We start from the raw sequence: 57421 nt of genomic DNA, 5'->3' as shown, positions 1-57421 counted from the left end.
TAACGGAAGAAAACGGCGCGGCTAATATGTTTTACGCCTTTGGCTCACTTCTTAACGCTGAGCCTTGGGACAACCGCCAGTATATCACCATGCCCAAAGATGACGGTATTAAGGACCTTGGCACAGCCAATGCCCATTATGATGACCGCCTGAGCTTTGTGCTTACCTCGGCCCAATACGGCCCCAGACTGGCGTTTTTTACAGCCGGCGGCCAGGCCATTATTTCGCCTTATCTTATTAAGGAACTCAGCCTTGCGCTTCAGGGCGCGGCGGTGCAGTATATTAACATTAATAAACCGCAGTATACTATGACACAGTCTAAACTGTTGGAAGAGTATTTACAGGGCACTCTTAACAAGTACCATGACATGGGCCTGTTAGAAGAAGGCAAAATTACCATTACTTTACATAAACAAAATTACGAGGCTTCCGCCCTTATCGCTGTTCCGCAGCCTACCGCGCTTTGGAAGATTATCGGTAATTTAAGACAGGAGGTCTTATAAAATGATTTTACAGCTTAGAAAGTGCGACATAGGCTTTACGCACAACTCCCAGGCCTATGACTTTACCGACCAGGTAGAAAGCGTAACTATAGAAGATTCCGAGGCCAAGCACCTAACGCGCGGCGCCTCCGCCAGAAACACCAAAGGCATTGTTTATACAGAGGGTTCTAAATCACCCAAGGTAGTAACAATAGTACTGGTTAATATGGCGCCTGAATACGCCTCTTTATTTAAAACAATAAGAGAAGAGGAAGACAGGCTGGAAATTTACTGTATAGACCGCAAAACAGGCGCTAAACGTATGTTTAAAGACTGTATTTTGCAAAAAGCGCCCACACAGCTTAACATGGCTGAGGGTGCAGAGGAGCTTAACATCTCCTTAGTGTTTGAGACGTTTAAAATAGAAGAGGCCGCCTAATGGCTGTTAGGGTGCTGCCTTTAAAAGGGTTAAAGAGTATTTGGGCTTTAAACGCCTACAATACCTTACTGTTCGGGCTTGCTACGGAGCAAGCCCTTACAGGCCAGCCCTTTGAGGAAACCTACAAAAACTTTGAGGCCTTGCCGCTTGAAGCTAAGGAGCTGCAGTTGCGCCGCGCCATAAGCATAGTTAACCTGCCGGAGGACGATATGCGCAGCCTCATATGTTTTGCCCAGGACGCCAACGGCGTGCCTTTTACAGACGCTAACACGGCCCGTATGTCGCCGGAAGATATTGTAGAAGTATTAACAGCGGTATGTTTAGAAATAAGCAAAATTAAAATACGCTCCATAAGCGACGATGTAAAAAAAACTCCCGCCTTACAGCGTAGATATCATGGCCGAGGCCTTTGATACCCAGGCGGAACTAGACTTAGATGATTTAATGAACAAAGCCTTTTATAAGGCGGCGGCTTACTATGCAAGCCGTGAAAGATTAGACAAAGGAATATAGTATGTTAAACGGAGTAGCGCCGATATTTTTAGTTTATTTTAAAAGGAACAATGAAAAATCCTCCTACAGTGCCAGCACGCAGGGCGGCGGGTTTGTAAGCGGTGCCATTGGCAACCCTGTACAAGCCGCTAAAAACCTGTATTCAGACGCCAAAACAGGCCTTGGCGCAATGTACGCCAATTATTCCGCGCCAATACCGTTGTACTTAGACGAACGCCTTGGTGTATATGTAGAACGACAAGCAAGCAATTTGCAAATAAGTAACGAGCCTCTTGTAACAGCAAAAGAGGGTGAACTTAAAGTAAATGAAAAGTGTGAGAAACAGCGTGTAGATATAGACTTAGTGGGCAAGAAAACAAGCCCCGGTTTTAACATAATACTGCCTTTATTTAAGACGATATATGAGTACACTCTATATGGTAAAGACTACAGGATAGCGTACTTTAACGACAACATACTAATATTTAGCGGCAAGCTGGTAAGTTTTAACACGGTAGAACAAAAGGATAATGACTTAGTGAATATAAGCATTACCCTTGAAGTCCTACCACCCGAAAAGAAGAAAGATAATACTACAGCAGCAAACAATTCTAGAGAATTAAAACCTGTAGAAGGAAACAATAATGGCCCTTTTCTTCCTAAAAAGACAATATTAGTTTAAAGGTACGCATCCATCAAAAAGAAGAGTGTGCTCCCATATATTGGCATAAAGGTATTTAGATATAATTTTTCTATATAAACACATCGCTTTAATGTTGTCTCCTGGACGAGCTTTGTCAAAGTAATCTTTTTGATGTTTATTAAAAACAACTTCAACAAAATTTCTTTGTTTTAGATCTTTGAACGTTAAAACATAAATTTTTTCAGGAAAATCGTTATACTTACTGATTTTTCTATCATCCAATTTTCCCTCAATAACAGTCCAAACTATAGGAGTGCTTTCTATTTCCATTTCTATAGAGCTGAAAGAACGGTCAAGTTGAGAAAGTAGATTGGCAGTTTGATAATGTGGAGCTTTTGATAGATTCGCTCCATCTGTGTATGTATCAGTTACGGCATCATAGGTCGGATTTATATCTTCTGTTGTTGTTACTATGACAAAATTAGTTGTGCTGGCGCTTAATTTGGTAGAACTAGTACCAGTAGTAGCACAAGCTGATATTAATAATACAACAGGTAACAACAAAATTAACTTTTTCATGATAATTCCCCTTAAAAAGAAACTTTATAATAATTATACACTAAATTACCAATAAAGCACAATTTTTAGTTACGCGCGAGTACAAATAAGCAACGAACCTCTTGTAACAGCAAAAGAGGGAGAACTTAAAGTAAATGAAAAGTGTGAGAAACAGCGTGTAGATATAGACTTAGTGGGCAAGAAAACAAGCCCCGGTTTTAACATAATACTGCCTTTATTTAAGACGATATATGAGTACACTCTATATGGTAAAGACTACAGAATAGCGTACTTTAACGATAACATACTAATATTTAGCGGTAAGCTGGTAAGTTTTAACACAGTAGAACAAAAGGATAATGACTTAGTGAATATAAGCATTACCCTTGAAGTCCTACCCCCCGAAAAGAAGAAAAATCAAAGTTTGGATCCCAATAAACAAACTTCAGATATCTAATAATAGTATTACTTTGCTTGTACGCATCCAGAGAATATAATTGTATGTTTCCATATTGTTGAATAAAGATTTTCAGATTTAATATCTTTATAAAGACATAGTGCTTTAATGTTGTCGCCAGGTCTAGCTTTATCAAAAAAGTCTTTTTGATGCTTATTAAAGATAAGTCTAACAAAATTTCTTTGTTTTAAATCTTTGAAAATAAAAACATAAGATTTTTCATTAGAATTTTGAAATGAATTAATTTCTCTATCATCTAGTGATCCCTCTACTAAAGCCCATACTACGGGTGAGGATTCGACCTCCATTTCCAATGAGGAATAAGATCTATCAAGTTGAGTTAGTAGATTTGCTGTTCTATAATGAGATATTTTTGAAATATCAAGACCTCTAGAATACGTGTCAGTCTGTGCATCGTAAGATGGTTTTGAGTCTTGGTTGATAGAAGTTATCACATAGTCTGTTCTACTAGAGCTAATGCCTGTAGTAGTTGTTGTGGCGCAAGCGGATAATAATATAACAGGTAATAGCAATATTAGTTTTTTCATATAATTCCCCTTAAAAATAAATCTATGTAGTAATTATACACTAAATTAATAGAAAAACAAATATTTATAACAAGGGCGCCGCCGCGTAAGCGGCACGCCCTTTGATATTACTAAAACAAAGCTCTTAAAAATATTTACAAAAATTTACAAGGAAGTAAAACAATATGGCATCAACCACACAACAATCAATCACACCATCACCGTCATCAGCGCAGAGCATGACGGATTTTGAGCTTACATATAGCAAAATAAACAGCCGTATAACCAAAGACTATGAAACCAAGTTTAAAAAAGCCAATACTGTAGGGTTTACTAATTTTTCAAAAGCTTTCTCAGGCGCGATAGCCATTATAGAGCATATTATAGCGCCGTTAGAAAACCTTAACACTAAAATGTTTAGGATGTTTAACGAGTCCGAAAAAATTATACAAGGCGCCAACGCCAACAATACCTCAGTAGAAAAGTATGTAAAATACAGCGCTTCAGCGCAGTATATGGGCATGAACAACGGCGATTTTGACACAATGCTTAACACCTTAACAGAAAACCTGAAAAGCGGCGAACCTAACGAGTTTATGGCCCAATACGGCGGCTACCTTAACGGTGACAGAACAGACCTTTTAAAACAGGTTTTTGAAGATATAAAAGGCATGGCGCCGGGACTTAGAAAAACAGAATTTATAGAAAATACTTTAGGTGTAAGCCATACCAAGGCTTTAGACAACTTAATAAATAATGGCTTAGACTATGGCGCGGATAAAGCCTTTACCCCGCAACAACTTAATGATTATGTCGCCGCAATAATCAGCAACGCTGATATGGCCCTGCAGAGCAAACACCTGAATATTAAAAGGCAGATTGACGACACAATAAGCAAGCAAGACGTTATACTCCCTTCTACAGTAAAAAGGCATGACAGCAATGAGCGTCAAAAAAATGCTGATGAAAATAAAAACTTCCTCAACTATAAAACAATAAGCATGGTTGACCAGGGGTATGAGGCCGGTAAGACCGCCGCAAGAGATGGCATGATAGATACGCTGGCGCCCTTGCTTAAGGCAATTAACGCCCTGTCAGACACAATAGATCTTTTCAAAAAAAAGGTATCCAACACCCCGTCTAATAAGGAATAAACACATATTTTAATTTAAGTTATAAAAATAAGGAGGCTGTATGTTAAACGGAGTAGCGCCGATATTTTTAGTTTATTTTAAAAGGAACAATGAGAAATCCTCCTACAGTGCCAGCACGCAGGGCGGCGGTTTTGTAAGCGGCACCTTGGGTAAGCCTGTTCAAGCCGCTAAAAACCTGTATTCAGACGCTAAAACAGGCCTTAGCGCAATGTACGCCAATTATTCCGCGCCAATACCGCTGTATTTAGACGAACGCCTGGGTGTATATGTAGAACGCCAAACAAGCAACTTGCAAATAAGCAACGAGCCATTGGTAACGGCAAAAGAGGGTGAGCTTAAAGTAAATGAAAAGTGTGAAAAACAGCGTGTAGATATAGACTTGGTGGGCAAGAAAACAAGCCCCGGTTTTAACATAATACTGCCTTTATTTAAGACGATATATGAGTACACTCTATATGGCAAAGACTACAGAATAGCGTACTTTAACGACAACATACTAATATTTAGCGGCAAGCTGGTAAGTTTTAACACGGTAGAACAAAAGGATAATGACTTAGTGAATATAAGCATTACCCTTGAAGTCCTACCACCCGAAAAGAAAACAAAAGAAGATAAAAAAGGTGGAGATTCTGTAACATTAGAAGCATTTCCAGGTGACAAAAATGGGCCTTTCCATCTTTAGAGAAAAGCTAGTTTAAGGGGATGCATGCCGTAAATTGAGCAGTATGCTTCCAGATGCTTGCATAGAGATATTTTGATCTTATTCTTTTATTTAAACAAAGGGCTTTAATATTGTCGCCAGGTCTGACTTTATCAAAGTAATTTTTTTGATGTTTATTAAATATGAGTTCAACAAAATTTCTTTGTTTTAAATCTTTGAAAACTAATACATAAATATCATGTGGAGAGTCATTAAATTTACTAACCTCTCTGTCATCTAGCTTGCCTTCGATAACGGTCCAACCTGCAGGGGTTTCATCAAATTCCATTTCAATAGAGCTAAAAGAACGATCAAGTTGTTCTAACAAGTTAGATGCTTGATAACGTGGAGCTTTTACTACGTTGACCCCACCTGTATATGTATTTGCCACTGCATCGTATATAAAGTTTAAGTCTTCTTTAGTTGTTGTTATTACAAAGTTAGTTGTGCTAGCACTTAACTTTGTGCTATTAGGATTAGTTCCAGTAGTAGCACAAGCGGATACTAAAAACACAACAGGTAACAACAAAATTAACTTTTTCATGATAATTCCCCTTAAAAAGAAACTTTATAATAATTATACACTAAATTACCAATAAAGCACAATTTTTAGTTACGCGCGAGTACAAATAAGCAACGAACCTCTTGTAACAGCAAAAGAGGGAGAACTTAAAGTAAATGAAAAGTGTGAGAAACAGCGTGTAGATATAGACTTAGTGGGCAAAAAAACAAGCCCCGGTTTTAACATAATACTGCCTTTGTTTAAGACTATATATGAGTACACTCTATATGGCAAAGACTACAGGATAGCCTACTTTAACGATAACATACTTATATTTAGCGGTAAGCTGGTAAGTTTTAACACGGTAGAACAAAAAACTCTTTTAAAATATTTACAAAAATTTACAAGGAAGTAAAACAATATGGCATCAACCACACAACAATCAATCACACCATCACCGTCATCAGGGCAGAGCATGACGGATTTTGAGCTTACATATAGCAAAATAAACAGCCGTATAACCAAAGACTATGAAACCAAGTTTAAAAAAGCTAATACTGTAGGGTTTACTAATTTTTCAAAAGCTTTCTCAGGCGCGATAGCCATTATAGAGCATATTATAGCGCCGTTAGAAAACCTTAACACTAAAATGTTTAGAATGTTTAACGAGTCCGAAAAAATTATACAAGGCGCCAACGCCAACAATACCTCAGTAGAAAAGTACGTTAAATACAGCGCTTCAGCGCAGTATATGGGCATGAACAACGGCGATTTTGACACAATGCTTAACACCTTAACAGAAAACCTGAAAAGCGGCGAACCTAACGAGTTTATGGCCCAATACGGCGGCTACCTTAACAGTGACAGAACAGACCTTTTAAAACAGGTTTTTGAAGATATAAAAGGCATGGCGCCGGGGCTTAGAAAAACAGAATTTATAGAAAATACTTTAGGCGTAAGGCATACAAAGGCGTTAGACAACTTAATAAATAACGGCTTAGACTATGGCGCCGATAAAGCCTTTACCCCGCAAAAACTTAAGGAGTATGTATCCGCTATAAATCACTACTCGGAACTTGGCGCGGAACAGAGACGCTTAGAACTAAAAAGGCATATAGACGATAATATTGGCAAACAAGATGTTTTAACCTCTTCTAAGATAAGGCGCAACGACAGCAATGAACGTCAAAAAAATGCTAATGAAAATAAAAATTTTCTCAACTACAAAACAATAAGCATGGTTGACCAAGGTTATGATGCCGGCAAGACCGCCGCAAGAGACGGTATGATAGACACATTTGCCCCCATGTTAAAGGCAATTAACACTCTATCAGACACAATAGATCTTTTAAAAAGAAAATTATCCAACAATACATCTAATAAGGAATAAACACATATTTTAATTTAAGTTATAAAAATAAGGAGGCTGTATGTTAAATGGAGTAGCGCCGATATTTTTAGTTTACTTTAAAAGGAACAATGAAAAATCCTCCTACAGTGCCAGCACGCAGGGCAGCGGTTTTGTAAGCGGTACCTTGGGTAATCCTGTTCAAGCCGCTAAAAACCTGTATTCAGACGCCAAAACAGGCCTTAGCGCAATGTACGCCAATTATTCCGCGCCAATACCACTGTACTTAGACGAACGCCTTGGCGTATATGTAGAACGGCAAGTAAGCAATTTACAAATAAGCAACGAGCCACTGGTAACGGCGGAGGGCACTGATCTTAAAGTAAATGAAAAGTGTGAGAAACAACGTGTAGATATAGACTTAGTAGGTAAAAAGAGCAGCCCCGGTTTAAACATAATACTGCCTTTGTTTAAAACAATATACGAGTACACTTTGTATGGTAAAGACTACAGAATAGCGTACTTTAACGATAACATACTTATATTTAGCGGCAAGCTGGTAAGTTTTAATACGGTAGAACAAAAGGATAATGACTTAGTGAATATAAGCATTACCCTTGAAGTCCTACCCCCCGAAAAGAAGAAGAAAGAAGATGAAGAAAAAGATAAAGGTGGGGTGAGAAAAGCATCACCTGGCAATGAAAAAGGACCATTCCACCTTCAGAAAGAAACACGTTTAGTTTAATGGTAGACATCCTGAAAAACGAATAGTATGTTCCCAAATACTGGCATAAAGATACCTAGAACCTATGCTTCTATACATGCATAATGCTCTAATATTATCACCTGGTCTTGCTTTATCAAAAAATTCTTTTTGGTGCTTATTAAAAATAACTCTAACAAAATTTCTTTGCTTTAAATCTTTGAAAATTAAGACGTAGATATCTTGTGGCGTATTGCTAAATCTACTAACTTCCCTATCATCTAGCTTTCCCTCTATGATAGTCCATTCTATATCAGTCTCATTAATTTCCATTTCTAATGAAGAGTATGCTCTATCAAGTTGAACTAGTAAATTATCAGTTTTATAATATGGAGCTTTGGATAAATTAATGCTGTCAGTATAGGTGTCTGTATTTGCATCATATGTATAGCCTATATCTTGTGTTGTAGAAGCTATAACAAAGTTTGTTCTTGATGCCGCAGGCTTAGTATATACATTAGTTCCAGTAGTAGCGCAAGCGGATAATAATACAACAGGCAATAACAACATTAATTTTTTCATATAATTCCCCTTAAAAATAAATCTATGTAATAATTATACACTAAAATTAAAATAAAGCACAGGTTTTAAACGCCAAGCAAGCAATTTACAAATAAGCAACGAGCCTCTTGTAACAGCAAAAGAGGGAGAACTTAAAGTAAATGAAAAGTGTGAGAAACAGCGTGTAGATATAGACTTAGTGGGCAAGAAAACAAGCCCCGGTTTTAACATAATACTGCCTTTGTTTAAGACTATATATGAGTATACCTTGTATGGTAAAGACTACAGAATAGCGTACTTTAACGACAATATACTTATATTTAGCGGTAAGCTGGTAAGTTTTAACACGGTAGAACAAAAGGATAATGACTTAGTGAATATAAGCATTACCCTTTAAGTTCTATTACCCCCCGAATAAATCTATATAGTAATTATACACTAAATTTTATAATTCCACACTGAAAAATATTTCAACAAAAAATTAACAAATCTAAGGACTATTCCTATGAAATACAAATATTACAATCTTTTTAACTTAACTGATTTTGACGCGCTTAGCGTGCCTTATATCACCCGCACATTTGAGCTGGAGGGGCAAGGCAGCGTTGAGGTGCGCCTTTCCCGCGGGCTTACGTATAGCCTGTATGTTAACGGCTATATGCTTACCCCGGGGTTAAATGACAGAAACCCTTTTGTTTCTTTCGACCAAAAAATGGCCGCTTACATTGACGAAGATAAAAATATCTGGCTGGGGTTTTATGAGGATTAACTGCGACCACGGCTTTTACTTTTTTGAAACGGAAAAGCCCACCAACCTGTTTTACCTGCGCCACATACTGGGCCTGGACATTGTGCCCTATAAACACGGCTACACCCTAAGCGCGCTTGCCGCGCTGCCCGGTTACGCCATAGAGGGCCAAGACTACGGCGGGCAAACCGCCAAGGTTACTATCTGCGCAGATATCCCCGCTATTTTAAGGGCTAACGGCTGGGTGTACTCACTTACAGCGCAAAAACTGGTGAATATAGCCGATATAACAGAAAAACTTACCCTCTACACCGCGCCTGACTTTGAGGGCCAAACAACCGACACGCCGCAAGCCGGCGCCAAAATTGACGGTAAAACATTAAAAAGTTTTAACGGCTACTACAGGTATTACTATAAAAAAGTAGTTTTGGAGAGCATAAGCTATGACTAAAATACTTAAAGCAAACGCCAAAGACGGCAAAGTTTTAATTAACGGCCAAGAAGTGCCGGGGGCTGATATACTCAGCCAAGGCAAAGCCGCCAGCGAGGGCGTAATAATTTTAAACGAACTGGAAAAAGTTTACATAGCCATGCCTATGGACAGCATTAAGCAGCTGCTTACAATAGTGGCTGCTTTGGCCGACGGGGTGGGAGGGGGCGTCAGTGCCGCAAATGGCGGCGGACCCATCGCGCCCACCTTGGCGGCGGACATGGCGGCGATAAGCGCTAAAATAGACCAACTTAAAGGAAACTTACAATGAAAGATATTACAGAAATCAGGGGTGGGGACATTGCCCTGGCCAATACCGAGGTACCCAGGGCAAAAAACCTGTTTGAAGTGCAAATAGGCGTACTGCAATATTTTGCGGATTGGGGGATAGATTTGGAGTATTTTCTTGACCCTAACTATCAGATACAAAACACTTCTTTTAACAGTTATTTAACGCAAAAGCTTGGCGAGTGGGGGTTTAGCGTATCTAAGCTGGTTAAAGAGGACGGCAAATTTGCCGAAGAATTAAACTTTACTTTTTGCGATAACCAAAAAGACACTATGATGAGAGGATAATAACATGCCATATTTTACAGATACGGGTTTTACCCCGGGAAGCCTTGACGAAGCGATGCAAATTCTTATGGAGGGCGTTAATGAGAAATTTGGTACAAAATACACGTACGACACCTTCCAGGGCACTAATTTTTACAAATATTACTACGGCGTAGCGCAGCGCGGTATAGAGCTGGAAAATATTTTTGCTGAAATATATCTTAAATACCAAGATTATATAAGAACCACAAACGAGCGCATTGCCATACCCAAAACCCCGGTAGAGGGCCTGGCGGAGACCTTTAAAAGCGCTTTAGGCATTACCGTGGCGGTAGCGCCGCAAAGCGCGGCAAACGCCGGCACAATATCGGTATGCGCCCTGTTAAATGACGCAGACGCCGACTATCCCGCCCAAAAACAAAAAGTTTTGCAGGGTCTTAAAGATTACACTGTAGCGGGCCTGTATTACGCCGGTGACCAGCGTGGCGATATCACCCTTAGCAATGGCCAGGTGTTTGACTATGGGTTCTATCTGCCTACTTACCATGACACGGAGTTAAAAATTAATATAACCCCGTCAAGAAACACAAGAATTTTAGTAGACAGCGACGACACCATTAAAGAAAAACTGCTCAAAAACATTAAAGACCTTTACGGCCTGGGGCTGGACTTCGCGCCTGAACGCTGCTTTACCGTAGACCGCGACGCCCCATACGCGGGTAAAGTGGTGCTTAGCTATAAACGCGCTTCTGACTCTGCGTTTAGGACAGATATTTTTACCGCCGGGTTTAGGGATTTGATGAATTTTGATAAAGAAAAAATAACAGTAGTTATAGGTAATGTATGACACAGTTTTTTTACAAAGACAACGTAGAACTAAAGTTTTACGGCGCGGCGGAGGACGTTTTTAGCAAATTAAAGGACGAGCTGTCCCTTTGGTTTGAAAAAGCGTACTCAGACGAGCAGTTCGGTGGTGTTTTATATGACAACGCCGTTACCCCGCTTACGGGCGTGGTGGCGCGTGACATTTTTGTAAAACACTTCAACCAGATTTTTGAGATGTGGCGCTACGGCGGCACATTTGAAAGTTATTTATATGTTTTCAGGCATATTTTTGGCGAGGAATCGCAAATAACTTTTGAACGCGCGGCGCCGGCGCATCTTAAAATAAATATTGTTTCCAGCAAAACAGGCTATTTTGAATGGATTGTAAATAAGAAAGTGGATAACAATATTGTAGACAGCGGGGCTATTGTAGAGAGGAAGGATTCTCTCCCAGTTTTCTTTCAGCAACAGCTTGGCATAACGGATTTTAGGGAAGTCCAGGGGATTTTAAACAGTTTAAACCCCTCTGGCATATTTTTAGAAGTAGATTTTTCGCTTATAAACGGAGGTATTTAATATGGCAGAAAGGCCGGGTATTTCTATACCACAATTAGAAAACAAAGCTGACGGGTTAATGGACAGCAACAATCTTGTAATAGACAATGGGGCGCAAACGTTCAGGCTCTCAGCGCAGCAGCTTTTTGATTATATAAAAACAAAAGGCTTAGACGGTAAATTAAACTTAAGCGCTAATAACTGCGGGGCGGATATTTTAGCTAACATAAAAGCCATGCCCTATAAATGGGTAGGCACGGTGGATTTAGACACTCTTAAATCACCGGGCATTTACGGCGCTTTCGCGCCCGCGCAAACCAATATTAAGCAGCCGCTTCAAAATACGGGCCCGGATAATATCTATGTAATGGTTGTTGGCAACTGCGGCGTAGGTGTAGACGGGGGAAACCCTATGCAGTTTGCGTGCCAGCAAAACAATGGCTGTTTTAATATTTATATGAGAAAGTACCTCGGCTCCGCATGGGGCGCATGGCAGCCTATAGGCTCGCAGGTGTGGGAAAGCGCGTCTGTTGTGCCTACGGCCAACTCAATGGTGTCTTTCACACTTCCTAACGATATAAAAAAGATGCTGGAACTTAACCCCAAAAGAGTATCGGCTGAGGTAATTGTAAATGTTAAAAGCGCCGCCTTTGGCTATAGCGCCGGGGATGAAGCGGCAAACCCTATGCAGGTAGTGTATAAAAGCAGCCAGGATGTTCAATACGCAACCGTAAAAGCATTGTTAACAGCTGACACTGTATTCTGTCCTTTAGGTAATTTTCCCGATGCTGGCTTTTACGCCCAAAAAATAGAGGAACCTTATGACAGGATGGCAATTCCTTTAAATAACTGCACTTTAAAAATAAGAGTGAGGTATTAATATGACAGAAAAAGAAATAGTAACTATTAACGGTGTTGATATCTCCGTAGAAGATTATAATAAGCTAGCCAAGCTGGCCAACGCCGAGGGTAAGATAATAATTAATGACCGTGGCAGCCTTGTATTGGCGGCCCCGCAGGCACCAACAAAAGAAGAGCAGGTTTTAATGTTAGAGGAGGAATATTCTCTCCCCAGACATTTAAGAGAGTTCTATCTTTCTAATAAAGACAGCGTATCTGACTTTATTATGACACGCGTCATGGAAATAGAAGCAATTTGCGCTGAAATAAGGCACGAGGCTTAGATAAAGTGTTTTTATGTGTGAAACCTGTAATTTAAACCAAAAAGAAAAAGAGCGTCTTGATAAAGAGAATGAACGCCTGGCCCGTAAATATAAAACTATTAAGTTTATAGCCGGGCGTGCCCCCTGCCGTGGCTGCTTGGTTTTGCCGGTGCTACGCTGTGCTTTTGTTTTTCTTTTTATTACGAGGTAAAAACCACCACATCGCTGACTAAAAATCTTAAACAAGAAATCAGCCAAACTAACCAAAAAGTAACTGAGTTTAACAGCGAGAAATTACTTATAAACCTAAAGCTTGAGACGTTGCAGGCGGATGTAAAAGATATTAAAGGCGATATTAAAGTACTGTTAAAACAAACTAAATAGGGGCGTTTATGGATACAATTTATCCCGCTAAACTGGCGGAAAATTTTACATTTGACGAGCTTGCTTTTACAAGTCTGGCGCGTTTTAGAAAAACAAACCTAGATTTTGCTATGGAAAACTTGGGCAAGCTAAAGCTTTTAGCCGCTTTCGCGCAGAAAGTAAGAAGTATTTTAAATACTCCTATGATAGTAACTTCCGCGGCAAGATGCCCTGGTTTAAACGCCGCGTTAAACGGCGCGGGGACAAGCCAGCATTTAAAATGTGAGGCCATAGACTTTATTCCCCAAAACATGACTTTAGAAGAGGGGTTTAAAATTATAAGGCAAAGTAACTTGCGTTTTGGCCAACTTATACATGAAAGAGTTAAAGGTAAAGAGTGGCTGCATATAAGCATGGGGCACCCTTTTAGAGAGCACGCTAAGTGCGGCCAGTCTTTTGTTTGGGATAACGGCAAAACTTTGGATTTTTACCAAAACATAGAGGAATAAATATGAACGAATTGCACATATTAACAGAAGCGGCAATAAACGCCGTAACGGTAGTTGGCGCCACGGAAATTATAAAAAGATTTTATAAAGAAATAAGAAATAAAGACCTGCCCGCGCTGCTCAGCCTTTTAAGCGTACTTGCGGCAAGCACAGGCATGTTTTTTATGCCCTTACCGGTAAAAAGCATAATACTTACCTCCGCGTGCGCAATTATAGGCTACAACAAATATCTTAAAAAGATTAATACCGCGCATGACAATATTAAATAATGAAATTCTTTATATCGCGCTTATTATAAGCGTGTGCGCTTTTGCGGCCCTCAAACTTATTTCTTACGGCCGCATAAAAGAACGTGAAGCCCAGGCTAAATATGAGCAAAAAGAAAATGAAAAACTTAAAACTATTGCTGATAAGCATTACAATAACATTAAGCGTTAGCGGTTGCGCATCCGTCAGAGCGCTGCCTAATACCGCTTTATGTGATTATGCCCGCTTTGACCTGCAAGACAGCGGCGTTGCGGCGCTTAACCGCGATAATCTTTTTAATATATGCGTACTCTCGGAATATTGTTACGGCGAAAGTGGTTTGTTGGGCGAAGTCTGCCGGAAAAAATAACTTAAACAAAAGTTTATAATGTTTGATGTTTATCCATAAAAATATACATTTATTTATAGATTTTAGAAAACAAAACAGACACCAAAACAGGCACCGCTCACACGTATTTTTAACTCCCTCTCTCTCCTTTGTGTATTAAACAGCTAATTTATAGTGTTTAAGGGTAGCACGTGTAACGCTAACTTTTTTATATACACTTTATAATTAATATGTTATAAGAATAAAGTATGTAAGCTGTAAATTGTATTATAAAAACCACAAAGGAGATTGTTGATGAGAAAGAACATATGTCTACTAGCTGTTTTCGCATTAATTTGCGGTTGTACTTTTGTAGGTACAAGAAAGGATGTTGGCACATTTGAGCAGGATAAAAAAATTAACACTGGCGAAAGCTTCTACATGATACTTCCCAAAGACGGGCATGAAATAAGCTATTTCAAAGAAAACCGTGTTGAAAGCAAAGGCAGCGGCAAAGAAGCGGCTGATGTATTCTTTAAAAAATTCCACAAAGCTTTTGGCAGCTTGGTTATGAGCGACGAAAATATGTCTGTTACAAAAGGCCTTGAAGAAGCAAAAGCGCGCGGCGATAAATATATGATTACATTTGACGTACATGAATGGAATGACGAGTTTTATATGACCTGCATTCCCCCTAAACAAAATACACTCCAAGCGCAGAAAACAGACTCACTGGACGTATCTATACAGGTTTACGACGTTGCAAGCGGAGACTTACTTAACAAACAGCGTTTGCAAAACAAAGGCTGCCCTACAGTACTTTTGGCATTTATACCAATAGGCACTATGGGCCCCAAAGGCAGGTTTAAAGATTCTCTTAATGATTGGGCAAAAAATATTAAATAAATAGCCGTATTAATTAGCTTTAAAAACCCCGCTTTTGGCGGGGTTTTTAGTTCATTACTTGATATAATGGGGTATGGATAAAAACATCGTATTTGTTTCAGATTTTGACGGCACCATTACAAAAGAAGACTTCTTTAAAATGGTAACCACCCGTCTTTTAACGCCCGCCGCCATGGCCCCATGGGACGAGTACCTTGCGGGGCGTATAACGCATGTTCAGGCGCTTAACGGTATATTCGGGCAAGTGCACCTTACCAAAACGGAACTGGACGATTTTATAGCGCAAATCAGCGTGGACGAATATTTTTATCCCACGGTAGATTTTTGTAAATCACATAATATTCCGCTCTACATTTGCAGCGCAGGGTCCCGTTATTACATAGAGCGCAAAATGGGCGCATACTTAAAAGACAGTGGTATTACTTTGCTTGCCAACGGCGGCTCCTACTCGCAAGACACGGGGCTCAGCCTTATTCCGCCGCCGCCGTCTGACCCTTTTTACAGCGAAAATCTTGGCGTTTCTAAAGAACTGCTTGTACAGCATTTAAAAGAGCGCGGTTACACCGTAATTTACGCGGGCGATGGTAAACCGGATCTGCAGGCTGCCCAAGCGGCTGATGTTGTTTTTGCCAAAGACGCCCTGCTGGCGCTTTGCCGGGAAACAGGTCTTAAGACGGAGAATTTTGACAGTTTTAAAGATATTTTGGGGTATATGGAGGGCATTTATGCGGCTGAATAAAGAAATAAATATTCCGTCCCTTCTTAAAATAGACAGCGGTAAAATACGTAAAATAGGCAAGTATTTGTCAGATAGAAAATTTATTAAAACCGCTTTGTTTTTCAGTGAGGGTATAGAGGCATTGGTGGCGGATAACCTTTACACAGGCTTTAAAGAGTTTGGCATTGAGGTAACGCACAAGGCCGATATCTCTGATATTAACATCGAAAACATTATCCACACCGCTTTTAAAATACCCGCCGGGGTAAACGTGCTTATAGGCATAGGTGGCGGTAAATCGCTTGACTACAGTAAATATTGCGCCCACGTGCTAAAACTGCCGTTTATCAGCGTGCCAACATCGGTATCAAACGACGGCTTTTGCAGCCCTAACGCCTCGCTTATGGTGGATGGTAAACGCCGCAGCGTCAAGTCATCCATGCCTTACGGCGTAGTGGCTGACCTTGACGTTATAGCCGGCGCGCCCGCCGTTACTTTGTACTCGGGCCTTGGCGATATTATTTCTAAAATAACCGCGCTGTGGGACTGGAAGCAGGCTTTCCTAAAACACGGCGAAGACCACAGCGATTTTGCCGCCTTAATATCACGCAACTCTCTTGACGTTTTGTTTAACGAGGGGGGAAAGGATATTAAGTCGTATGAGTTCCAATATAAGTTGGTTAACTCTCTTGTGCTTAGCGGCGTGGCTATGGAGATAGCCGGTTCTTCCCGCCCCGCCAGCGGCAGCGAGCATCTTATTTCCCACGCCTTAGACGCGCTTAGCCCCAGTCCGCACATGCACGGCATTCAGGTGGGCGTGGCGGCGTATTTGTGTTCTATGTTACAGGGCAATAGCACTGATATTATAAGAACTTTTCTTATAAGAACAGGTTTTGCGGATTTTGTTGAGAAAGCGCCGTTTTCTAAGGCGGATTTTATAGCCGCGCTAAAAATGGCGCCCTACGTAAAGGCCAATTATTACACAATACTTTCTGAAGCAGATTCTTTTGACAAAGCCGCCGCCTTTATAGAATCAGACGATTTACTTAAAAAATTTATTAGGTGAGGTTAGCATGAGAATAAAAAATATAGTTTTTGACGTAGGCAATGTGTTTGTAACGTGGGACCCGTACGCTGTATTTCTCAAATACTTTAAAAATAAAGAAGAGATAGACGCGTTTTTTAAAGAAATAAATTTTGAAAAAATGATTCTTGACATGGACAAAGGCGTAACATTCGCCGAGTGCATAGGCGAAGCTGTTGAAAAATTCCCCCAGTACCAAACGCCGCTGCGCGCCTATGACCGTGAGTGGATAGACTCTATCACCGGCGAAGTAGCGGGGACGTATGATATGATGACGGCGCTTGAAGCGGCGGGCTATCAAATATACGGCCTGTCCAACTTTGCCAGAGAAAAATTTGACGTTTGCGCGGCCCAATACCCCTTTGCCAACCACTTTAAAGGGTTGGTGGTATCATCGGACGTAGGTGAAATAAAGCCTGATGAAAAGATTTATAAAATACTTATAGAAAAATATAATATTAAACCCGAAGAATCCGTATTTTTAGATGACCGCGCCGATAATATAGAAACCGCCAAAAAACTGGGTTTTAAAACAGTTCTGTTTACCACGGCCGAGGCGGCGGAAAAAGAACTAAAAAATATGGATGTTATAAAATAAAAAATCCCGCTCAATTGAGCGGGATTTTTTATACTTATTTTAAACTTTTCTTCTTACCGATACCACTCTGCCAAGAACAACCACATCTTTAAGCGGTACGCTTTTTTCAAAGTTGGCTATTTCCATTTTCATTTTACCGTAGTATGGGGCGCACCTGTATATGTAAAGCTCGCCCTCCATCTGCACCAGAAAATATCTGTTTTCGTAAGCTTTTTCTACTTTGCTTACGGCCTGTATTTCCAAAATGTCAGACGCCTCAAAATCAGGCAGTACAGAGTTGTCTCTTATTTCTACGCTGAATTTATGCGGTGCGTTTACATTGTGCGGCAGCGGCACGTTTTCGGTATCTAAAAATATTACTTCGCCTTTTTTAAGCAGCGCTGTTTGCGGATATTCCTGCAACGCGGGCGGGTACGGGCTGCCGGAGTCACGAATCTCATTTAAGTTTTTAAACCTGTTTAGCGGAAACACGTCGTCAAAATCTTCGTAAAAATATTTGTAATCTTTACCAAGGGCTTTGGCCAGTTCCTCTAAATTTTTTGTAGAGGGGTTAAACCTGCCTATCTCCCAACGCGCTATGGCGGCCCTGTCTTGGCCTATAATATCGGCCAGTTGCTGTTGCGTAAGGTTAAGTTCCTTTCTGGCTTTAAGAATTTTTTTACCTATATTCATTTTATTACCCACCGTTTAGGCGGCAGAAATCACATATTGACAAAGTGTTATGCTTGTGTTACACTTATATCATATTAGTGCAATGAAGCAGCGCTATCTCATCCAATAAGCTGTTTCTCTGCCGCACTGATGTAAAAGTAGCAGGAGGTTTGTAAGCGGGCAAAAATTTTTGCCTGCCATTCCTTACCCCCCAAACCGTATAGTGCCATCCACCACGATAATCGCTATACGGTTTTATTATAGCAAATCTTAGGGTTTATATAAGGTGAACAGGAGTTTGGGTGTTGAAAAGCAAAAAATATTTACCGCCGCCCGTTACGGAAGGCGTCTGTTATAAGGTGTGGCATAAAAGGGTTTCCCGTGTAACTTCTACGCGTGATATGTTAAGACAACTTGAAATATGTGACTGTAACGTGGGGGAATTTTTTATTAAAACCGCGGCAAAATATTTAAAAAATAAAAAATATTTTTAAAGATATTGTAATATAATTAGTGCATTTTAATTTTATTTAATTATAAAAAATATGAGTTACCGTCATAACTTTAAATATAGCGCGCAAGGGTTTATAATTTCAGCGTTAATACTGTGCAGTACATTTGTATACGGGGTTTGCGTAGAGCAAACGCCCGGCAATTTTGTTTGTGACGGCGCGGGTAGCGCCGGCCCGTTAAGCGGGGCAACGCTTGATAAAAACTTAAGCGGGCAGCTTGAGCTTAACGGCAGTAATAGCTTTGATACAGAAGTTAATATAAACGGCGGTACTTTGTATTTAGACGGCGCCGCCGCTCTTGGCGGTGCATTTATTTTAAATGTGGAAAGCGGCGCAGAGTTTAAGGCCGACGGTGAGCACAGCCTGTCTAATGATGTCAACACAGACGGCGGTACCTTTACTGTTGAAAGCGGCACTCTTACTTTGGGCGGCGTAATAGGCGGCGACGGCGATTTTATTAAAGACGGAGCGGGTATATTGCACGTTACCGGCCGCTTTGAAAACGCTGGCACAGTTACCGTAAACGCCGGCACTCTGCAGGGCGACAGTGAATCTTTTACCAAAAACATAATCAACAATGCCAACGTCACCTTTATGCAGGAATCTGACGGTACTTTTTTAGCCGCTATATACGGCGGCGGCAATGTGGATAAAAAGGGCGCGGGTACGCTTACCTTGGCGGGGCAGCAGTATTTTACAGGCAATTTTAATTTGCTTGAGGGCGCTATAAAGGGCACGTCCGTCAGTATAAATAAAGACATCATTACATCTCTTAATACCGCTGTTATATTTGACCAGCGTAATGGCGCGGGGGAATACGGTAACATAATTTCCGGCGGCGGGGCGCTTGTTAAAGAGGGGCTGGACAGTCTTAAACTTACGGGTGTTAACACTTACTCGGGCGGCACATATATACGCGACGCGGCGGGTATTATTATAAACTCAGACGCCGCGCTTGGCGCGGCAGGCTCAAATATTTTTTTAGAAAGCGGGGCTTTGTCACTGGAAGATAACAGCGCAACTTCCGCCAGAGATTTTATTTTAAGCACGGTGAGTAACGCGCCCAATTATATAAATGTCGCTGATAATTTGACCTATACAATAAACGGCGTTATAAGCGGAACATCTTTTGTTAAAAAGGGGCTTGGCACGCTTATTTTGGGCGGTGTTAACACGCACAGCGGCGGCACGCAAGTGGCGGAGGGCACGCTTAGTGTTTCTTCACAAAATTCTCTTGGCGGCGGCCTGTTGGCGGTGACGGATGATGGTGTTTTTAATCCGCTTAATTCAATGGCGCTGGATTTAAATGTTTACGTACGTGATAACGGCGCTTTTGATATTAACTCAGGCGATACTCTAACCGTTAACGGCATAGTGGCGGGTGAGGGGGCGGTGATAAAGACGGGCCAGGGCACGCTGGTTTTAACAGAAACAAATTTATATGAAAACGGCGTAGATGTACGCGCGGGCACGCTGGAGGGGAATACGAGTTCTATTGTAGGCGACGCAATTTTAAGCGGCGGCGCGTTAACCTTCGCTCAGGATTTTGATGGCGTTTACAGCGGTGATATTACGGGTGCTGCGGGCACTGTTATTAATAAAACAGGCGTTGGCCTTGTGGAGTTTACGGGGACAAATAATTTTGATGTTTTTAATATTTTGGCGGGCAACGCGCTGGGCGCAAACTTAAACGGCAATATTAATGTGGGCGGCGGCGCCGCGCTTATGCTGGCCGGGGACAGCGGCGGTACGGTAAACAACAGCGGCAAATTATATTTTGATTTAACGTCTGACATTAACTACACGGGCTCCATAAACGCCGCAAGCGGTAGTACTATTGTGCTGGAGGCGGCACAGGGGGCGCAAGGTAAAGTTTTAATTAAAGACGACGGCAGCACTACGCAGGGCAATTTAAATTTAGCCGCGGGCTCAACCTTAGAAATTATAACCGCGGATACCTTTCTTACCGGGGAGCGGCTGGAGCTTATATCATATGAGGGCGCTCTTACCGGCGTGTTTGACGGTGTAACGGTAGCCGGCGGCGCCAGGGTTAACGCCGCGCTTGACTACAGCATGCCCGGCAGCGTGCATGTGCTGCTTTCAAGAATGCTGTCTGACTACAGTTCTGTAAGCGGGCTTAAGCGTAACCAGCGTGCGCTTGCGCACGCAATAGATAGCGGGTCAGCAGTGCCGAATGCGGACTTTGATTTGGTTTTAAACACGTTAGACGCGCTGCCGTCAGCCGCGCGTAGCGCGGCCCTCACCCGGCTTGGCGGCTTTATCTACGCCAATATCCCGGGTATAAACTCTTTTAACATGCTAAAGGAAAACGTCTATCAGCGTTTTGAGGGGGTAAAAGATAGTGAGCAAACCTCCCGCGGCATATGGGCGCAGGCCACTGGCACTTACCGTGATACTAAAGCAAATGATTATTCTGAAGAACTTTACAATTTTTCAGGCGGTTTTGCCCTGGGGTTAGACAAATATTACGCCGATAATTTTAAAGCGGGTCTTGCCGCCTCTTACACCCGCCATGACCTTAAACATAACAAGACAGAAAATTTAGACGGCGACGAATACCAGCTTGGCGTTTACGCGCTTGCCGCTCTTGGCGCGGCGGATATAAAGACAATGCTTTCCACAGGTTACAGAACAAGCATGGTTAAACGTAATATAAACTTTTTGGGCAGAACGGCCCGCGCGAGGGCAAGGTCATTTAACATAAATTTAGACACGCGGGCCTCTGTAAAAATATTAGAACTAAACGGCTTTGAGCTGCGCCCGTTTGCCGCCGTAACAGGTACGTTTGAATCCAGAAACTCCTTTGAAGAGGAGGGGGCAAACAGCGCGAATATCAAATTTAACGGTGACAATATTTTTTATGCCGCCGCCCGCGCGGGCGCGGGTGTGCAAAAAAATGCCCGCACTTACTCTTATTACGCGGATTTTAATATTTCCCAAAACATAAATAACCCGGACATGAAGTTAAGCATATATTCACAAGATTTTACGGTAAAACCCGCCGAGGAAAAGTTGTCTTACGGCGTTAAAGTGGGCGGTGTTAAAAAGTTTAATGACTACGCGCATTTATACGCGGGCGCGGGGCGGACATAAACAGCGTATACAAAAACTTATTTTTTAATATAGGCGTACGTTCTTATTGGTAATTACATGAAAAGATTATTAACACTTTTAACTTTTATATTTTGCGCGGCCATGGTTATGGCTGCGCCGCCGTCGGATTTGGGTTCCCGTTTACAGCGCCGCTTAGAGCAAGACAGCGCTGATATGTTTAGAGAGCGCGAAATGCAGCGCAGCGAACGCTCTTTAAACGCCACGCAAAATATTCAGCCTGAACAAGCGGCTTTAAATGAGGAAGACGGCGGCGCCTGCCTGGACATTAGCGAGGTAGCCCTAACAGGCGTAACTAAATTAAACATAAAAAAAGTGGAAAGCTTTTTGCCGGACCCGGCGTCCTGCATTACCAAAACCGTTTTACAAAACACACAAATTAATATACAAAACGCCTACACCGCCAAGGGCTACATCGGCGCGAGGGTGTATTTTGATTTTACGTCAATCGCCGCTAAAAAATTGGTAATTGTAGCGGCTGAGGGTACGCTGGAGGATATAGTTTTGCTTAACCCGGCGGGCAATCCGCGCAGCGGTTTCGGCGCGAAGTTAGAGGAAGCTACCGCTTTCCCTTTCACCACAGGCCGCCCTCTTCAGTTGCGTGATATTGAACAAGGCCTTGAGCAAATTAATAAACTCAGCTCCAACAACGCAACTATGGAAATGCGCCCCGGCAAAACAGAAGGCGGCAGCATAGTAGTGGTAAAAGATAATACCGGCCCCCGTCACACGCTTGGCGTTTCATATGACAACAGCGGCAGTGAGTCCACGGGTAAATACCGCATGGGCGCCAGCCTGTCGCGCGACAATTTACTGCGCCTTAACGAAAATATTTACCTTAACGCCAACTCAACGGTTTGGAATGACGACGGCAAACGCTATTCCCGCGCGTTAGCGGCCAGCGTAAGCGTACCGTTTGGTTATTGGAGTATTAACAATAATTTCAGTTACTCAAAATATCTTACTACTACGGAAGGCGCGGTGACTTCGTTTGAGTCAGAGGGTACGTCGGCCAGTAACGCTTTTGGCGTGGAACGTGTAGTTTTACGAGGACAGAACTATAAGGCCGCGCTTGGTGCGCAGCTTAGCGTAAAGCAAAACAAAAATTATATAGAGGGCGTTTATCTTGGCACCTCCAGCCGTACGCTTGCCATAGGCAGTCTGTATATGACAGGGACTTATTATTCGGGAATAGGCTCATTTTTCTCAAAGTTATCGGTTAACAGAGGGCTGGACATTTTTGGCGTAAAAAAAGATGATGATAAATCAAACGGCGTGCCCCGTGCGCAGTTTACCGATATTTCTTTATACGCTAATTACTCCAAAGGTTTTGGCATATTTAACTACACCGCCAGTGTTGACAGTCAGTACAGTTTTGACGACCTTTACTCGTCAGAGCAAATGATAATAGGCGGCGAATCCTCCGTGCGCGGCTTTAAGGAAAACAACGGCTACGGTGAGCACGGCGTAGTTGTACGCCAGGACGTGCGCGTGCCGCTCAGTGCTCTTACAGGCCACGGCCAAAACCAGTATTTAAACAATTTTATAGATGACATTTTTTTAAGCGTATTCGCTGATTACGGCTACGTAAAGCCCAAAACCTACGGCCCAAGCACAAGTTTGGCGGGCGCGGGCGCAAAAATGGCGTATTACGGCAAATACCTTAACGGCGGGGTAACATACGCCCGCGCCGTTCACCGCCCCAGCCATATTGAGAGTGAGGGCAACGTTTTTTATTTTAACATCGCGCTTAATATATTGTTTTAGAGAGAGAAAATATGAACATAACTAAAAAAATATTGGCAGTAATTTTATCTTTACTTTTAAACGCGGGGCCGCTGTGCGCGCAGCTTGTGTTGCCGGACGGCAGTACGGTGATGTCTTTTAACAAAAGCTCGGCTAATGACACACCTGTCATTAATATTGCCGCGCCTAATAGTAAAGGGTTGTCCCATAATAAATTTAAAGAGTATAACGTTGACCAGCGTAACCTTATTTTAAATAACTCTAAGGCGGACGCGGCGTCTAAAATAGGCGGCGACGTGCTGGGCAACCCCAACCTGGTAAAAGCGGGTAAAGAAGCGCAGATAATTTTGAATGAAGTCACGGGTGCGAACAAAACCAACCTTAACGGTTATACCGAGGTTCTGGGGGCCCCGGCGGAGCTTATTATAGCTAACCCCAACGGCATAAGCGTGGCCGGGGCCGGGTTTATTAATACGCCTATGGTAAGTTTGGTTACGGGCAACTCTATTTTAAATAAAGGCAATTTGGCAGGGTTTAATATGAGTCAGATGGGCCGCATAGATATTAGTGGGCTGGCCACGCAAAACCACGCTAATTTGGGCTTGGAGGCCGACGGAGTGCCGCTGTACTTGGCTTCACGCTATATTAACACGGCGGGTGATGTTTATGCTTCTTCAATAAACCTGCTTGCGGGTAATGATAAATTTGATTATGTTACAAAAGAAATTTCTTCCACCGCTTCCGCCGACCCAAAAGAATTTGCCGTAGACGCCGGCAACCTTGGCGGTATGTATGCGGGCAGGATAAATATTGTAGGAACGGAAGACGGGTTTGGCGTGCGTACACACAGCAAACTGGTGTCTGACCTTGGCGATATTAATATAAACTCCGCAGGCGGGGTAGAGTTTAGCGGCGTAAGTTCTGGCACGGCGTTTAACGTGGCGGCTAAAGGTGACGTGCTTGGCAGCGCAAGCGGTGCGGCGGGCAACGTAACCATAAGCGGCGCGAGCTTGGAGTTAGACGGGCTTGAGGGCGCAGGTGACATTAATTTAACCGCGCTTGAAAATATTTCCGCGCAAAACATTTACGCAGGGCAAAATGTAAACGTTAACGCAAGCGGCGGCGTAAACGGGGCTTTTTACGCCAAGACAGACATCAACTTATCCGCCGCCGCCCTAGCTGTTGACACACTGCAAGCCGGGCGTGACATAACCTTAAATTCCGCCGCTATAACGCATACAGGCACAGCGGCAGCGGGGCGCGATATTAATATAACGGCGGGTAATTTAGACGTGCAGTCAGGCGCGTTAAAAGCGCAAAACGCGCTTAACGCAACTGCCGACACTCTTACAAATTCAGGCGAGTTGGCGGGCGCGGCTGTTGATATTAACGGCGGTGTGATTAGCAACAACGGCAATATTTTATCTTCAGGCGGCTTGAGTTTGGCTGGCGGCAGTATAAACAACAGCGGCAAAATGTACGGCGGGGAAGCCCTTTCCTTGCAGGGCGGCGATATTGTTAATGAGGGGGAAATATCCTCACTTGGTAATGTTGTAATAAATGCTGGCACGCTGGATAACCACGCTCTTATACTTTCCAACAGTGATTTAACCGTGACAGGCGGCACAATTAATAATTTTGCTGACGGTGAAATAAGCGCGTTTGGCAACCTTTTACTAAAACCCGTTACACTTAATAACAGCGGGCTTATGCTGGCAAATGATTCACTTTTTATAGAGGGTGGCGATATTAATAATAACGAGGGCGGCTCAATATTTGGCAATAATTTGCTGAGCATAAAGACAGACGGCGGCATAACCAACACACTAGGCAGTATCTACGGCATGAACGGTATTTTGATAGCGGGCCTAAGCAACGCCCGCAGCGGCGATTTAAACAACATCGGCGGCCTGATAGAAAGCAGAGGCAGCATAAATATATCAGCGGATAATATAAATAATGTAAGTATAGATAACTGCGACCCGGCGACTGAAGTTTGTTACGTAAAAGATGGGCGTGGTATCGATGATAGTTTGGTAGTAGACGGCAAATGGCACCGTATGAAACGTGAATATATTGATACTTATGATACCAGCGGCTGGTATGCTTTACACCAAGGCAAAATACTTGCGGGTAAAGATATTTTTATAAATACTGGCGATTTGCTAAACCAAAGCAGTGTGTTAAGCGCTGGGGAAAAGCTAAATATAAGTGCGGTTAATTTGTTTAATAAACGGTCGTCATTTGTTACTACAGCGCTAAGAGATGTTTTGGAAGTTGTATGGGATTGGGGGTGGGCTTTTAAAAAAGAAGGAGGTATTTCTAAAAAAAGTCCAGTAGATGCATATGAAGCTAAATATGGCCCAACGCCAGTAATTGAAATGTTAGATCTTTTTGCATTTGTTTTAGCAGAACTTGCAGAAGGAAGAACTTTTCATAATAGTGATATTAAAGGTCGCGTTGCAGAAGCTGAAGTAACAATATTCTCCAGTGGCGTGGCCGTTCTCTCAGGCGCGGAAGTTAATATTAACGCGGAAAACACAGTGTTAAACGATGATTTTTCAGAAGAAGGCCTAAACCTGCCGCCTATGTACGTACCCCAACTTTCCGACGTTAACCAGGCTTTAAAGGACGGCATAGGCGCGCCGGAAGGGTTAGACTTTACCTACAACGGCCTATTTAAAGAATCCGCCCCGGGCGGCGACTACCTTTACACAAGCACCAACAGGTTTATTAACCCGGAGGACTACGTGGGCGCAAACTATTTGCTAGATAAAATTATGCAAATCATCGCCGCCAACCCGCCCGCCGTCACGCCAGAGCCGCAACCGGAACCTGAAGTCCCCGGCTTTAACCCCGTTACAGATATCCACCACACAACTGTGGACAAAACCGCCAGTAAATTACTTGGCGACAGCTTTTTTGAGCAAAACCTTATTATGGACGCAATCTTGCGCCTGACAGGGACACGTTACCTGTACGACGGTGTCTCCAGCGTTAATGACCAAATGAGCCGCCTTTATGACAACGCGCTGGGCGCGTACCTTGACCACGGCCTTACAATCGGCCAACCGCTGAGCGAGGCGCAGCAGGCCGCGCTTACAGACAATATTATTTGGTATGTTGAGCAGGTGGTTAACGGGCAAACTGTGCTTGTGCCTACGCTTTATTTAGCCGCCGGTACGGCGGCAAACCTGCTGGCTGGCAGTGACAGTACCATAAAAGGCGACAGCATAAATATTAACGCAGGCACCATTATAAACAGCGGCCTTATAACGGGCACAGATATTGTGATGACTGCGGACGGCGATATTAAAAATATCAGCGGCCTTATAACCGCGGAAAACTCCACAGGTATCACAGCCGGCGGCAGTATTATTAATGAAACCAAAAAGAACACGCTCAGCCGCGACGCCGGCGGCGTTAAAACGCAGTATGATTACCTTGGCCCCACGGCGGGCATAACCAGCGGCGGCACACTTAATTTAAGCGCCGGGCAGGACATTATAAATACATCAGCCTATATCGGTGCGGAGGGGGATATTGGCCTAAACGCCGGGGGTGATATTACCGTTGGGGCGCACGCGCTAACCGAGGGTATTTGGAAAAAGAATTACGAAAAGTCGTCCGAGACGCATATAGGCAGCCTTATAGAGGGCGGCAGCGATATTAATATAACGGCTGGCAACGCGTTTACGCTTGCGGGCAGTACGTTGGCGGCGGATAATAATATTACCGTGGACGCGGAAGATATTAATATAGTTAGCAACGTTGACTCTACGCATTATTATAAATACGAAAAAACCAAAAAAAGTTTTGGCCGCAGTAAAATAAAAGAGGACAGGTTAGACACCAGCACGCACGTTGGCTCCAACATGCTAGCGGGCGGTGATATGACGTTAAACGCCGCCAATGACATTACCGTTTTGGCCAGCGCATTAGCCACAGGCGCGGGCACCATGACGCTGGACGCGGCCAATAATATCAACATACTTGCGGGCGTAAATGAGGAAGCCAGCCTGACGCGGCGCGAAAAAACGGGCTTTTTGGGCTTGTCAGCCAGCAAAGATATAGTGTATGATAATGTAAAGACACTAGACGCCGCCAGCGCCTTCAGCGGCGACAACATAGTAATGAAAAGCGGCGCCGACACAACAATTTTTGCAAGCGACGTAGGCGCCCAGGGCGACGGACAAATAGAAACCGGCGGCAACTTTAATTTACTGGCGGGCAAAGAGAGCCAGTACCACTACGAATACCACATGAAACGCTCTTTTGACCTTATAGACTCCATTGGTGACATTGCCGGGGACATGCTTAAAGGCAGCGTGCTTACTATGTTTGGCGGGCCTTTGTTGGCGGCGGCATCAGTTTTTGACGAAACCAAGGACAAAGCTAAAGACGCTTACGATACGGGCCGTTATGAAATGTTCAATATGGATTTTGGCAGTCAAAAGGAAAGCACGCACGAATCTTATAGTGAAAACGTAGTCGGCTCCACCTTAACCTTTGGCGGCAAGGCGGACATCAACGCCAAAGGCGACGTAAATATAGGTGCCGGCAGCATTGTGGCGGAGCAGGTGGACATAACCGCCAACGATATTAATATTTTTGATGTACAGGCCAATAGTTACGAAAACCACTCCGAGTCTAAGGCTGAACTAAACTTAAGCGGCGGTGTAAACGTGCCTGGGTACAGCCTGATAAATTCGGTAAAAGACGTGTACAATAAGGGCGATAAAATAGCGGGCAACGTAGATGATATCCACGCCGCCAACTCTGACCCTGCGCAGCAGGATAAAGAGCAGGGGTACATCGGGCTGGGTATTAACGGGTTAGACTTTGCCAACAGCTACGCCGGGTTGGGCAAAAACTTAGCAGAGTTCAACAAGGCAAACGCCGCAGCAGGCGGCGCGGCAAACAACTTGCAAAGCCAGTTATCCGTCTACGGGCGCATAGATATGGACGTGCAGGAGTCGTCCCACAGTTCGTCGTCCAGCGTAAGCGTAGGCAGTATGATAGAGGGGGCGGGCAACATAAATTTAACCTCTGCCAAAGATATAAACCAGGCAGGTAGCGGCGTAGTAAGTTACGGCGGGGACATAGCGTATAACGCAGGCGGCGACGTCAATCTGACAGCCGGGGAAAATTATCACTCAGGCAGTTCTAGTAATGCCAACTACCACGCTTCAATACAGGGCAACATCAACCCGCTGTTACCGCAGGACTGGAGCGTAGAGGCAGCGTACAGCCAACAGCGTGACACGTCGGACAACAGCACGCACAGTTACACCAACAGCGGCGTATACGCGGGCGAGGGCAACGTAAGCATAAACACGGGTGACTTGTTGGTAAAAGGCGGCAACATTTACGGCGAAACAGTAGACATCACCGCCGAAAACGTAACAATAGAAAGCCTGCAAAACACAGGCTACAACGCCGAGAGGAGCGAGGGCTTTGACTTAAGCGCAAGCGTAGGCAGCACAGGCATAGGCGTGGGCGGCAGCTACAACTACAGCAAGACAGACGCAAGCAGCCGTTGGGTAGACGAACAGAGCAGCATCTTAAGTGCAGAGGACATGGCGGTAAACGTGGCAAACAACACACAACTCACAGGCGGCATACTGGGCAGTGAGAGCGGTGATATGCAGCTAAACACCGGCAGCCTGGCGTACGCCAATATCTATGACGACAGCGTAAGCGACAGTTTGGGCTACGGCTTCGGCTTTAACGCGGGCGCTAAGACGCCCGGCGAAATCCACCCGGACAGCGTAACGGGCAGCATAAAGCTCTCCGGAGAAGAAAAACAACAAGTAACCAAAGCCACAATAGGCGATGGCGAAATCACAATCAACAGCGAAGCCGCCCAAGAAGAAGCCCTAGAGGGCCTAAACCGTGACTTAGACAACACACAAGCAATCACCAAAGACGTAATAACAGGCGGCCTAGATGCAGAGATAACAATAGACAAGGAATGGATAACCGACTTCAAAGGCCAACTGGACAACATAGAAGCAGTAGGAACAGAAAGCTATAAAGTTGTCAAAGACTTTGCTGTAGCAACAGCGGAAGTTATATCAAAAGGCTATGAAAAATTAACCTCTAATGAAAAGGATTCTCTTGATAAGTTAAAAAACGGTGAAGCTGTAAATCCGCAAGACGTAGAAAATGCATTAAATAAAATGGATGACAATGAAAAGTTTGCTTTTGCAGCAGACATGGCTGCCGAGCAAGTGGCGGATGATATATTTAACAGTTTGCTTGGAGATAACAATGACTTGTCTTTAATGTTTGCAGATGGGAATAATTCTGAGGCCGAAGTAGAAAAAATAAGAAAAGAACAAGAGCAAATATTTAACGATGCCTATAAGGAATATTTAAAAGCAAATCCTAACACAAGCAAAACTGACTTTTTTAATATGCAGCTGGAGACATTTGGGAACGACGCTATAAGAATAAATGAAGTTTTGGATAGAGACGCTGTTATATCACAAATGTTGAAAAACTCTGATAATTTAAGTATAGCAGATAAAAATAAGTTGTTAGCGGAAAAACGCGCTCTTGCTGTGGAATATAACAACTTGTTACCAAGTGTGCTTGAACTTCAAAAATATATGGGCGTGATGCCTGGCCTTAGAGATGATTTTTCAAGTGAAGCTATTAAAGCTTTTTCTGGAATGGGGCAAAATCAAAAATATTTAACTGCTATGTTACAATGGTCGTCTTATAATTCTGCGGGTAAGGTTATATCGCTTGCAGAAATAAATAAAATAATTGATGATAAAACTTTTATAAGTAAAGATGATCAAGGTAAACTAAAAGGTGCGATTATGGGTTTTGACAGTGTTACGGGTGGTATACTCGTAGATCAAAAAACATTATCAGACTCAAGTTTTGACAAAGCAGTAGAGGCTCTTATACATGAGAAATTGCATAAAATGTTGTTGGAATGGGTTAGTAGACCGGACATTCAACAGGGGCACGAAAATGACAACAGTTTTAAGGTGTTACAGGCAAGCCTTGAAGCCGGAAGATTAGATAAAGTAAGAGATGGGGTATACAAATATCTTGCTGCTGAGCATATGGTTAGAACAGCTACAGAAAAAGTTAAATCAAATCTAACTGTAACAAAGCCTAAGAAATAAGGGAGGTGTTATGAAAAAAATAATTTTTATTTTATTAATTTTTCCTTTGCTTATATCTTGTAATACTTCTAATAGAAAGGAAATAAAAAAAGAAGTTTATTTGTTATTGCTTAAAGTTCAAAATAGAAATAATAGATTCTTGAGTATAAGCGGCGAAAAACTGTATTACCAATTTAGTATAAATTATGCGGGACATTTGATTCTTACTAAAGATAATGAAATTATTTTTAAAGGACCAGATAAGAAAGAAATTAATAGGATTATTGAGAAACAAATAGATAATGAAGTTGGAGAGCTTGTAGAAGTAAAAAATTTAACTAAAAAAGAATTAGAAATTTATTCTAGTAGACATAAAGATTTGCTTTGTTATGATCCACCGCTTGAGGGAAATTGTATTTATAATGAACCTTACAAACCTGGTACAGAAAAATTTGCGGATCACGTGTGGAATCAAATAGTTGTTAAAGGTCCATTTGGTGGTTTTTGGGAATACATTGAAATCGACCCAAAAATCGGTAGAAAACTAGCAAAAAAAGGTGTTGCCGAAATAGACCCTGCCGACTATAAAAAACTATACAAATATATTAAATGGAAACCTGAAGACAGTGTATATTATGTAGATCAAAACGCCACAGAATGCCTATACAAAAAAGGCACAAGAATGAGACGCTTGCCGGGAGCAAATATAAGTGAACTCCAATGGGGCGACCCATATCCCGTGGAAATTGAACAAAAAGAAGCTCCGCCATGTAATTTTAAATAAAAGTTATAAAAACGCAGTATGATTACCTTGGCCCCACGGCGGGTATAACCAGCGGCGGCACGCTTAATCTAAGCGCCGGGCAAGATATTGTCAACACGTCGGCATACATAGGTGCGGATGGGGATATCAGCCTAAACGCCGGGGGCGACATTACCGTGGGCGCACATGCGCTTACCGAGGGTATTTGGAAAAAGAATTACGAAAAATCGTCGGAAACGCACATAGGCAGCTTGATTGAGGGAGGCAGCGATATTAATATAGCTGCAGGTAACGCCTTCACGCTTGCGGGCAGCACACTGGCGGCGGATAATAATATTACCGTTGACGCTAACGATATAAACATACTTAGCAACGTTGACTCTACACATTATTATAAATACGAGAAAACCAAAAAAAGTTTTGGCCGCAGCAAAATAAAAGAGGACAGGTTAGACACCAGCACGCATGTGGGCTCCAACATGCTAGCGGGCGGGGATATGACGTTAAACGCCGCCAATGACATTACCGTTTTGGCCAGCGCCTTAGCCACAGGTACAGGCACCATGACGCTGGACGCCGCCAACAACATCAACATACTTGCGGGGGTAAATGAGGAGGCCAGCCTTACCCGCCGCGAGAAGACGGGCTTTTTGGGCTTGTCAGCAAGCAAAGATATAGTGTATGATAATGTAAAGACACTAGAAGCCGCCAGCGCGTTCAGCGGCGACAACATAGTAATGAAGAGCGGCGCCGACACAACAATTTTTGCAAGCGACGTAGGCGCCCAAGGCGACGGAAATATAGAGACAGGCGGTAATTTTAACCTACTTGCCGGCAAAGAGAGCGAGTACCACTACGAATACCACATGAAAAGAAGTTTCGATTTGGTGGACACGTTGGTGGACGTATACAAAGAAGTAAACTCTTTAACAAATGTAATAGACAAGGCCAAAGACGCTGCGGACAGCGGCCGTTATGAAGTGTTTAACGTAAGTCTGGGTAAAGAAACCGAAGACACTCTTGAAAGTTATAACGAAACCGCGCGTGCCGCCACATTAAATTTTGGCGGTAATTTGGATATTAACGCCGCAGGCGACGCAACAATAAAAGGCAGTGAAATTTTAGTTGAAGGCGCCACAAATATAGAGGCGGAAAACATCAACATCCTGGCGCAGGAGTTAGAGTCCTGGAATAAAGAAACACATACACAAAAGGACCTTTCCATAAGCGCGGGCATAAGCAACTCTTATGTAAACACAGGTTTAGCGGCAAAAGAAGTTTACGACGCGGGCAAAGCGGTGGAAGACGCGCGGGAAGCGTTAGAAAAAGCGAAAGAAAACCCGCGTATAACAGATTACAGCGACTATGAAACCAACCTTGCCATAGCCACCGCTAACCTGGCCATTACGGTAAAAGCCGGCTATAACGCGGCCAAAGACATGGTAGGCAGCGCGGTAAACAGCCTGGGCACGGGTATGCAAGCGGACGTAGGGTTGGAAGCGTCGGTATCCACGCAAAAAAGCGAGGCCACGGCGGAGTCAAACTACGGCAGCACGATATACGGCGTGGGCGACATAAACTTAACATCACGCGCTGACATATCGCAAAAAGGCAGCGCGGTAATAGGCGAAAATGACGTCACATACAACGCAGGTAAAGATATAACAATAGAAGCCAGCGCGGACACATACAACGAGCGCGGCAGCCACGAGAGCTACACAGCGGGGGTAGGCATGAACACAGGCGGGGGCATCAGCCTAAATTACGGCCAACAAAAAGGCAATAATACGTCCACAAGCGTAACGTATAACAACAGCACAACGTTAGCGGGCGGCACGCTGGAACTGACCAGCGGGGGTGACACCACGTTAAGCGGCGCCAACGCGCACGGCGCGGACGTTGTTGTAAACACCGGCGGCACACTCACTGTTGAATCCCTCCAGGACGAACATCACTCCAACAACAGCAGCACAGGCTTTAACGCAGGCATAAGCTTCACCGGCGCCAGCGAGAAACAAGTGCCCACAAGTAAAACAGGCGAGACCGTCACCCAACACACCAAAGCCGGTCAAACCATAAGCGGCGGTTACAACCAAAGCAGCGGCTACCAAGACAGCGCGTGGGTAAACAACCAAACGGGCATCACCGGCAGCCAAAGCGTAGAAGTAACAGCCGACGCCATCAACATAGTAGGCGGATTGGACGCAAAAATATAATACCTGAAAAATAAGATAAAATTATCTTATGAAAAAATCTTATTGGTTTATGTTTTATAACGGGAGTGTCGCGCTGGTTAAGCGCGGCGGCGGGTATTATGTGCCGCTGGCGTCACGCGCCCCGCTTACGCCGCCCAAGTCCTCTATCGTTATAAGCACAGGCCAGCTTAATGGGGTAGACTGCAAGGCTTTTGCGTTTTCCTCCCAGCCACATCCCAAGCCCACTCTTCCGCGCGGCTATGAACTGGTGGATTTACGCGCCTCGCACCAACTACTTACAGCAAAAGAATTTTGGGCCGCCGGCAAAGCTTTTCAATTCACCCACTGGGATACCAACAGCCGCTACTGCCCCGCCTGCGGCGTGGCCACCACACGCGTAAGCGTTAACGCAAAACAATGCCCCACATGCAAACAGGAAATTTACCCCCGCATTAACCCTGTTGTAATGGTGCTTGTGCGCAAAGGCAGCCGCATACTTATGGTAAGGGGCAAAAATTTTAGAAGGAAGTTTTACGGCCTTGTAGCCGGTTTTGTAGAAGCGGGGGAAACCTTAGAAGAGTGCGCTCACCGTGAGGTAATGGAGGAAACTAATATAAAAATAAAAAACTTACGCTACATTACCAGCCAGCCGTGGCCGTTCCCCAGCAACTTAATAATAGGTTTTTTTGCCGACTACGCGGGCGGCAAATTACGCGTGGATACTAATGAGCTTGAGACGGCGGACTTTTTTGATATCAACAACCTGCCGCCGTTGCCTTCCAAAATCAGCCTGGCGCGTAAATTGGTGCAAACTTGGCTAAAAGAACAAAAAGAGTTATAATAAATTATACGCTTATCTGACTAACAGAGTAACCTTACTTGATTGAATTTCTAAACATCGGATAGTTGCCATATTTATATGTGGCGGCTTTTTTTTGCGGGAAAATACAAGGAGGTTTACTTTGTGAACAATAGACTTTTAAACATCTCAATACTTTCAATATCCATGATTACAGTTATGGCCAGCGCGGCAATATCGCCGGCTTTAGCCAATATCGCCGCCGCTTTTCCAGACGCAAGCATAAACACAATAAAAACAGTTTTAACACTGCCGTCGCTTTTTATAATCCCCTTTAGCCTGATATCAGGTATGCTTGTGGCCAGGTACGGTAACAAAAAAGTACTTTATACCGGAATAATTATCTATATCATTGGCGGCGTGGGGCCGGTGATGGCAAACACGCTTGGGCAGCTTTTGTTTTACCGCGCGGTGCTTGGCTGCGGCTGCGGGCTGATAGTGCCGGTATCGCAAAGTTTAATAGCTTTAAATTATACAGGCGAGACGCGCGCCAGGATGACCGGCTACAGCGCCGCCGCCTCTTATCTTATGGGGGTGATAGCGTCGTTTACTGTCGCGCCTGTGTCTGGTATTAACTGGCATTACGGCTTTTTTATTTATTTGATAGCTGTAGTTGTTTTGGTTTTAAATATAATAGCACTACCATCTGACGCGCCCTTGCAAAATACAGCTAAGCATAAAGCTAAAATTTCTAAACCCGTTTGGTTTTTAATAGCGGGCATGTTCTTGCTCAATGTGGCTTTTTATGCGGTGCCGGCCAACGTAGCTTTATTTATGCGTGAGAGGGGGATAGGCGGCGCGGGCAGTGCGGGTTACGTAATATCGGCGTTTATGTTGGCTGGGTTGGCTGGCGGGCTTAGTTTGGTTTTTATACGCAAGGTATTTCAAAAATATACGGCAACATTTGGCACGGGCGTTATGGCGGCGGGGTATGCGGTGCTTTCTTTCTCGTCAAATTTAACTATGGTTAGTTGCGGGGCGGCAATGGTGGGGTTTAGTTTTGCTGTTTTATTCCCGTTGATACTCAGCAAAATTAACAATAAATGCGGCAAAACTACAGTTGTGTTCGCGCTGTCCTTGGCGGGGTGCGCACAGTTTTTAGGGCAGTTTACCTCGCCGTATATATTGCATTTACTTAAGAGTGTTTACGGCAAGTATTATTTGCATTATGATTTTATTATTTTATTTTTTGTTTTAAGCGCGGCGTTTATTTTGTTATTTATTTCTAAAAGGAGCAAGAGGTTTTATAAAGCGTTGTACCCCGCGGACCCCGTAGTTATGCAAGATGTATAATAAAAAGCCCCGCCTGGCGGCGGGGCTTAAAAATATTTTTACCAGGCGCCATTTACATGATATTCTACGCCGGACATTTTACACGCATCTTCCGGTTTGTTTGACTCCGGGGCGGAACAGTAAACTTTACTTGTATTGTAGTCAAACCATATTACATAACTTTCATTAACATCACTTTTTATGCGCCTGGCTTCGGGGCCGCCTATTACGGGGCAATTAAATATTTGATAATTAAAATACTTTGAAGTTGCCTCATATTCCACGGCAAGCTGCCTCATGGTTGGGCGCAGGCTGCTGTGCCAGTTGCACGGTACTACATTTGGTTTTAGGCCCTTTTCCATCGCCCATATTTTCATTGCGCGGCCCATGCCGGCCACGGCTATAACAGCCTCAGATGCTCTGGCGCGTTCCACAGATTTTGTGTATTGCGGCAACGCTATACCGGCAAGTATGCCTATGATTAAAACAACTACTAACATTTCTATAAGTGTAAAACCTTTTGTTAAGCTGCGGCATGATTGTAAATTATTCATAAAATCTCCTTTCAGTAAATAGTATACATAAAATAGTACGTATTTTTAATATTGATTTACGTATGATTTTTGCTATACTCAAGGTATGAAGCTGACAACTAAACAAAAAAACGATCTTGTTAAAAAGGCTATAGAAGCAAGGCAGTCTTCTTACTCGCCTTATTCCAAATATCCCGTTGGCGCGGCAATACTGGCCGGCAGCGGCAAAATATATATGGGTACTAATATAGAAAACGCTTCCTACGGTCTTACCGTCTGCGCGGAAAGAACCGCTATATTTAAAGCAATATCAGAAGGCGAGAAAAAAATAAAAGCAATCGCCATATACGCCGGTAAAAAAACAGCCGGGGCGGCAGGTTCGCCTTGCGGCGCGTGCAGGCAGGTAATGGCAGAGTTTTTGGACGCTTCCTCGCCGCTGCTTTTAGTTAAAAAAGATTTAAAAGGCAAGACTGTTGTTACAGAACATACGCTGGAAGATTTTTTCCCATTACCCTTCAGCCCCAAAGACCTTTAAGTTTTACTTCTGCCCAAAACCCCGCTTTTCAGCGGGGTTTTATTTTTCTTGACAGGTTAAATAGTAAATGGTATTGTTTCTATGTGTAGAAACACAGGGAGAATACGCATGACACAAAAAACTAACAAAACACAAATTGGCGCGCTTGAAGATTTTGCCGCGTCTCTTCTAAAACTTAAAACAGAAAAAGAAATTACTACTTTTCTAAAAGAAATTCTTACCCCTAATGAACTTAAAACTCTCTCCCTTCGTTGGCGTCTTTTACAAATGCTTGATGAGGGCTACACTCAAAGAGGTATAGCCAAAGAACTCAGCGTCAGCCTTTGTAAAATTACGCGCGGCGCAAAACTTTTAAACAAACAATCTACAACCAAAAAAATTTTGAAATAAGAGGAACTTTATGATATTAACATTAATAGCGGATAAAGACGGATTTTATGGCTCTTACGGCGGCATTTTTGTGCCCGAACCTTTAAAAAAACCATTGGCGGACGTCGCGGCCTACTTTGCAGACGCCGCCAAATCAAAAGACTTTCAGCAGGAACTTTATTACTACTACAAAAACTATGTCGGCCGCCCTTCGCCTTTGTATTTCGCGCAAAACATATCCGGCCGCGGCGCTAAAATATTTTTAAAAAGAGAAGACCTTAACCACACCGGCGCTCACAAAATAAACCACTGCCTGGGTGAGGTTCTGCTGGCTAAAAAAATGAATAAAAAACGTGTAATAGCCGAAACAGGCGCCGGGCAGCACGGTATAGCGCTTGCAACAGCGGCCGCGCTGTTGGGCATAAAATGCAGTATATACATGGGCGCTAAAGATATAAAAAAGGAATACCCCAACGTGCTTAAAATGAAGCTGCTAGGCGCGGAAGTAGTGTCTGTGGATAAGGGCGGCAAAGGCCTTAAAGACGCCGTAGACGCCGCTTTTGAGGATTATCTGGCAGACCCCAAAAATACGATGTACGCCATAGGCTCGGTTGTTGGGCCGCACCCTTTTCCGTCAATAGTTTCATATTTTCAAAGCGTAGTTGGTACGGAGGCCAGAGAGCAGATTTTGGAACAAACAGGCCGCCTGCCCGACAATGTTGTGGCGTGTGTTGGAGGCGGGTCAAACTCAATAGGAATGTTTTCAGGCTTTTTACAGGATGATAAAGTAAAACTTATCGGCGTGGAACCAGGCGGCATGGGTATAAAAACCGGCAAGCACGCCGCCCCCTTGGCGGCGGGCAAACCGGGCGTATTGCACGGTTTTAACTGCTACTATATACAAGACACCAAAGGCCGCCCCGGCAAAACACATTCTGTTGCCAGCGGGTTGGATTACCCCGGCGTTGGGCCGTTACACTGCCTGCTTAAAGACAGCGGGTTGGCGCAGTATGTTTCTGTTACCGATAGAGAGGCGCTGGACGCGTTTTTTACCCTTTCAAGGCGTGAGGGCATTATACCCGCATTGGAAAGCGCCCACGCAGTTGCCTACGCCATAAAACTGGCTAAAAAACTTACGGCGGATAAAACTATTTTAGTTAATCTGTCTGGCCGCGGCGACAAAGACCTGGACTATGTGCTTAGCAAGTATGGCAAAGAGCACGGTATAAAGATATAATGTCTATATAGCAGCCCAGGGGGAGAAAAATGAATAATTTTGAATTTTACAGTCCTACAAGAATTATTTTTGGCAAAGGCACGGAAAAAGAAATAGGCGGCCGCATTGCCAAGTACTCGTCTAAAGTTTTACTGCACTACGGCGGCGGCAGCATTAAAAAAAGCGGCCTTTACGATGCTGTGGTAAAATCACTTAAAGAAGCTAAAGTAGATTTTGTAGAGCTTGGCGGCGTACAGCCCAATCCCAGGTTGTCTTTAGTACATAAAGGCATAGAACTTTGCAGGCGTGAAGGTGTGGAATTTATTTTAGCCGTTGGCGGCGGCAGCGTTATTGACAGCGCCAAAGCCATTGCGCTTGGCGTAGATTATGAGGGCGACGTGTGGGATTTTTACCTTAGAAAGGCCGTGCCGCAAGCAGCCTTGCCCGTAGCCACAATTTTAACTATCCCCGCCGCCGGTAGCGAAAGCAGCCAAAGCACAGTTATCACTAACGAAGAAACTTCTATGAAAATAGGCCTGGGCACGCATCTTGTGCGCCCTGTGTTCAGCATTTTAAACCCGGAGTTTTGTTTTACCCTGCCTAAAGAGCAGGTTGGCAACGGCGTGTGCGACATGATGGCCCATATTTTTGAAAGATATTTTACCAATACAAAACATACAGAATTGTCTGATAAACTTTGCGAGGGCGCGCTTAAAGCCATTATAAACAATGCCCCTAAAGTAGTTAAAAATATTAAAGACTACGACGCCTGGGCGGAAATTATGTGGGCGGGCAACCTGGCGCATAACAGCCTGTTTGGCATGGGCAGAGAAGAGGACTGGGCGTCGCACGGTATAGAGCACGCCATAAGCGCTGTGCATGATATAGCGCACGGGGCAGGCCTGAGCATAGTTTTTCCGGCGTGGATGAAGTATGTTTATAAACATAACCCCGCCATATTCGCGCAGTTTGCCGTCAATGTCTGGGGTGTTACGGATGCGCTTAGAGATACTGAGGCCGTGGCCCTAAAAGGTATTGAAATGACGGAAACGTTTTTTAAATCAATAGGCCTGCCAGTCAGGCTTTCTGAAGTAAATGTAGGTGAAAAAGATTTTGAAGTTATGGCGTCTAAAGCTACATCATTCGGCCCGCTCGGCAGCTTTGTAAAACTATCTAAAGAAGACGTGAAAGAGATTTACCGCCTGGCTTTATAAAAACGTTATACACTATGACGGGTAGGACCAAAGACCCAGACGCGCGTAGGTCTTTTGGCCCTGGCGCACCGCCGGAAATAACGTTAAAATAAAACTAAGACAAAACACATTACGGAGATTACAATGAAAAAATTATTATTTTCTGCACTATGTTTGGCGGTATTCGCACTTTCAGCTTCGGCGCAGAGTTTTAAAATAGATATTGATGATAAAGAAGTTAAAAAGGTTATGGCAGATCTTAAGAGTTTTACTTTATCTAATGCCGGCGGCGCTTCAACCGCGGCTTTAGCGGCCTATATTAAAGAAGCCGAGGCTGTTAACAACGCTTTTTACGACCTTATGGCTTACAGCGATCTTCAAAAGGTTGTGGCTAATTATGATATTTATGTTGATGCGTTTAACGCTCTTTGTGAATCGGAAAACAGTTCAAAAATTGTGGCGGAGGATTTTGCTTTTAATACAGTTTCCACCAAATTTATAGCCGCGCATGAACAAATACTTACAACAGTTACCCCGGCGCTTCAAAAAGAACTTGGCATAGCTGTAACAAACATAGAGGCGCAGCAGGCCGCCCAGCAGGAAATGCTTGTTAAATATTACGCCATGGCAAATACATACGCCAAAAAAATTCTTGAACCGCTTAAAGCTTATGAAGCTATTATAAAAGATTCCACCCACCAGACAATGATGAAAAACCTTATTGCCGATTTTACCAGCTTAGCGTCGTCAACGGATTATGAAGAAGTTAACGCTTTGATAACAAAAACCAATAAATCAATAGAAGTTATATTCTCGGCTGAGTTTACCAGCAAATCTATTCTAACCCCGTCTGATATTGCGACGTATAATAATGTTGTTACGGTGTTTAATAAAGCCAGCGAGGAGTTTGACGCTGCGCTTAACACTTTAAAATAACAAAAATTTTTTAAGCCCCGCTCAATTGAGCGGGGCTTTTTTATACGAAATTACGTCATAGAGGTAATTTGGACCTAGAACGAAAATAGGTCTTTAGACCCTGGTATCAAATAAAAATATCTTATAATTTATATATAAGAACAAAAAGTTCTTAACGGGGTAAGTAAATTAAATTAAGAGGGTATATGATTAAAAAAATAGTATTAACAATGTTAACAGTATGCTTTATGTGCACCGCCTTCGCGGTGGCGCAGAGTTCTGCTGGGGTAGCAAAAACTCCGCTTACTGATGACATAAAAGAAGTATTAAAGAAGTATCCTTACGCTGAAATGGACGTTAACAGCGCTAAGCATCAGGTGCAGTATTCTACAAATTCAAAAGCGGTTAAGTCCGCCCAGGCGCAGATGGTTATAAAGCTGGAAGATTTGCGCTTAAGCGTGGAACGTATGATAAAGACCGCTTATTATGATGATTTTCTTAACGCGTATACTGACGTTATAAAAAATTATAATTCTTTTATAGACGACAGCAACTTTGAATTTGTTTACGCCGATAACATTGTAGCCGGTAATTATGTAAAACGCACGCTTGAAAAAACAATCGCGATGGTGGATGATATTTACACTGTATTGGAAGTTCATGTAGCCGCAAATAATAAAAATAACGCGGCCTATATTAACATCTTGCACAGATACGCCATGAAGGCTGAAAATATTTTGAGCAACTATTCAATTACTATAAGCGCAGAACCTAAACTTTATTCTTATAATACCGAATGTATAAATATTTTAAGAAAAATCAAAGCGACGGCTGACAGGCTGGAGGCGGATAAACTGCTAATATCTTTTAACAGTCTTTTGGGCAAGCTTATAAACGGCACCGAGTCAACAGACCTGCAGTTATACAGCATATCTTACAGGGTTTCTCTTACAAACATGGTTAACGCAATAGCGGCCGCGCAAGAAGAGTTTGGTAACGAAATTGACGCGCTGCAAAATGAAAATATGCAATAAAATTGTTTAAAATTTAAACAAATCCCCCGGGCTGCCCCGCCGGGGGATTTTTTACTTTGTAAAAAATAGATTTTGAATTTTGCTTCGCAAAAACGACTTTCAAAATCACTCTAATTAATACGGCCGTCCGGTTGGGCGGCCTTTTTTACTTTGTAAAAAATAGATTTTGACTATTTTGACTTCGTCAAAATTACAACGTGTCAAAATCATTCTAATTAATACGGCCGTGCGGTTGCGCGGCCTGACCTACGCGCACTTACGTGTGCTTCTGTAAAGATTGCGCGGATGAAAAGCTTAAAAAAACAGAAGTTTTTTGCCGTTCCCTCATCCGGAGGCGTGAGGGTCCCAAGCAATTATTGCGCGTTAGCGCACATAGGCGCTGTTGTGTACGTGTGCGGCGCCAATAAGTTTTGTTAAGGTTTTACGTCTGAAAGGGGGAAGTCTTGCCAGCCTGTTTTGTCAAAGTGCCACCATTCCGTGCGGGTGTAGGTAAAGCCGGCATCCGTCATAATTTTCTTAAGCAGTTCTCTGTTTACTCTTGCCTCAACGTCCAGCTCCTCTCCCTCATAGTCCATATGGGCAAGGGGGGAGAATGTGTCAAAATCCGTTGGCATAGGCAGTATTTCCCCATTCATGTACGCAAGCCCCAGGTCTACCGCCATACCCCTGCTGTGGCGTGAGCCTTTTTTAGGCATGGCAACGTAACTTGGGTTGGGGTAGGCCTCCCAAAGCTTTCTATGATAAGACTGTGGGCGGTAACAATCGTAAATGATAAATGTCAGCGGTTGCGGCTGTTTTTGCGCGGTATTATAGGCCTCTAGCAGCGCGTTAGCGGCGTTTTTACGTAAATAGCAGGTGTCTGTGGGGTAAATAACTTTACCGGTAAAATTGGTGTCTTTTGCGTAACGCATATCAAAAAAGAATTTATCGTACGGCGGGTTGTGCATATTAACAAAGCCCTCCGCCGCCATTTCCTCATTAAGCGGGTGGAGAGTAGCTTCCTCTTTTTTATCTTCCTCAATTGTGGGCGGTACAAATTCAATTGTTGTGACGGGGGGAGAAAGATCTTCATCCGTAGGCGGGTCATCATCCCCTCTTAGTAAAAGGAGTACTGGTATTAATAACACTAAAAATAATAGGATGTGATGCGCTGTTTTCTTCATGGTTACAGTATATAAAAAAGCCCCGCGTTTGCGGGGCTAAAATTACTGCTGTGTGTATTCCGCCGGTATTGGCGCCGCAATCTCGTTAGGGCCAAAACCCATCAGTACAGACAAATCTTCCGCAAATACCAGCGCCAGTATAACAAACAGCGCTATTATAAGGCCTATAATATGTTTTCTGTCTATTTTTTGCATTATCTTACCCCGTTCATCCATTGTTTAATTTTACCTGATAACGCCCATAATATTAAGGCGCTTGCTATAGACGTAATAGCCGGTATCGAGAACAATTTAACAAGCGCGCCCTCCGCGTAGTTGCCGGCCACAAAACCGCCCAGTATACCGCCGAAGAATTCGCCGGTAAACCAAATACCCATAAATATAGAAACATATTTAGCGGGCGAAAGTTTGCTTATCATAGAAAGTCCGACGGGGGAAAGGCATAACTCGCCAAAAACGTGCATAAGATACAGCGCAATAAGCCACAGCATGCTTACCGCCGCGCCGCTGGTTTGGTAAACGTAAGCGGCGCAGGTAATTATTATGTAACCAACGCCCAGTAAACCAAGGCCCCAGGCAAATTTGGCGGGGGTGGAAAGTTCGTTTTTACCCATTTTACGCCAGAGCATGGCAAATAAGGGGGCTAAAAGCACCACAAATAACGCGGGTATCGACTGAAAATAACTGGCGGGCATTTCCCACCCAAATATAACTCTATCGGTAGACCTTTGCGCGAATAGTGTGAGGGAGGACCCTGCCTGTTCGTAAAATGCCCAGAAGAATATTGAGAAGAAAACGAATATAAATATAGCGCCGATTCTTTGTTTTTCCTCTTTGGTAAGCGGTTTTTGCTCTGCTTTTGTTTTTTTGCGGGCGGCCATGGCGGGGCGTTTGCCCAGGTCGCCAAGGTAATTATGCTGTACAAATAAAAACCATAATAAGCTCAAAGTCATACCTACGGCCGCCGCTAAAAAGCCGTATTTAAAAGCTATTTTTTCTCCTAAAGAACCGCAGATAATGGGCGCCAAAAACGCGCCCACGTTAATGCCCATATAGAATATGGTAAACCCGGCGTCGCGCCTGGGGTCGTCCGGGGTGTACATTTCCCCCACTATCGACGATATATTAGGTTTAAAAAACCCGTTTCCCACTATTATAAAAGCAAGCCCCAGGGCAAGCGCTATTTGCGGCGGTATAAAGCCGTAAGATGCAAGGGTAAGCTGACCGGTTATCATACATAAAGCGCCTATGATTATGGCGGTTCTTTTACCAAGGAATCTGTCCGCCATAAAGCCGCCAAATATAGGTGTAAGGTAGACAAGCGCTACAAATAGTCCAAATATTCTGCCGGCGGTTTTATCGGTAAAGCTAAGTATGGCGCTGGTCATAAACAACATAAGAAGCGCACGCATACCGTAGAAGTTAAAACGTTCCCCCATTTCTACAGCCGAGAGCATGTAAAGCTGTTTAGGTTGGGAGGTTTTGTTGTCATTCATAAGTCACCTGTTAATTAATAATTGTTACTTAAGTATTATATGAAATTGGCATAGTTGGCAGCGGGATGTTAGGTTAGCAAACAAAATGGATTGCGTTATTTTGATTTTAGGGGTATTGGTATACCCCATTTTTATTTTTGAAAATGGGGGTTTTGGTAAATTTTGATGAGTTTTGTAAAAAATTGAGTTTTGGGGTGGATTGTGGCAAATTAGTATTTTATAGTTTTGGTTTGGGGGGTACCTAGATATCCCCCAAATCAAAATAACGCATTCTTAAAAAATGGATACTTAAGCAGAGTGGGGGAGAATATGGGGAAAATAGTATTTTTTAAAAATAGTATCAATTTTGCAAAATCGCAAATTTGTCCCTAAAATTGCATTTTTGAAATTGGCGCCATAAAATGATGTTTTATGAATCATGAAAATCTAACAATGTTTATCAAATAAATAGTTTGTAAAAATATGATTTGATGCTTAGATTTTCAAATTCCTTTTCTGCCAGTTAAAAAAATCTAAAATATCTATTAGAATAAATATTTTTTTACTTATTAAATAAATGAAAATAAAAAAATTATAATATTGATTATAGGTAAAAGAAAGCTCTTAGAATCGTATATAAAAAGCAACATAATAAAAATTATCGTTAGTTAATACTGTCTGACAAATAACTCCCCCAACCCAAATATGTGTACTAAATTTTGTATTTTTCAAATTTTGAGATTTGCGTTATTTTGATTTTAGGGATATTGGGGTACCAGACAAAGTGATTTTTAGTCCCCTTGAAATTATATTTCAAAATTGGGGGCGATTTTGAAAAAGGGGAAAGGAATGGATAAAAATTGCTTTTTGAGGGTTTGGGATGGTTTGAAAAGAGGGCTTTTAGTATATTAAAAAATTGAATGAATGCCTGCCTGGAAAAGCTTGTACGCTGTTGCTTGGGGCCAAAAAATCATTTGTTCTAATATGAAAAAGCTTTTTAGCTTTCCCCAAAGTCTAAATTTTAAAAATTACTCCCGCCGCATCATTTCTCATTCCTAAAATATTTATATTAAGCTGCTTAAAAAAATTTAAACTTTCCCCTCCCCCTTTATAAAAATTTTTATAAATACTATAATTATTCATTACAATTATTGATAGTAACCGGAGGGGTTTATGGCTAAAGCGGCACTTTTTATAATAGACGGTTTTGAAGAAACCGAGGCCGTGGTAACGGCGGACCTTTTAAGACGCGCCAATGTGGACCTTAAAATAGTTTCACTTAACGAGGACGTGGACGTAGAGGGCGCTGTAAACGGTAAGCATGGCATTACGGTGCTTGCCGACGAGGTTTTTGAAAATATTATTTATGAAGATTTTGACATGCTTATTATACCGGGCGGCACTACTAAATATATGGAGCACGACGGTTTGGTAGGATTAGTTGGCAAATATCATAAAGAGGGTAAAAAGCTTGCCGCTATCTGTGCCGCCCCCGCCGTATTTGGCAAAGCCAAAATATTAGACGGCTATAGGGCTACTATTTACCCCGACATGGAAGAGTACCTGGGCCAAGGCGCCATACATTCTACCGATGATGTTGTGACCGACCGCAATATTACCACGTCGCGCGGCCCGGCGACGGCCATGAAGTTTGGCCTGTGTCTTGTAGAAATATTGCAAGGACCTGAAGTAGCCGCTAATGTGGCCAAGCATTTTCTTTTGTAATTGTTGTATAAATGAGAGGATTATTATGAAAAAATTTCAATCGCGTTTTTGTATAAAGACGGAAGGTTTTACATTGATTGAATTACTTGTAGTTGTATTAATAATAGGTATATTGGCCGCTGTCGCATTACCGCAATACACAAAAGCGGTTGAAAAGACGCGCCTGACAGAAGCTATAACCTTTTTGCGTTCCGGGGCTGATGCTATAGAACGTTACGAACTTGCTAACGGCGCCCCCCCATCGTTATTTAGTGATTTAGATATAGATATGCCCGGCGTAGATAAAGGTATAGCCTCCGGTGTTTACAGCCATAGAGATTTATCTAAACACTGGTACGCTTATTTGTATGATAAAGGTTTGACATTGTATAGAAAAAAAGACAACCAGTATATAAAAATAGTGTACCGCACCTCCGCCGCGCCGTATCTTAAAAAGACTATGGTTTGCACCTCTTCCACGGCACAGGGGAAAGCGCTTTGCAAGTCTATCAGTTCTGAACCGGAGAATGAACAAAAGGAGTGCGGTTTTGGCACCGCCAGCCCGTGTTATATAATTGCCAGATTTTAACCGGTTAGACAATATTTTAATTGCACGACTTATAACCATCCCCCATATTTGGCGGATGGTTTTTAGATATCTTGTCCAAGGGTAAAAAATATGTATAATTAGTTAAGTTATTATGGAGGGATTATGAAGAAAACCTTAGTACTTATATTACTGGCGTCATTTTTAACGGCGTGCGCCGCTTTTAACACGCAAAAAACTGTTTACACCGGGTCACACGCTGACCAACTGGGCGCGGCTATAGCCGCCGGAGATTTGAAGCAAGTTAAAAAACTTGTTACCAAAAGTAATGTTAATGACCCTATTACAGACAAAGGCCTTACCGCTTTGTATATAGCAACATATTCTAACCAACCCGCTATTGTGGAATATCTTATTCAACACGGGGCTGACGTTAATTTTATCTCCCCATCTGGCGAGTTTACGCCTATTTCCACCGCCGCTTTACTTAAAAACTTAAATATGGTTAAGCTGCTTGTGTTACATGGCGCGGATGTTAACCTTGGCGCGCCTATAATTGCCGCTTGTGTGGGCGATACTGATTCCCCCCAAATTATAGAATACCTTTTAGATAACCACGCTGACGTAAACGTAAGAGGGTACGAGGACACCACCGCCCTTATCACCGCCGCCAGCTGGCAAAACCTTAACAGCGTTAAGCTTTTGGTGGAAAACGGCGCTAAGGTAAATGTGACAGACCGTGACGGCCTTACCCCGCTGGCCATGGCTGTTATTGGCAAAGGTAAAAAAACGCAAAATACCTTAGACGTTATTACCTATTTGCTTGACCACAGGTCATCTGTGCTGATAGCGGATAAAACCCTTGGCAAAAATATTTCTATTACAGATTGGTACGACGTTAACAAGTACCAAGGCGCCCAAAAAGATATTGTTATAAAAATAACCGCCCTGCTTAAAGAGCGCCAGGCGCAGGAAAACGCTATACTAAAGAACCTTAACCATAACCAACGCGCCAACCTTAAAGCCGCGTTAGATAAAATAGACGCTGACAAAAAAGGAAAATAGTTTTTTAAGCAAAAAGGCCGCCCGGCCGGGCGGCCGTGTTAATAAGTTAAATTTTGACATGTTGTAGTTTTGATGAAATCAAAACAGGCAAAATTTATTTTTTACAAAGTAAAAAATACCCGCAGTGAAAACTGTGGGTGTTTTTTGTGTAAAAAGCCGTTCCCTCAGCCGTTAGGCGTGAGGGTCCCAAGCAATTGTGCGTGTTGACGCACATAGATGTTGTCGCGAAGCACTAACATTTTGGCTACGCCGGCGTATATTTTTGTGTATAATTTATTATCTGATTGAGGAGAGTTAACATGAAAAAAACTTTAGTTATAGCTTTATCTTTATTTTTATGTTTTAGCGTAACCGCCTGTAAAAAGAAAGAGGATACGCAAGCCAAACAAAAAATGGGATATCAAAAATCCTCCTGGAAGGATCAGCATCCGCTGTTTATAGCGTTACACTCTAACGATATGGACGCCGTTAAACAACTGGTTGATAAAACCAATGTGAATGAGCGCATTCTAAACCCTGAAACCGGCAGAGCGTTTCTCTCTCCTTTAACCGCCGCTATTACAACAGGTAACGCTGACGCTGTAAAATATTTTATTTCACAAGGCGCCGCTATAAGTGCCATCGACGGGGAATACTTTACCCCCCTTTCACTGGCTGCGATAAAAGGTAATTTTGAAATAGTAAAAATACTGGGCGACGCCAAGGCTAACGCTAAAGAAGGCTATCCCCTTATAGACGCTGTAGCGGGTGAGAGGCCTGATAATGTGGAAATAACTAAATATCTTATCTCTATAGGCGCGCCCGTTAACGGGCGTGAGGATATGGGTAATACCGCCCTGAATATGGCGGTAAGCTGGGGTAAGCTGGGCTCCGTAAAGGCGTTGGTAGCCGCCGGGGCTGACGTAAACTCTTATGTTGTTTTTGACGGCAGTGTTGAGGGCTTGTCTTTAAAAGGCAGTACCCCGCTTTCAAGCGCGTTAGATTTTATTGGCGCCCGCCCTTCCTATGATATGGTTAAGTTTCTTGTAGATAACGGCGCCAGCGTGGTGCTTGCCAATGAAAAATCTTTACCGGAATTTCCTTTTTACATAGATGAAGATAGGGCGGAAAATGAGCAGGAAAAAGAAGAATTTGGCAAAATAAACGCCTTATTAAAAAGAGAAATTGCGGTTGGTAAAAAAGTTAAACCTGCGCAAGACGCCTGGTTTAACTCAAACCCCGTATATAAGGCTATACTTGACGGCAATCTTGAACAGGTTAAAAAACTTATTAATAAGAAAAACGTTAATAACTCCGCCGCCAATACCGCGGCGGGCACACGTGTAAACCCGCTTATTTTCGCAGTGGCCCACGGGCAGCGTGAGATAGCGGCTTGGCTTATCAGCCAGGGCGCAAACGTTAATTTTGACACAGGCAAAAACACGCCGCTCTCAATTGCCGCCGCCGGTAATAAGCTGCAAATGGTTGTTTTGCTTGTCAGTAACAAAGCGGATGTTAATAAATATACCCCCCTGGCAAAGGCGGTACAAAGAAATAACTATTCTATAGCGGCGCACCTTTTAGAACACGGGGCAGACGTAAACATTGAGGATGAGAACGTTTATTCCCCCCTTATGCTGGCGGTAAATTCATGGGGCTGTGACCTTGATTTAGTTGAGCTGCTTGTAAAAAACGGGGCGGCGGTAAACGCCTACCGTCAAGATGCTTATGGCAACATAAGGTTTAACTCCGGTATGACGCCGCTGGGTTTGGCCGTAAAGCACTGCGCCATACAGGACGACGGCTACGATATTATCAAGTACTTGGTAGACAACGGCGCGGACGCTTTGTTCGCGGCCGAGGTTTCGCAGGAGCAGGTGCCGCTCTCTAAAGTTATGTCCCCTAAAATGTACGGTGATAAGAAATTTAAAAAGAACATAAAGAAAGTTAACAAGTATTTAGAGTTAGTGGAAAATGCTCAAACCTGGAATTTGCAGCAGTAAAAAAGCCCCGCGCTTTGCGCGGGGCTTTTTTATCCCCCAAATCTTTGAGTTATTTTTGACTTTTCCATTGCTGACATACACTCAGTCGCTGCGCTCACTCGCACACAGTATGCCAACAATGGAAAAGTCAAAACTAATCTCAAATCTTCGGGGCCCCTTTATTCTCTTTTTCTAATTTTAATATAAACAAATAAGCATTCCCGCCATACGGCGGGGATGCTTATTATAGTTCTATATTTTTGCCAACTGTGTTTCTAAAAAGTTTTCCGGCAGGTTATATATTTTTGACGCGCTTTCTATCTCTGTGTTTAGCACGCCGCCCAGCTCTTTACAGGACTGTTCCCCCTCGGTTGTTCTTGCTATACAGAGAGCGTCTTTACCGTTATAGTCAAAGTCTATAAAAAACATTTCCGGTTTATTAGTTGTTGTCTTATAAAACGCCGCAACGCTGTTATTATTAAACATGTACATATAGCTGTTGTCTAAGTGTAAACGTGTATTGGGACCTATACGTTGCACAGTATTTTTCTGCGGAAATTCCAAATCAATTTCGTTTGCGTCTGTGGTATATTTACCGTGCTGCAGGTAGTAGCGCTGTTGTGAGTTAATTATCTCCTTAATCACCGGATAAGATGTTAAATAAATATTTTTACCGCTGACAGGTGTGGTAAGCTGCGTTATAGCTTGTTTTACCATACCCCCCTCTCCCATTATAGCTGTTTGCATAGCTTGCGGGTCTTCTATAATATCTTCAAAGGTAAAATTACTTTCAAAACCTTGCGCGGGTATAGCGGTGTTATGCTCTTTTGCTTTTTGCTCGGCTTTAGCTTTTTTTACATTGGCCAGTTCACGCTCAACGCGGGCTTTTTCGTGCGTTCTGCGGTTAACTTCTTTGTTAATGGCAAATACCAGCAGCCCCACCGCAAGTAAAAGCGCTAAAGGATAAATAATAAAAAGAGTATTTTTCATTTAAGTAAACCCTCCCCGTAAAATATCTTTTTTATTCTATCATAAAATACGTGTAATATTACAAATAAAAGTTGTACAATGTGGGTGAAGTTTGTTTATGTGATTTAAATTAATAAATCGGAGGCAAGCTATGTGGTATGGAATTAGCGGTCTGCATTTGTATGAACAATACGCTCTGTTTGGGGTGGTTGGCATTGCAATAGCGGGCCTTTTTTATGCCTTGTTTTTAAAAAAACAGGTTATGGCCCACCCTATGGGCGAGGCCAAAATGCAAGAAGTTTGGGGTGCTATAAGAGAGGGCGCAAACGCGTACCTTAATAAACAGTTTAAGGCTATCATCCCCCTTATTATTGTACTGACAATATGTTTATTTTTGTCAGTATACGTGGTTCCCGTAACGGCGGAGGCTATGGCGCGCTTTGAGGGTTACTCACCTGAAAAGATTAAGCTTATTATAGCTTTTGGCCGCGCGGGGTCATTTATTTTGGGATCGCTGTTTTCACTTATGGTAGGCCAAATTGGCATGCGCATAGCGGTAGACGCTAACGTGCGCGTGGCCGACGCTTCACGCCGCAGCTTTGGCGAGGCTCTTAAAATAGCTTACCGCGCCGGTACAGTTACAGGTATGTTGACTGACGGCCTGGGCCTGTTGGGCGGTACGGCTATTTTTATCGTATTCGGCATTGCCGCGCCTGACGCGCTGTTAGGCTTTGGTTTTGGCGGTACGCTGGTGGCGTTGTTTATGAGGGTAGGCGGCGGTATTTACACCAAAGCGGCCGACGTAGGGGCCGACCTTGTTGGTAAAGTAGAAGCCGGCATACCTGAGGACGACCCGCGCAACCCCGCCGTTGTGGCCGACCTGGTTGGCGACAACGTTGGCGACTGCGCCGGTATGGCCGCGGATATTTTTGAATCCTATGAAGTCACAATAGTGTCGGGCCTTATTTTAGGCCTTGCTTTGTGGCATATTACAGGGCATTTTGAGTGGATAGTATTCCCGCTCATTGTGCGCGGTATAGGCGTGCTGTGCTCTATCATAGGCACATACGTTGTGCGCGACCACGGCGGCGCGGGCGACGCTATGAAATCTATTTTCAGAGGTTATTTTACCTCCGCGGTAATTTCTATAACGCTGTTTGCTATACTGGCGTACTTCTATATGGACACCGTGCCCGGCGGGTGGATGCGCCCATGGGCGGCCGTGTCAATAGGCGTGCTGCTTGCCATGGCAATTGACAGGATTACAGAACACTTTACAGGCACCAAAGGTAAACCGGTGCTTGAGGTAAAAAAATCTACCAACACAGGCCCCGCTACCACAATACTAAGCGGTTTTGCCGTGGGCTTAGAGTCTTCCGTATGGTCAGTACTGATAATTGCTTTAACAATATTCTCGTCAATATTACTGTTTGGCTCAATAGACGGCCTGAGCGGGGCGGATAAATTTAACTTTATCCTCTATGGCGTAGCAATGACGGGCGTAGGCATGTTGACCTTAACGGGTAACAACGTGGCTATGGACTCCTTCGGCCCCATTGCCGACAATGCCAACGGCATAGGCGAAATGGCCTGGCATGATAGAAACGACGAAGAAACCAAAAAAGCCCGCCAGATTATGGCAGACTTAGACGGCGTAGGTAACACTACTAAGGCTATTACCAAAGGCGTGGCCATAGGCTCCGCCGTTATAGCCGCTGTGTCGCTGTTTGGCTCCTACATGGTTGACGTCAGCAATGTGCAAATTGTGCTTAACAACGCCTGGGCAGCCACCGGGGCAGACAAAGTGCTGCCGCTGCTTAAAGACGTTGGTATAGTGGTGTCTAACCCGTTAGTATTTGTGGGTATGCTTATAGGCGGCGCTGTGCCGTGGTTGTTTTCATCATTCGCTATTAACGCCGTCAGCCGCGCGGCCGCGCTTATTGTGCATGAGGTAAGACGCCAGTTCGGCCTGGGTATTTTAGACGGTAAAGCTAAACCGGACTACGACAAGGTTGTGCGCATTTCCACAACCGCCGCGCAAAAAGAGCTTATTAACCTGGCGCTGTTAGGTATAGTTTCACCTATAGTGGTGGGCCTTGCGCTTGGCGTAGAGGCCTTAGGCGGCTTTTTGGCGGGTATTATAGTATCGGGCCAGCTGCTTGCCGTGTTTATGTCTAATGCCGGCGGCGCGTGGGATAACGCTAAAAAGCTTATTGAGGACGAACCCTCAGACCCCGCTAACAACACAGGCAAAGGCTCTGAACGCCATAAAGCCAGCGTTGTGGGCGATACTGTGGGCGACCCGCTTAAAGATACGGCGGGCCCGGCGCTTAACCCTATGATTAAAGTGGTTAACCTGGTTGCCGTTATAGTGGCGCCCGTTATAGTGAGCTATAATAACGACTACACCAAGCTTGGCGCGATGGGCTGGTGTGTGGTGATATTCTTGCTGGCGGTATTAAGCTGGGCGTGTTTTAGAAGTAAAAAAACACTTGATTAAGATATATGGAGTAAGCCCCGCAGCTTTAGCTGCGGGGCTTTTTTACTTCGTAAAAAAGATTTTGAATATTTTGACTTTGTCAAAATAACAGCTTTCAAAATCATCTTATTAATACGGCCGTCCGGTTGGGCGGCCTTTATATTTTTTATTCCTTATTCCACGGCTTACTAGCTTCCAATTTTGGCGGCTTTTGAATTTTTTCCGGCCTCACCGTACGCTCCGCTTTTAAGTACTTGTTCGCCTAAAAAAAGCGGAAACCCCACTCAAACTCCTGTGAAAATTTTCTTCTACAACGGCACTGATAACAACGAAGTGGAATACAGCTTAACTGCACTTATGATTTCCTCTCCCTCTTAGGGGATAGCGTAGCATGCATATATCCGGTATGCTGAGGAAGTTTTTCTGCGTTGTTTGCCGCGTAGCGGCTGCAGAAAAGCAGGTGAGGGTGATTTTTTATTAATTTTATAACGGCATATATTTGTGCAAATTACCCTCACCCTGCTCGCATAGGCTCACTTCCTTCTCCCCTAAAAGGGAGAGGGATATTTTTTATATCAATTTTTCCGCCAGGACGAACGCGCGGGCGAAGCCTTCGTCGGAAACTTTGTAGGCGCGGTTTCTTTTGGTGCCCTCAAACGCCAAGGTCCCCTGCTTTACTTCTACCGCTGTAAGACGGTCCAAGCGGTCCGCCCCCTCCATAAAGCCCGATAACTTCATTGACTTTGCCAGCTTTAGTGCTGGATAGGCGCTTTCTTTAAGCAGAACTTTTGCGCCCGCTACAATTATTAAAGCGGCCAGAGAGGGGCTTAAAAGCTTAAATTTGCGTCTTATTATCACCAAGTCCCCCTCTATGCGCAGGGCGTTATTCCAAACGCTGTGTGTGTCTGTTATGATAGTGTTGCTTATGTTTTTGGTTAAAGTTTGTTGTCCTGCCGACGGGGATAGCGGCGTGGCGGGTGCCGGCGCGGGTTTACGCATTTCACGCGGAAGACCAAAATCTGACGGGGTGGAGTAAGCGGGTATATGTGAGGGGTGCGGCGCAGCAGCGGGGGCCTCCGCCTTAGTTTGCGGTGTTTTATGCGACGCAAAATTAGGGGTTGTTTTGCCGACAAGGGTTAAAAAATCGTTTTTTTGCTCCGTTATAAAGCCCTCGTTGCCTTCAGCCTCAAACTCTTCACCTGTCCTAAGCTTGAACTTTACGCGTACATTCCGGTCAAAATTATTTGCCATAAACAACCCTCCAAACAATGGTTAAAAACAACTTGCCAACTGTCTTTGACATATAATATCAACTAACTTGACATATGTCAATATATGGCAAGCATATGTCATTATATGTCTAGCCCTGTGGGCAGGGCTTGCCTGTCGACGTAAAAATTTGTTAGTTTTAAAAAATATCTTACAAGGGTGTTTAGAAATGCTTTTAATTATATGACAAGATACAAGTGTGTTTTTGAATTTTTTAAAAAAGACATTAAATTTTTTATGCCGCAAAAAATACCCCCTTTTTTGAAATATCGCAAAAAGAAGATATTTTTGAGGTTTTGCAAAAAATTGTAAAAAATAAGATTAAATGCGGAAAATTAAAATCGCCCGTGATTTTGCGAAAATGCTTAAATTTGATTTTTGGGGTACTTTGATATTCCCCTTTTTAAAATTAATGTTAAGAAGAAGCTGACCTTTTGTAAAAAAATTTTACTTGCAATATTTTTACTTTTTATTATAATTAAAAAATACGTAAACTATAAAACTAAGGAGGCTTCATGAAAAAATTATTGTTGTTTGTATGTATGTTTGCCCTTGCTGTATCAGTTTCATACGCGCATGATTTTGGTATAGGCATAAAAGGCGGATTCACACAGAAAGATACTAAACTTGATGACCTGAAAGACTGGGCGCAAGATAATGGCGCCATAAGTACTTCTTTAGACGAGAATAATGGATTTTGGGGCCTTGAGTTATTTTACGAACACCAGCTTAATGACAGAGCTTTTTTAGGCATTAAAGCGGGTTATGAAGGCCTTGGTAAAGATGAGTTGGACTTTACAATCCTGCCTTATAAATATTCTTTAGAAATGACGGGTTATGTAATCCCGCTTACCATTTATTATAAATATTATCTGACGGAAAAAGTTAATATATGGGGCGGCGGCGGTGTGGCTATGTTATTTGGCCAGCTTAAAGACAACGGCGAAAAATTTAAAGAACATAAGGTTTACCCTCATGTTGACGCCGGTGTTGAGTGGCGTATGAGCCCTAACGTGGGCCTTGGCCTTGACGCCAGATATTCATTCTCCTCTGAGATTGATGATTTTATAGATGTTCCAAATCTTCCTAACCCGCAGCTAGATGTAGACGGTTTAAGTGCGGGAGTAGCGTTAAGACTCTATTTCTAATTTAAAATAAAAAATCCCCCGGCTAATATGCCGGGGGATTTTTTATATCTTATTTACTTTGTGTTAAACGCGACGTAGGCCATTACGCAGGCGTCTTGCAGGGTGAATGTTATGCTGCTGTATTCGTTTGGCTGGTGCAGCGTGGCGTACTGCGTTCCGCCCACAACAGCGGGCAGGCCCATATTGCGCACAAACGCGCTTGCCGTGCCGCCGCCTATGCCAACAGGTTTTGGCGTTTTGTTAAACACATGTTCTATGGCCTTTATGTAAAGTTTAACAATATCGGCGTTAATATCCGTGGCTTTAGAAACTTTATTTTTTTCTATAGTGCCTGTTATTTTAACTTTAAACTTTTCTTCTATCGGTTTTGCTAATTCCAAACACTTTGCCATCACTTCTTCGGCCGTTAAGTGCGGCAGCAGACGCACGTCGTACCATATAACGTCTTTACCGGGTATGATGTTGGCGCTGCCTACGTTAAGCTCGTGCTTGGTAGGCTCAAAGGTAGAGAACGGCGGGGCGTCAAAAAGGTCGTTTGTTTCGGGATATATTTTGTAAAGCTCGTCCAGCGCGGCTATAAAATGGCTGCCCGCGCGGCATGCGTTAATTGTTTTATGCGGGGTGGAGGCATGGCCCTCTTTACCTTCAACTACAAATTTAAACCAAATTACGGCTTTCTCGGCTATTTCCATAAAAGTGCCTTCAGGGTTGCCTGAGTCGGGCGTTATAAAAAAGTCATTAGGCCCAAAAATATCTTTATGGTTTTTTGTTATATATTCTATGCCGTATTTGCAGCCTACTTCTTCATCAGCCACCAGCAAAAGCCCGACGTTAACCTCCGGGCGTATGTCCAGTTCCATCATGGCCCTGGCAAGTACCATTGATGATACTATCCCCTGGTTGTTATCTTCCGCGCCGCGGCCGTAAATTTTGTCGCCGTCTATAACGGCTTCGTAGGGGTTGGTTTTCCATTTTTCCATGTCGCCGGGGTGTACAATGTCCATGTGTCCCATTATCCAGAGGGTCTTTTCTTTATTTTTGCCGTAGTATTTGGCGACAATGTTGGGGCGTACGCCGTGCTTGGCGCGCGCGTCTGGCGCGTCTATAACGGTAACTTCGTCAAATTTTAATTTTTTTACTTCTGAGAGCAGAAACTGCGCTTTATCATATTCACCCTCTCCCCCCTCAACATCGGGCGAGAGCGCCGGGCGGGAAATAAGGCCCTTTTGTAACTCTATAACATAGTCTCTGCTGTCTTTAATTTTTTTGGTAAGGTTTTCCATACGATTCCCCTATCTTGGTTTTTTACAATTTAACATATTTGGGGCGCGGGGCAAAAAAGCCGCGCCAAAGGCGCGGCAATAGCGGCGGATAAAACGCTAGATTGTAACGTCGCAGGGTGCGGCGCCTAAAATTTGCAGCAACTGGCTGTAAGATGTTTTTACCGCGGACTCTGCCGTACCGGCGGCAGGGTAAACCGTAGTATAAGCTTCCAGGCTTTTGTCGATATAAACAGGTACGCCGCTTACGCCAAAGGGGCATACGCCGCCTATGGCAAAACCGGTAACTTCCAGCGTTTCCTGCGGGGTGGAAAGGCCTGTTTTACTGCCGGTAATTTCTTTTATTTTAGCGGAAGAAACTTTTTTATCGCCCGCGCACAGCACCAAAAAATATTTGCCTTCTTTATTTTTAAACAACAGGCTTTTGGCAATTTGCCCTACCTCTACGCCCAGCTGCGCCGCCGCGGTCACCGCCGTGGCGGTAGAGCCGGGGGCAAATTCTATTGCCGTAAGGTTGTATGTATCCAAAAATTTTTGCACGTTTTCAGGTATCATTTAAAAAGCTCCAGCGCGTCGTGTAATGTATTGTAAACCTTATATGCCTTGGCCTTGATTTCTTTTGCCGGGTCTTTAATATCAGGTATAAGCACTACGGGTA

60 protein-coding genes (2 of these 60 running past the window's edge) are annotated in these 57421 nt (G+C 43.4%); 46 read left to right on the top strand and 14 right to left on the bottom strand.

The window, feature by feature from the left end; genetic code table 11:
* The 4 genes from AAIR98_RS06695 to AAIR98_RS06680 form a co-directional block, all read left to right on the top strand.
* Positions 1-503, top strand: the 3' portion of a protein-coding gene (locus tag AAIR98_RS06695; protein ID WP_423971426.1) for a hypothetical protein. Its footprint begins 430 nt before the window's first position; only the last 503 of its 933 coding nucleotides appear in the window; the start codon falls outside the window, past its left edge; it ends in the stop codon at positions 501-503.
* Position 504: 1 nt separating this feature from the next.
* Complete coding sequence (locus AAIR98_RS06690; RefSeq protein WP_423971425.1) at positions 505-921, top strand: hypothetical protein; 417 nt, start codon at positions 505-507, stop codon at positions 919-921.
* On the top strand, positions 921-1334 hold the full coding sequence (locus tag AAIR98_RS06685; RefSeq protein ID WP_423971424.1) for a hypothetical protein: 414 nt from the start codon (positions 921-923) through the stop codon (positions 1332-1334). Before AAIR98_RS06690 ends, AAIR98_RS06685 begins: the two co-directional genes overlap by 1 nt.
* A 101-nt stretch (positions 1335-1435) precedes the next feature.
* Positions 1436-2095: a hypothetical protein gene (locus AAIR98_RS06680; protein WP_423971423.1), complete on the top strand. Its 660-nt coding sequence runs from the start codon at positions 1436-1438 to the stop codon at positions 2093-2095.
* On the opposite strand, the gene AAIR98_RS06675 is transcribed toward AAIR98_RS06680, so the two are convergent.
* Positions 2087-2635, bottom strand: a complete 549-nt coding sequence (locus AAIR98_RS06675) for a hypothetical protein (RefSeq protein ID WP_423971422.1) — start codon at positions 2633-2635, stop codon at positions 2087-2089. The genes AAIR98_RS06680 and AAIR98_RS06675 overlap by 9 nt on opposite strands.
* Before the next feature lie 172 nt (positions 2636-2807).
* On the opposite strand from AAIR98_RS06675, the gene AAIR98_RS06670 reads away from it, so the two are divergent.
* Positions 2808-3071, top strand: coding sequence for a hypothetical protein (locus AAIR98_RS06670; RefSeq protein WP_423971421.1), 264 nt, complete (start codon positions 2808-2810; stop codon positions 3069-3071).
* Between the two features lie 8 nt (positions 3072-3079).
* On the opposite strand, the gene AAIR98_RS06665 is transcribed toward AAIR98_RS06670, so the two are convergent.
* Positions 3080-3619, bottom strand: coding sequence for a hypothetical protein (locus AAIR98_RS06665; protein WP_423971420.1), 540 nt, complete (start codon positions 3617-3619; stop codon positions 3080-3082).
* Between the two features lie 164 nt (positions 3620-3783).
* Here AAIR98_RS06665 and AAIR98_RS06660 point away from each other — a divergent pair, with 164 nt between their 5' ends.
* Positions 3784-4752 carry a hypothetical protein gene (locus AAIR98_RS06660; RefSeq protein WP_423971419.1) on the top strand — a complete coding sequence of 323 codons (969 nt, stop codon included), beginning with the start codon at positions 3784-3786 and terminating at the stop codon, positions 4750-4752.
* Between the two features lie 40 nt (positions 4753-4792).
* Positions 4793-5434, top strand: a complete 642-nt coding sequence (locus AAIR98_RS06655; protein ID WP_423971418.1) for a hypothetical protein — start codon at positions 4793-4795, stop codon at positions 5432-5434.
* 7 nt (positions 5435-5441) lie between these two features.
* Here the strand turns inward: AAIR98_RS06655 and AAIR98_RS06650 are convergent, their stop codons facing one another.
* Positions 5442-5996 carry a hypothetical protein gene (locus AAIR98_RS06650; RefSeq protein ID WP_423971417.1) on the bottom strand — a complete coding sequence of 185 codons (555 nt, stop codon included), beginning with the start codon at positions 5994-5996 and terminating at the stop codon, positions 5442-5444.
* Positions 5997-6168: 172 nt separating this feature from the next.
* On the opposite strand from AAIR98_RS06650, the gene AAIR98_RS06645 reads away from it, so the two are divergent.
* The 3 genes from AAIR98_RS06645 to AAIR98_RS06635 are packed head-to-tail and all read left to right on the top strand — an operon-like array spanning position 6169 to position 8047.
* Positions 6169-6369, top strand: coding sequence for a hypothetical protein (locus AAIR98_RS06645; protein ID WP_423971416.1), 201 nt, complete (start codon positions 6169-6171; stop codon positions 6367-6369).
* Between the two features lie 6 nt (positions 6370-6375).
* Positions 6376-7344 carry a hypothetical protein gene (locus AAIR98_RS06640; protein WP_423971415.1) on the top strand — a complete coding sequence of 323 codons (969 nt, stop codon included), beginning with the start codon at positions 6376-6378 and terminating at the stop codon, positions 7342-7344.
* Between the two features lie 40 nt (positions 7345-7384).
* Positions 7385-8047, top strand: coding sequence for a hypothetical protein (locus AAIR98_RS06635; RefSeq protein ID WP_423971414.1), 663 nt, complete (start codon positions 7385-7387; stop codon positions 8045-8047).
* On the opposite strand, the gene AAIR98_RS06630 is transcribed toward AAIR98_RS06635, so the two are convergent.
* Positions 8039-8587 (bottom strand): hypothetical protein, encoded by a 549-nt coding sequence (locus AAIR98_RS06630; protein ID WP_423971413.1) that lies wholly within the window; start codon positions 8585-8587, stop codon positions 8039-8041. The genes AAIR98_RS06635 and AAIR98_RS06630 overlap by 9 nt on opposite strands.
* 178 nt (positions 8588-8765) lie before the next feature.
* Here AAIR98_RS06630 and AAIR98_RS06625 point away from each other — a divergent pair, with 178 nt between their 5' ends.
* From AAIR98_RS06625 to AAIR98_RS06545, 17 genes are all read left to right on the top strand, one after another.
* Positions 8766-8963: a hypothetical protein gene (locus tag AAIR98_RS06625; RefSeq protein WP_423971411.1), complete on the top strand. Its 198-nt coding sequence runs from the start codon at positions 8766-8768 to the stop codon at positions 8961-8963.
* Between the two features lie 108 nt (positions 8964-9071).
* The gene (locus tag AAIR98_RS06620; protein ID WP_423971410.1) at positions 9072-9335 is read left to right on the top strand and encodes a hypothetical protein; all 264 of its coding nucleotides are present in this window, start codon (positions 9072-9074) and stop codon (positions 9333-9335) included.
* Positions 9325-9765: a hypothetical protein gene (locus AAIR98_RS06615; RefSeq protein WP_423971409.1), complete on the top strand. Its 441-nt coding sequence runs from the start codon at positions 9325-9327 to the stop codon at positions 9763-9765. The genes AAIR98_RS06620 and AAIR98_RS06615 overlap by 11 nt, the downstream gene beginning before the upstream one ends.
* Positions 9758-10075 carry a hypothetical protein gene (locus tag AAIR98_RS06610; RefSeq protein WP_423971408.1) on the top strand — a complete coding sequence of 106 codons (318 nt, stop codon included), beginning with the start codon at positions 9758-9760 and terminating at the stop codon, positions 10073-10075. Before AAIR98_RS06615 ends, AAIR98_RS06610 begins: the two co-directional genes overlap by 8 nt.
* On the top strand, positions 10072-10380 hold the full coding sequence (locus tag AAIR98_RS06605; protein ID WP_423971407.1) for a hypothetical protein: 309 nt from the start codon (positions 10072-10074) through the stop codon (positions 10378-10380). The genes AAIR98_RS06610 and AAIR98_RS06605 overlap by 4 nt, the downstream gene beginning before the upstream one ends.
* 4 nt (positions 10381-10384) lie before the next feature.
* Positions 10385-11206, top strand: a complete 822-nt coding sequence (locus AAIR98_RS06600; RefSeq protein ID WP_423971406.1) for a hypothetical protein — start codon at positions 10385-10387, stop codon at positions 11204-11206.
* Positions 11203-11760 (top strand): hypothetical protein, encoded by a 558-nt coding sequence (locus AAIR98_RS06595; protein ID WP_423971405.1) that lies wholly within the window; start codon positions 11203-11205, stop codon positions 11758-11760. The genes AAIR98_RS06600 and AAIR98_RS06595 overlap by 4 nt, the downstream gene beginning before the upstream one ends.
* 1 nt (position 11761) lies before the next feature.
* Positions 11762-12619 (top strand): pyocin knob domain-containing protein, encoded by an 858-nt coding sequence (locus AAIR98_RS06590; protein ID WP_423971404.1) that lies wholly within the window; start codon positions 11762-11764, stop codon positions 12617-12619.
* Between the two features lies 1 nt (position 12620).
* Positions 12621-12923, top strand: a complete 303-nt coding sequence (locus tag AAIR98_RS06585; RefSeq protein WP_423971403.1) for a hypothetical protein — start codon at positions 12621-12623, stop codon at positions 12921-12923.
* Between the two features lie 371 nt (positions 12924-13294).
* Positions 13295-13774, top strand: coding sequence for a D-Ala-D-Ala carboxypeptidase family metallohydrolase (locus AAIR98_RS06580; RefSeq protein WP_423971402.1), 480 nt, complete (start codon positions 13295-13297; stop codon positions 13772-13774).
* A 2-nt stretch (positions 13775-13776) separates the two neighbouring features.
* Positions 13777-14043 carry a hypothetical protein gene (locus AAIR98_RS06575; protein WP_423971401.1) on the top strand — a complete coding sequence of 89 codons (267 nt, stop codon included), beginning with the start codon at positions 13777-13779 and terminating at the stop codon, positions 14041-14043.
* Entirely contained in the window at positions 14027-14212 is a 186-nt protein-coding gene (locus tag AAIR98_RS06570) for a hypothetical protein (protein ID WP_423971400.1), read from the top strand. The genes AAIR98_RS06575 and AAIR98_RS06570 overlap by 17 nt, the downstream gene beginning before the upstream one ends.
* Positions 14160-14390: a hypothetical protein gene (locus AAIR98_RS06565; RefSeq protein WP_423971399.1), complete on the top strand. Its 231-nt coding sequence runs from the start codon at positions 14160-14162 to the stop codon at positions 14388-14390. The genes AAIR98_RS06570 and AAIR98_RS06565 overlap by 53 nt, the downstream gene beginning before the upstream one ends.
* A 273-nt stretch (positions 14391-14663) precedes the next feature.
* Complete coding sequence (locus AAIR98_RS06560) at positions 14664-15254, top strand: DUF4823 domain-containing protein (protein ID WP_423971398.1); 591 nt, start codon at positions 14664-14666, stop codon at positions 15252-15254.
* A 73-nt stretch (positions 15255-15327) separates the two neighbouring features.
* Positions 15328-15993: an MtnX-like HAD-IB family phosphatase gene (locus AAIR98_RS06555; protein ID WP_423971397.1), complete on the top strand. Its 666-nt coding sequence runs from the start codon at positions 15328-15330 to the stop codon at positions 15991-15993.
* Complete coding sequence (locus tag AAIR98_RS06550) at positions 15980-17038, top strand: iron-containing alcohol dehydrogenase family protein (RefSeq protein ID WP_423971396.1); 1059 nt, start codon at positions 15980-15982, stop codon at positions 17036-17038. Before AAIR98_RS06555 ends, AAIR98_RS06550 begins: the two co-directional genes overlap by 14 nt.
* A 7-nt stretch (positions 17039-17045) precedes the next feature.
* Entirely contained in the window at positions 17046-17654 is a 609-nt protein-coding gene (locus AAIR98_RS06545) for an HAD family hydrolase (RefSeq protein WP_423971395.1), read from the top strand.
* 39 nt (positions 17655-17693) lie between these two features.
* Here AAIR98_RS06545 and AAIR98_RS06540 read toward each other — a convergent pair whose 3' ends face one another.
* Positions 17694-18326, bottom strand: coding sequence for a helix-turn-helix domain-containing protein (locus AAIR98_RS06540; RefSeq protein WP_423971394.1), 633 nt, complete (start codon positions 18324-18326; stop codon positions 17694-17696).
* 524 nt (positions 18327-18850) lie between these two features.
* On the opposite strand from AAIR98_RS06540, the gene AAIR98_RS06535 reads away from it, so the two are divergent.
* The 7 genes from AAIR98_RS06535 to AAIR98_RS06505 all read left to right on the top strand — a co-directional run bounded on the left by AAIR98_RS06535 (position 18851) and on the right by AAIR98_RS06505 (position 35929).
* Positions 18851-21931, top strand: coding sequence for an autotransporter outer membrane beta-barrel domain-containing protein (locus AAIR98_RS06535; RefSeq protein ID WP_423971393.1), 3081 nt, complete (start codon positions 18851-18853; stop codon positions 21929-21931).
* A gap of 57 nt (positions 21932-21988) precedes the next feature.
* The gene (locus AAIR98_RS06530; protein WP_423971392.1) at positions 21989-23716 is read left to right on the top strand and encodes a ShlB/FhaC/HecB family hemolysin secretion/activation protein; all 1728 of its coding nucleotides are present in this window, start codon (positions 21989-21991) and stop codon (positions 23714-23716) included.
* 11 nt (positions 23717-23727) lie between these two features.
* Positions 23728-30840 (top strand): two-partner secretion domain-containing protein, encoded by a 7113-nt coding sequence (locus AAIR98_RS06525; protein WP_423971391.1) that lies wholly within the window; start codon positions 23728-23730, stop codon positions 30838-30840.
* A gap of 10 nt (positions 30841-30850) precedes the next feature.
* Entirely contained in the window at positions 30851-31603 is a 753-nt protein-coding gene (locus AAIR98_RS06520) for a hypothetical protein (protein WP_423971390.1), read from the top strand.
* Positions 31604-31758: 155 nt separating this feature from the next.
* Complete coding sequence (locus AAIR98_RS06515) at positions 31759-33798, top strand: hemagglutinin repeat-containing protein (RefSeq protein ID WP_423971389.1); 2040 nt, start codon at positions 31759-31761, stop codon at positions 33796-33798.
* A 28-nt stretch (positions 33799-33826) separates the two neighbouring features.
* Complete coding sequence (gene nudC, locus AAIR98_RS06510) at positions 33827-34618, top strand: NAD(+) diphosphatase (protein WP_423971388.1); 792 nt, start codon at positions 33827-33829, stop codon at positions 34616-34618.
* A 123-nt stretch (positions 34619-34741) separates the two neighbouring features.
* Positions 34742-35929 carry an MFS transporter gene (locus AAIR98_RS06505; protein WP_423971387.1) on the top strand — a complete coding sequence of 396 codons (1188 nt, stop codon included), beginning with the start codon at positions 34742-34744 and terminating at the stop codon, positions 35927-35929.
* A gap of 38 nt (positions 35930-35967) precedes the next feature.
* Here AAIR98_RS06505 and AAIR98_RS06500 read toward each other — a convergent pair whose 3' ends face one another.
* Positions 35968-36462 carry a type IV pilin protein gene (locus tag AAIR98_RS06500; protein ID WP_423971386.1) on the bottom strand — a complete coding sequence of 165 codons (495 nt, stop codon included), beginning with the start codon at positions 36460-36462 and terminating at the stop codon, positions 35968-35970.
* Positions 36463-36547: 85 nt separating this feature from the next.
* Between AAIR98_RS06500 and AAIR98_RS06495 the strand changes: the two genes are divergently transcribed.
* From AAIR98_RS06495 to AAIR98_RS06470, 6 genes are all read left to right on the top strand, one after another.
* Positions 36548-36976, top strand: a complete 429-nt coding sequence (locus AAIR98_RS06495; protein ID WP_423971385.1) for a cytidine deaminase — start codon at positions 36548-36550, stop codon at positions 36974-36976.
* 108 nt (positions 36977-37084) lie between these two features.
* Positions 37085-37366 (top strand): Trp family transcriptional regulator, encoded by a 282-nt coding sequence (locus tag AAIR98_RS06490; RefSeq protein WP_423971384.1) that lies wholly within the window; start codon positions 37085-37087, stop codon positions 37364-37366.
* 10 nt (positions 37367-37376) lie between these two features.
* The gene (gene trpB / locus AAIR98_RS06485; protein WP_423971383.1) at positions 37377-38582 is read left to right on the top strand and encodes a tryptophan synthase subunit beta; all 1206 of its coding nucleotides are present in this window, start codon (positions 37377-37379) and stop codon (positions 38580-38582) included.
* 29 nt (positions 38583-38611) lie between these two features.
* Positions 38612-39775 (top strand): iron-containing alcohol dehydrogenase, encoded by a 1164-nt coding sequence (locus AAIR98_RS06480; RefSeq protein ID WP_423971382.1) that lies wholly within the window; start codon positions 38612-38614, stop codon positions 39773-39775.
* Between the two features lie 123 nt (positions 39776-39898).
* Positions 39899-40690: a hypothetical protein gene (locus AAIR98_RS06475; protein WP_423971381.1), complete on the top strand. Its 792-nt coding sequence runs from the start codon at positions 39899-39901 to the stop codon at positions 40688-40690.
* 185 nt (positions 40691-40875) lie between these two features.
* Positions 40876-41703, top strand: coding sequence for a hypothetical protein (locus AAIR98_RS06470; RefSeq protein ID WP_423971380.1), 828 nt, complete (start codon positions 40876-40878; stop codon positions 41701-41703).
* 413 nt (positions 41704-42116) lie between these two features.
* Here AAIR98_RS06470 and AAIR98_RS06465 read toward each other — a convergent pair whose 3' ends face one another.
* The 3 genes from AAIR98_RS06465 to AAIR98_RS06455 are packed head-to-tail and all read right to left on the bottom strand — an operon-like array spanning position 42117 to position 44362.
* Positions 42117-42866: a M15 family metallopeptidase gene (locus tag AAIR98_RS06465; protein WP_423971379.1), complete on the bottom strand. Its 750-nt coding sequence runs from the start codon at positions 42864-42866 to the stop codon at positions 42117-42119.
* 42 nt (positions 42867-42908) lie between these two features.
* Positions 42909-43061, bottom strand: coding sequence for a hypothetical protein (locus AAIR98_RS06460; RefSeq protein ID WP_423971378.1), 153 nt, complete (start codon positions 43059-43061; stop codon positions 42909-42911).
* Complete coding sequence (locus AAIR98_RS06455) at positions 43061-44362, bottom strand: peptide MFS transporter (protein WP_423971377.1); 1302 nt, start codon at positions 44360-44362, stop codon at positions 43061-43063. Before AAIR98_RS06455 ends, AAIR98_RS06460 begins: the two co-directional genes overlap by 1 nt.
* A gap of 1152 nt (positions 44363-45514) precedes the next feature.
* Between AAIR98_RS06455 and AAIR98_RS06450 the strand changes: the two genes are divergently transcribed.
* The 4 genes from AAIR98_RS06450 to AAIR98_RS06435 all read left to right on the top strand — a co-directional run bounded on the left by AAIR98_RS06450 (position 45515) and on the right by AAIR98_RS06435 (position 49639).
* Positions 45515-46066: a DJ-1 family glyoxalase III gene (locus tag AAIR98_RS06450; RefSeq protein ID WP_423971376.1), complete on the top strand. Its 552-nt coding sequence runs from the start codon at positions 45515-45517 to the stop codon at positions 46064-46066.
* 25 nt (positions 46067-46091) lie between these two features.
* Entirely contained in the window at positions 46092-46634 is a 543-nt protein-coding gene (locus AAIR98_RS06445; protein WP_423971375.1) for a type IV pilin protein, read from the top strand.
* 123 nt (positions 46635-46757) lie between these two features.
* Positions 46758-47657, top strand: coding sequence for an ankyrin repeat domain-containing protein (locus AAIR98_RS06440; RefSeq protein WP_423971374.1), 900 nt, complete (start codon positions 46758-46760; stop codon positions 47655-47657).
* 299 nt (positions 47658-47956) lie between these two features.
* Positions 47957-49639 (top strand): ankyrin repeat domain-containing protein, encoded by a 1683-nt coding sequence (locus tag AAIR98_RS06435; protein ID WP_423971373.1) that lies wholly within the window; start codon positions 47957-47959, stop codon positions 49637-49639.
* A 231-nt stretch (positions 49640-49870) separates the two neighbouring features.
* On the opposite strand, the gene AAIR98_RS06430 is transcribed toward AAIR98_RS06435, so the two are convergent.
* Positions 49871-50608, bottom strand: coding sequence for a hypothetical protein (locus tag AAIR98_RS06430; RefSeq protein WP_423971372.1), 738 nt, complete (start codon positions 50606-50608; stop codon positions 49871-49873).
* Between the two features lie 130 nt (positions 50609-50738).
* Here AAIR98_RS06430 and AAIR98_RS06425 point away from each other — a divergent pair, with 130 nt between their 5' ends.
* Positions 50739-53087 carry a sodium-translocating pyrophosphatase gene (locus AAIR98_RS06425; RefSeq protein WP_423971371.1) on the top strand — a complete coding sequence of 783 codons (2349 nt, stop codon included), beginning with the start codon at positions 50739-50741 and terminating at the stop codon, positions 53085-53087.
* A gap of 549 nt (positions 53088-53636) precedes the next feature.
* Here AAIR98_RS06425 and AAIR98_RS06420 read toward each other — a convergent pair.
* Positions 53637-54317, bottom strand: coding sequence for a hypothetical protein (locus AAIR98_RS06420; RefSeq protein ID WP_423971370.1), 681 nt, complete (start codon positions 54315-54317; stop codon positions 53637-53639).
* Between the two features lie 533 nt (positions 54318-54850).
* Here AAIR98_RS06420 and AAIR98_RS06415 point away from each other — a divergent pair.
* Positions 54851-55483, top strand: coding sequence for an outer membrane beta-barrel protein (locus tag AAIR98_RS06415; RefSeq protein ID WP_423971369.1), 633 nt, complete (start codon positions 54851-54853; stop codon positions 55481-55483).
* 53 nt (positions 55484-55536) lie between these two features.
* On the opposite strand, the gene AAIR98_RS06410 is transcribed toward AAIR98_RS06415, so the two are convergent.
* From AAIR98_RS06410 to AAIR98_RS06400, 3 genes are all read right to left on the bottom strand, one after another.
* Entirely contained in the window at positions 55537-56766 is a 1230-nt protein-coding gene (locus tag AAIR98_RS06410; protein WP_423971368.1) for a M20 family metallo-hydrolase, read from the bottom strand.
* A gap of 96 nt (positions 56767-56862) precedes the next feature.
* On the bottom strand, positions 56863-57318 hold the full coding sequence (locus AAIR98_RS06405; RefSeq protein WP_423971367.1) for a YbaK/EbsC family protein: 456 nt from the start codon (positions 57316-57318) through the stop codon (positions 56863-56865).
* Positions 57315-57421, bottom strand: partial view of an HAD family hydrolase gene (locus tag AAIR98_RS06400; protein ID WP_423971366.1) — the 3' portion only. 550 nt of this gene lie beyond the right edge of the window; only the last 107 of its 657 coding nucleotides appear in the window; the start codon falls outside the window, past its right edge; it ends in the stop codon at positions 57315-57317. Before AAIR98_RS06400 ends, AAIR98_RS06405 begins: the two co-directional genes overlap by 4 nt.

The organism is Elusimicrobium simillimum, from assembly GCF_049639735.1.
Taxonomy (GTDB): domain Bacteria; phylum Elusimicrobiota; class Elusimicrobia; order Elusimicrobiales; family Elusimicrobiaceae; genus Elusimicrobium; species Elusimicrobium simillimum.
This window is presented reverse-complemented; position numbering and strand designations above follow the sequence as displayed.

Coding starts and splice junctions, on each gene's coding strand:
- AAIR98_RS06540 (WP_423971394.1), bottom strand. CDS start 18,326: ATGAATATAGGTAAAAAAATTCTTAAAGCCAGAAAGGAACTTAACCTT.
- AAIR98_RS06430 (WP_423971372.1), bottom strand. CDS start 50,608: ATGAAAAATACTCTTTTTATTATTTATCCTTTAGCGCTTTTACTTGCG.
- AAIR98_RS06480 (WP_423971382.1), top strand. CDS start 38,612: ATGAATAATTTTGAATTTTACAGTCCTACAAGAATTATTTTTGGCAAA.
- AAIR98_RS06575 (WP_423971401.1), top strand. CDS start 13,777: ATGAACGAATTGCACATATTAACAGAAGCGGCAATAAACGCCGTAACG.
- AAIR98_RS06650 (WP_423971417.1), bottom strand. CDS start 5,996: ATGAAAAAGTTAATTTTGTTGTTACCTGTTGTGTTTTTAGTATCCGCT.
- AAIR98_RS06425 (WP_423971371.1), top strand. CDS start 50,739: ATGTGGTATGGAATTAGCGGTCTGCATTTGTATGAACAATACGCTCTG.
- AAIR98_RS06500 (WP_423971386.1), bottom strand. CDS start 36,462: ATGAATAATTTACAATCATGCCGCAGCTTAACAAAAGGTTTTACACTT.
- AAIR98_RS06560 (WP_423971398.1), top strand. CDS start 14,664: ATGAGAAAGAACATATGTCTACTAGCTGTTTTCGCATTAATTTGCGGT.
- AAIR98_RS06495 (WP_423971385.1), top strand. CDS start 36,548: ATGAAGCTGACAACTAAACAAAAAAACGATCTTGTTAAAAAGGCTATA.
- AAIR98_RS06685 (WP_423971424.1), top strand. CDS start 921: ATGGCTGTTAGGGTGCTGCCTTTAAAAGGGTTAAAGAGTATTTGGGCT.
- AAIR98_RS06605 (WP_423971407.1), top strand. CDS start 10,072: ATGAAAGATATTACAGAAATCAGGGGTGGGGACATTGCCCTGGCCAAT.
- AAIR98_RS06675 (WP_423971422.1), bottom strand. CDS start 2,635: ATGAAAAAGTTAATTTTGTTGTTACCTGTTGTATTATTAATATCAGCT.
- AAIR98_RS06530 (WP_423971392.1), top strand. CDS start 21,989: ATGAAAAGATTATTAACACTTTTAACTTTTATATTTTGCGCGGCCATG.
- AAIR98_RS06580 (WP_423971402.1), top strand. CDS start 13,295: ATGGATACAATTTATCCCGCTAAACTGGCGGAAAATTTTACATTTGAC.
- AAIR98_RS06525 (WP_423971391.1), top strand. CDS start 23,728: ATGAACATAACTAAAAAAATATTGGCAGTAATTTTATCTTTACTTTTA.
- AAIR98_RS06615 (WP_423971409.1), top strand. CDS start 9,325: ATGAGGATTAACTGCGACCACGGCTTTTACTTTTTTGAAACGGAAAAG.
- AAIR98_RS06545 (WP_423971395.1), top strand. CDS start 17,046: ATGAGAATAAAAAATATAGTTTTTGACGTAGGCAATGTGTTTGTAACG.
- AAIR98_RS06690 (WP_423971425.1), top strand. CDS start 505: ATGATTTTACAGCTTAGAAAGTGCGACATAGGCTTTACGCACAACTCC.
- AAIR98_RS06555 (WP_423971397.1), top strand. CDS start 15,328: ATGGATAAAAACATCGTATTTGTTTCAGATTTTGACGGCACCATTACA.
- AAIR98_RS06415 (WP_423971369.1), top strand. CDS start 54,851: ATGAAAAAATTATTGTTGTTTGTATGTATGTTTGCCCTTGCTGTATCA.
- AAIR98_RS06550 (WP_423971396.1), top strand. CDS start 15,980: ATGCGGCTGAATAAAGAAATAAATATTCCGTCCCTTCTTAAAATAGAC.
- AAIR98_RS06520 (WP_423971390.1), top strand. CDS start 30,851: ATGAAAAAAATAATTTTTATTTTATTAATTTTTCCTTTGCTTATATCT.
- AAIR98_RS06455 (WP_423971377.1), bottom strand. CDS start 44,362: ATGAATGACAACAAAACCTCCCAACCTAAACAGCTTTACATGCTCTCG.
- AAIR98_RS06590 (WP_423971404.1), top strand. CDS start 11,762: ATGGCAGAAAGGCCGGGTATTTCTATACCACAATTAGAAAACAAAGCT.
- AAIR98_RS06440 (WP_423971374.1), top strand. CDS start 46,758: ATGAAGAAAACCTTAGTACTTATATTACTGGCGTCATTTTTAACGGCG.
- AAIR98_RS06665 (WP_423971420.1), bottom strand. CDS start 3,619: ATGAAAAAACTAATATTGCTATTACCTGTTATATTATTATCCGCTTGC.
- AAIR98_RS06490 (WP_423971384.1), top strand. CDS start 37,085: ATGACACAAAAAACTAACAAAACACAAATTGGCGCGCTTGAAGATTTT.
- nudC (WP_423971388.1), top strand. CDS start 33,827: ATGAAAAAATCTTATTGGTTTATGTTTTATAACGGGAGTGTCGCGCTG.
- AAIR98_RS06405 (WP_423971367.1), bottom strand. CDS start 57,318: ATGATACCTGAAAACGTGCAAAAATTTTTGGATACATACAACCTTACG.
- AAIR98_RS06595 (WP_423971405.1), top strand. CDS start 11,203: ATGACACAGTTTTTTTACAAAGACAACGTAGAACTAAAGTTTTACGGC.
- AAIR98_RS06635 (WP_423971414.1), top strand. CDS start 7,385: ATGTTAAATGGAGTAGCGCCGATATTTTTAGTTTACTTTAAAAGGAAC.
- AAIR98_RS06570 (WP_423971400.1), top strand. CDS start 14,027: ATGACAATATTAAATAATGAAATTCTTTATATCGCGCTTATTATAAGC.
- AAIR98_RS06585 (WP_423971403.1), top strand. CDS start 12,621: ATGACAGAAAAAGAAATAGTAACTATTAACGGTGTTGATATCTCCGTA.
- AAIR98_RS06435 (WP_423971373.1), top strand. CDS start 47,957: ATGAAAAAAACTTTAGTTATAGCTTTATCTTTATTTTTATGTTTTAGC.
- AAIR98_RS06535 (WP_423971393.1), top strand. CDS start 18,851: ATGAGTTACCGTCATAACTTTAAATATAGCGCGCAAGGGTTTATAATT.
- trpB (WP_423971383.1), top strand. CDS start 37,377: ATGATATTAACATTAATAGCGGATAAAGACGGATTTTATGGCTCTTAC.
- AAIR98_RS06655 (WP_423971418.1), top strand. CDS start 4,793: ATGTTAAACGGAGTAGCGCCGATATTTTTAGTTTATTTTAAAAGGAAC.
- AAIR98_RS06610 (WP_423971408.1), top strand. CDS start 9,758: ATGACTAAAATACTTAAAGCAAACGCCAAAGACGGCAAAGTTTTAATT.
- AAIR98_RS06470 (WP_423971380.1), top strand. CDS start 40,876: ATGATTAAAAAAATAGTATTAACAATGTTAACAGTATGCTTTATGTGC.
- AAIR98_RS06460 (WP_423971378.1), bottom strand. CDS start 43,061: ATGCAAAAAATAGACAGAAAACATATTATAGGCCTTATAATAGCGCTG.
- AAIR98_RS06465 (WP_423971379.1), bottom strand. CDS start 42,866: ATGAAGAAAACAGCGCATCACATCCTATTATTTTTAGTGTTATTAATA.
- AAIR98_RS06450 (WP_423971376.1), top strand. CDS start 45,515: ATGGCTAAAGCGGCACTTTTTATAATAGACGGTTTTGAAGAAACCGAG.
- AAIR98_RS06565 (WP_423971399.1), top strand. CDS start 14,160: ATGAAAAACTTAAAACTATTGCTGATAAGCATTACAATAACATTAAGC.
- AAIR98_RS06630 (WP_423971413.1), bottom strand. CDS start 8,587: ATGAAAAAATTAATGTTGTTATTGCCTGTTGTATTATTATCCGCTTGC.
- AAIR98_RS06600 (WP_423971406.1), top strand. CDS start 10,385: ATGCCATATTTTACAGATACGGGTTTTACCCCGGGAAGCCTTGACGAA.
- AAIR98_RS06640 (WP_423971415.1), top strand. CDS start 6,376: ATGGCATCAACCACACAACAATCAATCACACCATCACCGTCATCAGGG.
- AAIR98_RS06410 (WP_423971368.1), bottom strand. CDS start 56,766: ATGGAAAACCTTACCAAAAAAATTAAAGACAGCAGAGACTATGTTATA.
- AAIR98_RS06475 (WP_423971381.1), top strand. CDS start 39,899: ATGAAAAAATTATTATTTTCTGCACTATGTTTGGCGGTATTCGCACTT.
- AAIR98_RS06620 (WP_423971410.1), top strand. CDS start 9,072: ATGAAATACAAATATTACAATCTTTTTAACTTAACTGATTTTGACGCG.
- AAIR98_RS06420 (WP_423971370.1), bottom strand. CDS start 54,317: ATGGCAAATAATTTTGACCGGAATGTACGCGTAAAGTTCAAGCTTAGG.
- AAIR98_RS06660 (WP_423971419.1), top strand. CDS start 3,784: ATGGCATCAACCACACAACAATCAATCACACCATCACCGTCATCAGCG.
- AAIR98_RS06445 (WP_423971375.1), top strand. CDS start 46,092: ATGAAAAAATTTCAATCGCGTTTTTGTATAAAGACGGAAGGTTTTACA.
- AAIR98_RS06680 (WP_423971423.1), top strand. CDS start 1,436: ATGTTAAACGGAGTAGCGCCGATATTTTTAGTTTATTTTAAAAGGAAC.